We start from the raw sequence: 56,814 nt of genomic DNA, 5'->3' as shown, positions 1-56,814 counted from the left end.
GTTGATTCCTCGCACCAGCGAAGACCCATTCTCTGACCTGATGGACCCACCATTCGTCACTGCACCAGTTGACTTGGTTGCTGGCAAAACTGTTCGCATTGTTGCCGAAATCGACCTTGCCGGTCGCGTTGGTATTGAATCTGCGGCCTTCGCATTCATCCTTGGATTTGAGCCGAACAAATCACTTGGTGACGCCATGATTGCCGAAGCTGTCGAGAACGCTAAAAACGCGGAGCTTGCGATTGTGGTTGTGGGTACCAACTCGGCAGTCGAGTCAGAGGGCATTGACCGCAAGTCGTTGGCTCTGCCTGGTCGCCAAGACGAGCTGGTTGAAGCAGTGCTTGCCGTGAACCCAAACGTGGTTGTCATCGTGAACTCGGGTTCACCGGTGATCTTGCCGTGGCGCAACCGAGTGAAGGCAATTTTGCTCACCTACTTTGCTGGTCAAGAAATGGGCAACGCTCTGGTCGAGATTCTGACCGGTGCCGAAGAACCTGGCGGCCGCCTGCCAACCACTTGGGCAATTGACGAGTCTGACCTGCCAGTTTCAAACTGCACACCGGTAGACGGTCAGGTTGTTTATGAAGAGGGCATTCACATTGGTTACCGCGCATGGATGAAAGACAACGTCGCCCCAGCCTTCAACTTTGGTTTTGGCCTTGGCTACACCAGCTGGACTTTCGGCGACGTCAATGCGCCTAAGGCAATCGGCGTTGGTTCAGATCTGAAGTTGTCGGTGCCGGTCACCAACACTGGTGCACGAAAGGGCAAGCAGGTCGTTCAGGTGTATGCATCGCGCAACAACAGCTCAGTTGATCGCCCGGTTCGTTGGTTGGTTGGCTTTGTCGAAGTAAATGCCGAAGCTGGCGAAACTGTTCTTGCCGAGGTGAAGATTCGCGGCCGTGAGTTCGCTCACTGGTCAGACGGCTGGCAGTATGAGGCCGGCAAGTTTGAACTGCATGTCGGTACCTCGGTTGTCGACATCATTGCCAAAATCGAAGTCAACGTCGGCTAAGCGCTCAAAGAAGGAGTCATCGTGAACGCATTGCCATATCAAGACCCGAAGCTAACGGTTGCCGAGCGCGTTGCCGACTTGCTGCCGAGACTTTCGCTCGAAGATAAAGCCGGCCTGATGTTTCACGAGATTGCACCGATGCTCCCGGGTGGCGAATTGTTGCCATCGGGTTCGCCTTGGGGCGTGGCCACTGAAGAATTGATTCGCCAGAAGCGCATCACTCACTTTAATGTTCACGGTGTACCAAAGCAGGGCAGCGAAATGGCCCGCTGGCATAACAAGCTGCAAAGCATTGCGGCCGAGGTAGGTCTTGGTGTTCCGGTGACAATCTCTACCGACCCTCGTCACGCCTTTGCAGAAAACCAAGGCGCACTCTTTAGTTCGGGTGCATTCTCGCAGTGGCCTGAATCGCTAGCCTTTAGTGCCATCGGCGATCTTGAAGTTGTTGAACAGTTCGGTGACATTGCTCGTCAGGAATATCGCGCCGTAGGCATTCACGCATCGCTTCACCCACAAATCGACTTGGCAACTGAACCACGTTGGGCTCGCTCGGGTATGACTTTCGGCGAAGACGCTAAGCAATCGGGTGCGGTAGGCGCTGCCTACATCCGTGGATTTCAGGGCAAGGTTTTTGGCAAGTCTTCGGTGTCGACCATGACTAAGCACTTTCCGGGTGGCGGCCCGCAACTTGATGGTGAAGACCCGCACTTTGAATATGGCAAAGAGCAGGTCTACCCGGGCAACAACTTTGACTATCACGTTGAGCCTTTCAAAGATGCAATCGCTGCTGGCACCCGCGCAATGATGCCGTATTACGGTCAACCGATCGGCACCAAGTATGAAGAAGTTGGCTTTGGTTTCAACAAAGGCGTGCTCACCGACTTGCTCAAGGGTGAACTCGGGTTTGAAGGCATCATCTGCACCGACTGGGGCTTGATTACCGACGCCAATATTCTTGGCCAAGATATGCCAGCTCGCGCTTGGGGCGTTGAACACCTAAGTCGAAGCGAAAGAGTTGAAAAGGCAATCAATGCCGGCTCTGACCAGTTCGGTGGCGAATCTTGCCCAGAGCTGATCGTTGAATTGGTTCGCGAGGGTCGAATCTCTGAAGAACGCATTAACTACTCGGCTGCAAAACTTTTGGCTGAGAAGTTCATTCTCGGATTATTCGACGAAGAACGTTTTGTTGATGAGGCTGCTGCCGATGCGATTGTTGGCAAGCCTGAATTCCTGGCCGCTGGCGAGGCTGCTCAGCGGGCCGGTTATGTTTTGCTCAAGCTGGCTGCCGAGGGTGCCGCTCAGTTGCCGCTGCCTGCCGGGCTAAAAATTTATGTCGAAGGGCTCGACGCCGACAAAGCTGGCCGCTTGGGCCAGGTGGTTGGCAACCCTGCCGAAGCCGACCTGGCAATCGTTCGCAAAAATGCTCACTTTGACCCACGCCCAGGTGGCTTCGAAGCAATTTTTCACGCGGGCTCGCTTGAGTTTCCGTCTGCAGAAGTTGCTCGAATTGTTGAGATCTGCAAGACGGTTCCGACCATCTTCGACATCTATCTCGACCGAGCAGCGGTGTTCCCCGAAATTGCCGAGGCTGCAGCAGTGGTCACCGCCAACTTTGGTTCGAACCCAAATGCCTTCATGGATGTTCTGCAAAACCCAAAGCTAGCCAAGGGGCGTTTGCCAATTGAATTGCCTTCATCACTGGAGGCGATCTTGGCGAGCAAGTCTGATGTGCCATATGACACGGCTTCGCCAACTTTTGCCTACGGAGCCGGGCTCAGCGTCTAACAAATCTCTTCGTGGGGCACGAACCGGTTAGGCGCGACAAGAAGTTTTGCAACCAGCAGCACAGCCGGCAAATGCCTCACCTCTAAGGCCGGTTAGGCAACCGGTGGTTGTGCCAGCAAGACCGGCAGTCAAGCGATCGACAATGATTTCGACTAGCTCTGCCGGCGCAGTTTGGCCTTCAACAAGCAAAGGCTCGGCAACCAGATGGGCGCCAAACTTTTTGGTGAGGCCAGCAAAGTACCCATCGGCCAAAAGGTAAGTTGCAACCACCACCCGCTTGTTTGGGTTTTGAAACTTTAGCTTCGGAATCAGGTCTTTGAGTTTTGGGTCGGCGGCCGACAAAAACGCCAATTCAACTTTTCGCCCCAGAGCCTCTTCAACCATCAACTGCACCAGCGCACTCTCGGCCTGAGCTCGTTGATCGCTTGAACCGGCAACCGCCAAAACCACTAGGTCGCCCGGCTGGTAACCAGCCTCGCTGAGGCGTCGAACCAAAACCTTGACCATGCGTTGGTCTGGCCCAAGTGCCGGGGTGATTGAAACGTGCTCGCCAGCTTCGAAAGCTGCATCTGCGATGTCTTGTCGCACGTGATACCCGGTTGCCAACAGCAGCGGCACAATGATTGCTGGCTCAGCATTGCCTGCCTCAGCCAAAACTGCCGGCACGTCTGGTTGCTGCACGTCAACAAAAGCCTCGAAAACTCGGTGGCCAACGTGGGTGGCATCCAAGGTAATTTGCACTGATTTAACCAGGGCAGAAATTGCCGAAGCACCTGATGAATTATCAGTGCCGTGCGAAGCCGCAATCAGGGTTGCCATGGGTTCCTCAATAACTAAAAGGTGTTCCGCCAAGTCTACCGATTTGGTAGGAAACCTAAGTCGTGAAATGAGGCTACTTCGGCTCTGTGGCGCGGAACTTGTTATTACAGAATGTTTCATTTGTGACAAAAGAGCAACCTAGAGTTGTATGTGACGCGGGGGATTTTCTGCCCTCGCAATCGCATTTCTAAAGGACACTTCGATGACTGCAAACACACCTGCCGGTGGCACTCACGCTGCTGCTCGCCCGCCACGTGAAGGGCGAGCTAATGGTCAGTGGAAGGTAGACGGCAAAGAGCCGCTGAATGACAACGAAAAATGGAAGGCAGCCGACGGCGGTCTTTCGGTTCGTGAGCGCATTGAGACCATCTATTCAAAAGAGGGTTTTGACTCAATCGAAGACACCGACCTTCACGGTCGCTTTCGCTGGTGGGGTCTTTACACGCAGCGCAAGCCAGGCATTGATGGCGGAAAGACCGCAACTCTTGAACCGCACGAGCTTGAAGACAAGTACTTCATGCTTCGCGTGCGCATTGACTCGGGCCAGCTAACCACCGAGCAACTTCGCGTAATCGCAGGAATCAGCAAAGAGTTTGGTCGCGACACCGCAGACGTAACCGACCGCCAGAACTTTCAGTTGCACTGGATTCAGGTTGAAGATGTTCCAGAGATCTGGAGGCGACTTGAGGCTGTAGGTCTTGAGACCACCGAGGCCTGTGGCGATGTGCCACGCATCATCCTTGGTTCACCGGTCGCCGGTATCTCTGCAGATGAGCTAATCGACCCAACCCCAATCATCCGTGACATCGTCAAAAAGTACATTGGCGACCCAGAGTTGGCTAACTTGCCTCGCAAGTTCAAGTCAGCAATCACCGGCCACCCAAGCCAAGATGTTGTTCACGAAATTAACGACTTGGCTTTTGTTGCCGTTGAGCACCCTGAATTCGGTGTTGGTTTTGACCTTTGGGTTGGTGGCGGCTTGTCAACCGCGCCTCGCTTGGCCGAGCGTCTTGGTGCCTGGGTTCCGGCAGATCGAGTTGCAGATGTTTGGTACGGAGTTTGCTCGCTGTTCCGCGACTACGGTTTCAGACGCCTACGTAATAAGGCACGTCTAAAGTTCTTGCTGGCTGACTGGGGCCCTGAAAAGTTCCGCCAGATTCTAGAGACCGAATACCTCGATGCTCCGCTTCTAGACGGTCCGTCGATTCCGACTCCGAAGATTGTTGGTGACCACATTGGTGTTCACAAGCAGAAAGACGGCAAGTTCTACATCGGTGTTGCACCGGTGGTTGGTCGTGTTTCTGGAACTATCCTCGGCCAGTTGGCTGATCTGCTTGAAAAGTATGGCTCAACTCGTTTGCGCACTACCGCTCACCAAAAGTTGGTCTTGCTTGACATCGAAGAAAAAGACGTAGAGCCGATTATTGCCGAACTAAACGAGCTGGGTCTTCAGGCCCGCCCGAGCGAGTTCCGTCGCGCAACCATCGCCTGCACCGGCATCGAATATTGCAAGTTGGCAATTGTTGACACCAAGAACACCGCTGCAAAGGCCGTTAACACTCTTGAGAAAAAGCTGGTCGACCTTGAGCTGAAGCGCCCAATCAGCCTTCACATCAATGGTTGCCCTAACTCATGTGCACGAATTCAGGTAGCTGACATTGGCCTTAAGGGTCAGTTGCTTCCTGACGGCAACGGCGGAATGGAGCCAGGTTTTCAGGTTCACCTCGGTGGCGGTTTGGCATGGGCAGATCGCGAAGAGGCTGGCCTTGGCCGAACTGTTCGTGGCCTAAAGGTCACCGCTGCAAACTTGGATGAATACGTTGAGCGCGTTGTTCGTCGCTATGACGAAGACTCTTTCGACAACGAGACTTTTGCTGAATGGGCACACCGAGCAGAAGAAGAGGCATTGCAATGAGTTTGACCGTTGAAAAAATTCGTAGCGCCGAAGATCTTCAGGCTTTGGTTGCCGAAGGCAACGCAGAGTTCGAGGCCATCGCGGCTTCTGGCAAAGAGGCAACCGCCGAGCAGGTAATCGCTTGGGTTGCCAAGAACTTCTCGGCTGACGCAATTGCAGTTGCCTGTTCAATGGCCGATGCAGTTTTGCCTCACATTGTTTCAACTCAAATCGAGAACGTTGACGTGCTCTTTCTTGAGACCGGCTACCACTTTGCCGAAACTCACGCCACCCGCAATGAGGTAGCCCGCGCGCTTCCTATCCGTGTGGTTGATGTTTTGCCAAAGCAAACCGTTGCCGAGCAAGATGCGCAACACGGCGAAAAGCTTTGGTCGCGCGACCCAAATCTGTGCTGCGCGCTTCGCAAGGTCAACCCGCTGAACGACAGTTTGAAAAACTACGAGCTGTGGTTCACCGGCGTTCGTCGCGAAGAGGCTCCAACTCGAGCAAACACCCCGCTTCTAACCTGGGATGAAAAGAACGGCCTAATCAAGGTCAACCCGGTTGCTGCCTGGACCTTCGACGAGCTAATCGACTATGCCACCGAGCACAAGGTTCCGGTAAACCTATTGCTTTCAAACGGATATCCATCAATCGGCTGCGAGCCTTGCACCAAGCCAGTTGCCGAGGGTGAAGACCCTCGCTCTGGCCGCTGGGCCGGCGCCAACAAGACTGAATGCGGGCTGCACATATGAGCCAAAAACTATCTGAAAATCGCCTAGACCTTTTAGACACCCTAGAGAGCGAGTCGATTCACATCATCCGAGAGGTTGTTGCTGAATTTGAGCGCCCAGTGCTGTTGTTCTCTGGAGGCAAAGACTCGGTTGTCGTGCTGCACTTGGCAACCAAGGCCTTCTGGCCAGGCAAGGTCCCGTTCCCGGTTCTGCACGTTGACACCGGCCACAACTTTCCTGAGGTAATCGAGTTTCGCGATCGCACTGTAGAGAAGCTTGGTCTTCGTCTTGAAGTTGCTAGCGTGCAAGATTACATCGATCGCGGTGTACTTCAAGAGCGCCCGGATGGAACCCGAAACCCGCTGCAGACCTTGCCTCTCCTTGACGCAATTACCGCCGGAAAGCACGACGCTGTTTTTGGCGGAGCACGCCGTGACGAAGACAAGGCTCGCGCTAAAGAGCGCATCATTAGCCTTCGCGATGAGTTTGGTCAGTGGGATCCACGCAATCAGCGCCCTGAACTTTGGAACCTCTACAACGGCCGCCACCTACCTGGTCAGCACGTTCGCGCCTTTCCGATTTCAAACTGGACCGAGCTAGACATCTGGCGCTACATCGAGCGCGAGGGCATCGAGTTGCCACCGCTGTATTACGCCCACGAGCGTGAGGTTTATCAGCGTGATGGCATGTGGCGCGCGGTTGGCCCGGTTTCAGAGCCAACCCCAGATGAGGTTGTTGAGACCCGCTTGGTTCGCTACCGCACTGTTGGTGACATGAGCTGCACCGGTGCAGTTGAGTCTCCAGCTCGCACAATCTCAGACGTTGTAATTGAGGTTGCTGCTTCAACTTTGACCGAGCGTGGCGCTACTCGTGCCGACGACCGAATCTCAGAAGCAGCCATGGAAGACCGTAAGAAAGAGGGCTACTTCTAATGCCAGAAATTACTCAGACTTTGGCGCAGGCCAGAACCCTTCTTCGCTTTGCCACCGCTGGTTCGGTTGACGATGGCAAATCAACTTTGGTTGGTCGTTTGTTGCACGACAGCAAGGCGGTTTTGGTTGACCAGCTTGAGGCAGTTGCTAGAACCTCAGCCGAGCGTGGTTTCGGTGGCGAGGCCGGCGGTCTTGACCTTGCATTGCTAACCGATGGCCTTCGTGCCGAGCGCGAGCAGGGCATCACCATCGACGTTGCCTACCGCTACTTCTCAACCAGTGAGCGCAGCTTTATTCTTGCTGACTGCCCAGGTCACGTTCAGTACACCCGCAACATGGTTACCGGTGCCGCTACTGCAGACGCAGTTGTAGTGCTCATTGACGCTCGCAAGGGTGTTCTCGAGCAGACCCGTCGCCACCTATCTGTGGTTGCACTTCTTCGCGTGCCAAACGTGATTGTTGCCGTAAACAAGATCGACTTGGTTGACTTCAGCGAGCAGGTCTACAACGACATCGTCACCGACCTAGCCAAAATCACCAACGGCATGCGCATGGATGACGTGCACGTTATTCCGGTTTCTGCTCTTGAGGGGGACAACGTTGTTGAGCGCTCAACCAAGACCCCTTGGTATTCAGGCCCAACTCTTATTGAGCTGCTAGAGCAGCTGCCAGCTATCGACGAAATTGAGAACAACCACGAGGCATTCCGATTCCCGGTGCAGTTGGTGATTCGCCCTCAGGGTGGCTTGGCGCCGAGCGTTGATGCAGATGAATTCAGAGACTACCGCGGCTACGCTGGCCAGATTTCATCGGGCGAGATTCGCGTAGGCGACTCAGTTGAGATTGCTCCAGGAAACTTCAAGACCAAGGTTGTCGGCATCGACATTGCTGGCAAGAGCGTTGAACACGCATTTGCACCGCAGTCGGTAAACCTGCGTTTGGCCGAAGAGTTTGATGTTGCCCGTGGTGCCGTCATCGGTGCCACCAACACCTTGCCTGAATCGGTAAACCTAATCGAGGCAGAGGTGTTCTGGCTAGATCCACGTTCAGCAGAAGCTGGTGCCCGTGTGTTGGTGAAGACCGGAACCTCAACCGTTCAGGGAATCATCTCGCAGGTTATTGGTCGTCGAAACCTCGACACTTTGGCTATCGACCCAGCTGAAAAGATCGAAGTGAACGACATTGCTCACGTTCTGATCAAGTTGGCTACACCGCAGCCGTTTGATGACTACCGCGACAACCGTCGTGCCGGGGCATTCTTGATCATTCAGCCTCAAGATGGCGCAACACTAGCCGCAGGTATTCACACCAACCTAGAGCTGGTCAACTTCTCAATATGACCAACCCTGAACTCTACCCACTAGGTCTGCGCATCAGTGGCCGCAAGGTCGTTGTTATTGGCGCGGGCAAGATTGGCACGCGCCGCGCACTCGGCCTGCTGAACTCAGGGGCAGACGTTACCGTCATTTCACCATTGGCTTCACCCGAGGTTGCAGCGCTGGCAAGAGGTGGCAAGCTCAATTGGGTTGCTCGCGAATATCAGGCCGGCGATCTAGCCGAAGCCTGGTTGGTGCACACCGCAACCGGTGTGGTTGAGGTTGATGCTGCAGTCACTGCCGAGGCTGATGCACAGCGCACCTTGGTCGTGAATGCCGCCGAAGCCGAAAAATCTAGCGCTTGGGTTCCATCGGTGGGCCGATTCGATGGCCTGACCGTAGCAACCTTTGGCGGTGGCGACCCTCGTCGAGGCATTGCGCTTCGTGACTCGATCATTTCAAAACTCTTGGATGGCACCCTGCCGATTGATGCCGTTCGCGGAGCACGCACCGAAGGCCGAGTTGCCTTGGTTGGTGGCGGGCCTGGCGCAGATGACCTAGTAACCGTTCGTGGTCAGCGACTTTTGAACGAGGCCGATGTGGTGGTAACCGATCGCTTGGGCCCTCGCCACTTGCTTTCATGGTTGCGACCAGAAGTTGAAATTATTGACGTTGGCAAGAGCCCGAACAACCACCCGGTTCCTCAAGACGAGATCAATCAGATATTGGTTGACCAGGCAAAACTGGGCAAGAAAGTTGTTCGCCTAAAAGGTGGCGACCCATACGTTCTTGGCCGCGGTGGCGAAGAACTAGATTTCTGTGTTGCCAACGGCGTGCAGGTTGAGGTTGTTCCAGGCATCACCAGTGCAATCTCAGTTCCAGCCCTAGCCGGAATTCCGGTCACCCACCGAGGCGTGGCAACCAGCTTCACTGTTACCACCGGCCACGTGCCAGTTAGCGAAATCAGCGGCGGTCGCGACCACACTGTGGTGATATTGATGGGCGTGGCAACACTGGCCGAAACCGCAGCCAACCTAGCCGCTGGTGTGCGCGGCCCCGAATGCCCAATTGCCGTAATCGAAGATGGCTATGGCTCAGACCAGAGAATTACCAGATCAACCCTTGGCGATATTGACAAGGTTGCCGAGCAAGTCGGCATTAAGTCACCGGCGGTAATCGTCATCGGTGACGTAGTGACCGAGAGAAACAAAGAAGAGGAATAATGACCAAACACCTACGCGTTGCGATTATTGGCGCAGGCCCGGCTGGTATCTATGCCGGAAACATTTTGGCCAGCAAGTACCCAGATGTGAACATCGACCTGTTCGACTCACTACCTGCACCTTACGGTTTGATTCGCTACGGTGTGGCTCCTGACCACCCTCGCATCAAGGGCATCGTTAATTCACTGCACGAGATGCTCGACTCAGGCGTTATTCGTTTCTTCGGCAACGTTGAGTTTGGCAAAGACCTAAAGCTTGAAGACCTTCGCAAGTATTACCACGCGGTGATTTTTGCTACTGGTGCAATCAAAGATGCTTCACTGAACATCCCAGGAATCGACCTTGAAGGCTCATACGGTGCAGCCGACTTCGTTGCTTGGTATGACGGTCACCCAGACTTTCCGCGCACCTGGCCGCTTGAGGCTCAGCAGGTTGCTGTTTTGGGTAACGGCAACGTGGCGCTTGACGTTGCGCGCGTTCTTGCCAAGCACGCAGATGACATGCTTTCAACCGATATCCCGGCCAACGTTTATGAGGGTCTAAAGGCTTCACCAGTCACGGATGTTCACGTGTTTGGTCGCCGCGGTCCAGCTCAGATTAAGTTCACTCCGATTGAGCTTCGCGAACTTGGCGAACTTGAAGATGTTGACCTAGTTCTTTATGACGAAGATTTTCCTGAGGGCTGGTTCGACGAAGATGCTGAGGGTGTAACCAACCAGCACCGCATCATGGCTCGCATCATCGAGGGCTGGCGTGAAGAAAAGCCTAAGGGCGCCTCACGTCGACTGCACCTGCACTTCTTCTCAAGCCCAGCCGAGATTCTTGGCGATGGCAAAGTTGAGGGCATCAAGTTTGAGCGCACCAAGTTGAACGCCGATGGCGCAACTGTTCACGGCACCGGCGAGTTCGTAGAGTTTGATGTTCAGGCCGTCTACCGCGCTATTGGTTACTTTGGCAGCGAACTGCCAGAGGTGCCTTTCAACGACAAGCTTGGTGTTATTCGCAACGAAGGTGGCCGCGTAGTTTCTGAGTCGGGCGAACAGGTCGAAGGCCTTTATGCAACCGGCTGGATCAAGCGTGGCCCGGTTGGTCTAATCGGTCACACCAAGAGTGATGCAACCGAAACCATTGAGAACTTGATTGCTGATCTAGACCAGTTGGTTGACCCTGAGGTCAACGAGGCTGAGGCTATTCTTGGCGAGCTGACCGCTCGCGGCGTTGAGTTCACCACCTGGGCTGGTTGGCTCAAGTTGAACGAGCACGAGATTGCACTTGGTGCGGCTGACCAGTCACACGTTGAACGTGAGCGCGTAAAGGTTGTCGACCGCGAAGAGCAGGTTCGCATCTCGAACGCTTAGTTTTTGCAAAGCAAAAAGAATCCCCCGAGAAAATCTCGGGGGATTCTTTTAGTTTTCGAGCCGTTTGGCTACCAGTAGTTTTTAGCGACCAATCAATCCGCGGTTGCGCAGTGTGCGCTGACGAATTGGTGAGAACACCAAACGCTCGATAAGCACACCGACAATCATGATGGTGATGATCGAGCCAAGCACGAGTGACATGTCGCCCAGCTGACGACCGGTGTCTAGCATCAAGCCAAGACCAGGGCCGAGCGAGGGCGCAACTGCAATCAATTCAGCAGCCATTAGTGAACGCCAGGCGAAAGCCCATCCTTGTTCTAAGCCGCCCAAGAAACCTGGCCAGGCACCCGGAATCACGATGTGGTAGATGTTCTTGAAACCCTTGGCTCCAAGAACTTTGCCGGCGCGCAGGTAGATTGGCGGAATCTGATCGATACCTGAGATCAAGCCATTGGCAATCGAAGGAACAGCACCGAGAAGCACCACGGCAAAGATGGTGGCGTCTGAAAGGCCGAACCAGATGATTGCTGCCGGCACCCAGGCAACCGAAGGCAACTGCTGCAAGCCGGTCAACAGCGGTCGAGCGATTGCTCGAAGTGTTGGGTTAAGGCCGAGAGCCAAACCAACCGGCACAGCAATCAGTAGTGAAATTGCAAAACCCTGAACTCCTCGACGCAAGCTGTTGATTGCCGAAGGAACCAGCAGACCTTGGTTGAACTGATCAACTAGCGAGGCAAAAACCTGAGCCGGCGAAGGCAAAATGTAGTCAGGCTGAAGCTTCAACACAATCGCCAGCTGCCAGAGCGCAAGAACAATTGCAACTGCTGCAAGTGGTGCGAATGCCTTGAGCAGCGCCTTAGATCGGCTTCCTTTTTGCTTGGATGAGGTCTCGAGTGCGTCAAGACCAGCCGACATTGCAGCTAGGTCTTCTTGACGCTTTTTAGCCTCGAGCGCGATGTCAATATCAATGTGTTCAAAATTAGGCATGGCGGCGAATCTCCTTGCGTAGTTCGTCGGTGATCACAGCGGCGGCTTGAGCGATGTCGCTTGAATCGATGCGTCGAGGCTGTGCGTACTTGATGTTCCATTCACGAATGATGCGGCCGGGTTTTGAACTCATCAGAATCACACGCTGTGCCAGGCGAACAGCCTCGCGAACGTTGTGGGTCACAAAAATCACGGCGAGTCCGGTTTCATCCCAGATGCGAATCAACTCGTCGTGAAGCAAGTCACGGGTGATTGCGTCAAGGGCGGCAAAAGGCTCATCCATGAGCAAAATCTTGCGTCCCTGGGCAAGCGCTCGAGCAATCGCAACACGTTGACGCATGCCACCCGATAGTTCGTGCGGTCGAAGGTCAAATGCTGTCGGCAGGTGAACCAGTTCTAGCAACTCTTGAGCGCGAGCTTCGCGGCCGTCAGCGTTCAGGGCCTTGGCCTCTGGTGCATCACTCAATTTGAGAGCGAGTTCAACGTTTTCACCAGCGGTCAGCCAAGGCAAAAGAGCGTGCTCCTGAAACATCAGGCTTGCCTCATGTGAAGTCTCGATGGTTCCAGAGGTTGGCTCTTCTAGACCGGTAAGAATGTTTAGCAGAGTCGACTTGCCACAACCAGATGCGCCAACGAGGGCAACAAATTCACCTGGTTTGAGGTCAAGGTTGAACTCATCAAGAATCACAGGCGCATTTGGTGCATAGCGCTTGGTTAGATTCCTGATCTTCAAAATTGGTTCAACAGCAGTTGAACCTGAATAGCTTTCGCTCATTATTCTTCCAATCCGGCCGAGTCAGCAGCTGGTAGTCCACGTTTTGCGACCAGCGAATTCAAAGGCGCCAGGTTATAGATTCCCTTCAAACCTGATGGCCCTAATTTGAGCAATCCGGCATTCACAGCCGAATCAGCGCTGGCTTGCAAAGCCTTGGCCAATGGGTCATAGCCAAAACTTAGGTTCGCCCATGCGCGCTCAACAACATCGGCGGCCAGGGTTTTGCCGGTCTGTTTGGCAATTTCTGCCAAGCTCAGACGTTTAGCCTCGGCCGGGTCTTCGGCGATCAACTGAAGTGCATCCAAGTTAGCCTGCAAAACTGCCTCAACAGCTGCCGGGTACTTGGCTGCAAATGCGGTGGTGCTCGCAATGTGAGTGGTCACAAACTGGCCGTCTTTCCAGAGGTCAGTTTCGTCAACCAAAACCTCGCCCTTGCCCTCGAGCACCAATCTTGATGCCCATGGCTCTGGAACCCAGGCGCCATCGATGTCGCCCTTTTGGAATAGTGCCAGGGTCGCTGCGTTGTCAGAAGGCGTAATCGAAACATCGCCACCAACTTCATAGCTCAAACCTTTGTTGGTCAACCAACTGCGAAGCGCAACATCTTGGGTGCCACCGAGGCCTGGCGTCGCAAAGTTTTTACCCTGCAAGGTTTCTTCGGTTATGCCTGGTTGCACAATGAACTGAGCGCCTCCGTAGGTAGCCCCAGAAACAATTCTCAGAAGGCTGCCGTCGGTGGTGGCAAAACCGTTGATAGCTGGGTTCGGGCCTAGATAACTGATATCTAGAGCGCCGCCCTTGAATGCCTCAACTGCAGCTGGGCCTGACGGAAAGACAAAGTATTCGATTTTTGTATCTGGCAAATACTTTGAAAACAGACCCTTTTGAACGGCGATCAAAGCAGGCGCGTGAGTGATGTTTGCGAAGTATCCGATGCGAATAGTTGCGGGTGTGCCCGAGTTGGTTTCGGCTGCTGTTGGTAACTTGATGGCTGACATAGCGACAGAAGCAATCACTGCAACTGCGGCTAGGCTTCCAATAATTTGGACCAATTTTTTGGTCTGTCTGCTACGGCGACTCATGTCAATTACTACTTTCTCTAGTGCTTTAGTAGAGATTACCTATTTCAAATTTCTCGTGCTCTTTCATGACGTAATGTTTCAGAGCTACAAAACCTGCTTTGATATAGGTATGCAGGTTTCAGCGAAGGTCGACTACGGGGTTAGAGCATTGCTCTTTCTAGCCGAGGCGCATCTCGCAGACTCCGAAAAGCTTGTAAAAGGCGAGGCTATTGCCACCGCCCAATCGATACCCTTGAAATTTCTCGAGGGCATTCTTACCGAATTGCGCCATGCTGGTTTCATTCTCAGTCAGCGTGGGGCCGTAGGCGGCTATCGACTAAGTCGCAGTGCAGCCAAGATCAGTCTCGCTGAGGTTATCCGTGTGCTCGATGGCCCACTCGCCGCTGTTCGAGGTCTACGCCCCGAGAATGTTAGCTATGACGGTTCGGCTGAGCACCTTCAAGATGTATGGGTTGGCATTCGCGTTGCGCTTCGTAGCATTCTTGAGAATGTAACTTTGGCTGATGTTGTAGCCGGCAAATTTGGCACAGAGTTATCTGAACTTTTGACTCAGCCAGATGCCTGGGTCAGCCGACCAGCCTACGAGGCTAACTAGTCTTCAGAAGCCGCTGCCGCTGCGATTGCGGCAATCTTGGCTACCTCGCCAATTCGCACAACATCGGCATCGCTAAGCGCGCCAGAGACAAACCAAGCTTCAAAGGCCGATGGCGGAATCGAAACACCGTTTTCGAGCATCGCGTGAAAGAAAGCGTTGAAGGCGGGAATATTCTGCGACTGTGCGTCGGCAAAATTCTTGACTCGACTGTTGGTGAAGAATATTGAGAACAGATTGCCTTCGCTCTGAAGAGAGTGGGCAACCCCGGCTGCGCTGAGCGCCGTTGAAATTGCCTCGCCGACCTGCTTGGCCCGATTGTCGAGAGTCTCATAGAGAGCTTCGTCACAAAGTTCGAGAGTGGCCAAACCGGCTGCGGTTGCAACTGGGTTTCCGCTCAGTGTTCCTGCTTGATAAACCGAGCCAACCGGAGCGAGAAGATCCATCACTGCTGCCGAGCCGGCTACTGCGGCAACCGGGTAGCCACCACCGATGACTTTTCCGTAGGTGAATAGGTCAGGGGCCCAGCCTTCATGTGTGGCGAATTTTGCCCACCAGCCACCGCGAGAAATTCTGAAGCCCGTCATGACTTCGTCAAGAATGAACAGCGCACCTGCCGACTTTGCTAATTGCGATATAGCGGCGTTGAAACCAGCAACTGGCGGCACAACTCCCATGTTTGCAGGCACCGGCTCGGTGATAACCGCGGCAATGTCTGAGCCTCGGGCAGCGAACAGATTCTCGAGAGCATCGAGGTCGTTATAAGGCAAGACCAATGTGTCTTGGGCCTGACCCTCGGTTACGCCAGGTGAATTTGGCAGACCAAGGGTCGCCACGCCAGAACCGGCTTGCACCAATAGGGCATCGCTGTGCCCGTGGTAACAACCGGCAAATTTAACGATGATGTTGCGGCCGGTGGCAGCGCGCGCGAGGCGAATGGCAGTCATCACAGCTTCGGTGCCAGATGAGACAAACCGAACGCGTTCAATTGGCGCGACCCTATAAATTATCTCTTCTGCCAACAAAACTTCGTTTGGGCTAGGGGCACCAAAAGATGCTGAAAGTGCCGCTGCAGCTGTAACTTTGGCAACAACTTCAGGGTGTGCGTGACCAACAATCATCGGGCCCCAAGAACCAACCAGATCGATGTACTCGTTGCCGTCAACATCCCAGATGCGTGAACCCTCGCCGCGCACAAAATATCTAGGGGTTCCGCCTACGCCTTTGAAAGCTCGAACCGGAGAGCTAACGCCACCGGGAATCACCTGTTGAGCGCGCTGGTGCCAGTTGGTCGAGCCTTCGATGTTTTGAGTCAAGGCTTATCGATTCGAAAGAAGCACAGAAGCTTCGATAGCCCAGTAGGTGCAAATAATTTTTGCGCCAGCACGATGAACTGAAGCAAGTGCCTCAAGAATCGCACGCTCGCGGTCAATCAGATCTTGCGCGGCGGCAGCCTCAATCATGGCCGTCTCGCCCGAGACGATGTAGCTGGCAATTGGTAGGTCAACAATTTGGCTAGCTTCGCGAACTACGTCGAGATAGCCCAGGGCCGGTTTCACCATGATGATGTCGGCGCCTTCTTCAGCATCAAGCTTGATTTCTCGCATTGACTCACGGATGTTTCTTGGGTCTTGCTGATAGGTGAAACGGTCACCTTCGAGAGCTGATTCAACTGCGTCACGGAATGGGCCATAGAAGGCCGATGCGTACTTAGCAGCGTAAGCCAGAATCGAAACATCCTTGAAGTTGGCGGCATCAAGAGCAGTGCGAACTGCGCCAACCTGGCCGTCCATCATGCCACTGGCGCCGAGCATGTGGGCTCCGGCTTCGGCAAGAACAACAGCCATTTGTGCATAAATTTCAAGAGTGCGGTCGTTGTCAACCGAGCCATCTGGGCTGAGCACACCGCAGTGCCCGTGGCTGGTGAATTCGTCTAGGCAAAGGTCGGCAATAACAACCAGTCGATCGCCAGCTTGCTCGCGAATTGCTCGCACGGCCTCGGCTAAAACCCCATTTGGGTTGCAGCTCTCAGAGCCATCGGCATCGCGATGATTAGGAATGCCAAACACCATCACACCACCGATGCCAGCTGCTAGTGCGCGGTCGATCTCAGCGTGTAGTGACTCTTTGGTGTGTTGAACCACACCCGGCAGACCCTTGATTGGTTTTGGTGACTCAAGGCCTTCGCGAACAAAAAGCGGCAAGACCAATTGCTCGGCACGCACCTGAGTTTCGCTGACCAGGTTGCGAATAGCGGCATTGGCGCGCAATCTGCGTGGTCTCTGAATCATGGCTAAACCTCGTTGGTGTTAATTACTTTTTGAACTGCCAGGGCAACCGCTTCTGGCGTCGGATTCAAGGGTATCGAAGCAACCTCGAGGCCCGCATCTTCGATGACTTTTGCCGTAGTAAATCCGGCGGCAATCATCGGTATTTTTGCATCGGAGTTGAATGACAAAAATGAGCGCGCTGCACTCGGTGATCTAAAAATTACTGCTGAATAATCACCGCGGGTGACGCCTGCGACAGAGGCGGGCTGGGTGGCTACCGGCACAGTTGTGTAGACAACTCCGGTGACTAGATTCCAGCCAGCTGCCTCGAGCGCATTTGGCAACTGTTTCATGGCTAGTTGCCCAGACGGAATCACTGCTGTACCAATCGGTTGTTCTAAAAGCATCTCGGCAAGGCTTGCTGAATCGGCAACCTCAGGGGTCAACACCATTCGAGCACCAACCTCAAGCAATGCCTTGGCCGTGCTTTCACCCACCGCAGCAAATCTCAGGTTTGGGTTTTTCACAGCGTTTCGCAAGTTCTCTATTCCGATGATTTCACCGAATAGTCGAATCGCGTTGGCCGAGGTTGCAATTAACCAGGTGTGCTCTGCGGCATTAGCCAAAGCTGCAATCAGCTTGACCGCACCTGCCGCATGAGTGGCTTTTTCAATTGAAATGTATGGGTCAATAACCGACTCGATGCCTAATGCAGCAAGGGCTTCTGCATCGTTTTGGTTGCCATCAGCGCGAACCAGCAAAACCGGTTTAGTCATCGCTCATCAACTGCCTTGCCACATACATGCCCAATTGAAATGCCTCGGATGTCATGCCGACCTCAACCGGACCAACTGTTTTGCGAACCCGCTTGTGGGTGTTGGTTTCAGGGTCGCTCAATTCGGCGGTCACCGTGAGTTGGTCTCCATTTAGTTCTGCTAGCGCGCCGATAGCAGTGGTGCAGGCTGCATTGATGCCGACCAGAACAGCTCGCTCAGCTGTGGTGATGAGTCGGGTTTGCGCATCGTTTAGTGGCGTCAGCAGCTCTCGCAGCTGGTCGTCATCGGTGCGAATTTCAATAGCCAAGGCACCCTGTGCCGGCGCCGGAAGCAACTGTTCTGAATTCAGATATTCAGAAATCTCGCTCTGGCGGCCAAGTCTATTTATGCCAGCAGCCGCTAAAACAATGGCGTCATATTGGCCATCGCGCAGTTTCTGAATTCGAGTATCAACGTTGCCTCTAATCGGCAAGGTGACCAAGTCTGGTCGCAAAAAGTTGATTCGCGCTTCACGTCTTGGCGAAGATGTACCAACGCGCGACCCAGCCGGCAACTGCATAAGACCAAGATTGCCATTCGACACAATTACGTCGCGGTTGTCTTCACGCTCGGGCACGGCAACCAACTGCAAACCTTCGATTGGTGCCGATGGCAAGTCTTTAAACGAGTGAACAATCAAGTCGACTTTCTCAGCAAGCAGGGCATCGCGAATCGAACTAACAAAGACGCCTGGGCGCATGGGGTTCATGAGTGACCCCTGTGTTTCATCACCCTCGGTGCTGATGATCTGAATCTCAACTTTGTGGCCGCTGGCCGTGCGCAGCCAATCGGCTACAAAATTAGCCTGCACCAGCGCAAGCTTGCTACCCCTGGTGCCCACACGAAAAACACGCTCACTCATCGCGGCCACCAAAAAGAACCATCAGCGCACGTCGATAATTTTCATCATCACCAGTTGCAGCCAGAGCCTTTGCCGTTGTGAGTGGCTCGTGCAGCATCTGGTTAGCCAGGCTATTTAGCGAAGCTCGAACCTCAGCGGCAGTCTCTGCACCCTCGCGCAATTCAACTCGAGCAACCTCTTCGTCGATCCAGAGGTTTAGCTTGCGCTTGATTGCGGTTACAAACGGGTCGAGGTTTCGACCAAGTTGTTCAGCCTGAAATTCATCCGTGGCTTCGTTCACAAGTTCGCGGGCCTGAAGCACTGCTGCGGTGTGCTCGTGAGGGGTGTGGTGCTTAATGGTTTCAAGGTTCACCAGGGTCACGCCGTCAAGTTCGGCAACATCGGCCGCAACATCGTGGCTCAGCGCGACATCAATAATCATTAGCTCTTTAGACCCGGATGCCCTCGCCGCGCGCAGTTCGTTCTGGCCAATCAATTGGCTGCCGTGACCGCTGCAGGCAACAACCAAATCTGAATGCGCAAGTGAGGCGTTCAAGTTCTCGCTTATCTGCAGACCGCGCGAGTTGGCGAACTCAGCTGCACGACCGGTTGGCGAATAAACCGAAATCTCGTTGATGCCCGCACGAATCAGCGCGGCCACCACCACGCGAGCGTGGGCGCCGGTGCCGATCAGCAATGCCTGCTTGCCTGCGAGCTCACCGTGCTGTGCCTTCAAAATATCTAAGCCAACCGTGATGGTCGAACGGCCGGCGGCACCTAGCCCGGTTTGGGTAGTGACCTTTTTGGCAACTGAAGCAGCCTTTTGAAAGAGCTGGTTAAGCGCGGCCGAGGTTTGAGCGCCGTCCTGGGCGCTGGCAAATGCCTTGCGCACCTGGCCAGCAATTTCTTCTTCGCCGATAACCATCGATTCGAGGCCGGCGGTAACCGAAAAAAGGTGGCGAGCAGCTGCTAGTTCGCCAGCAACTTGAAAAACCTGCGCACAGTAGTCAGCATCGATTTCAGAATTATCGGCAATTACCCTCAGAACCTCGGCGCCTGCCGAATGAGAGTCTTTGGTTTCTAAATAAAGCTCGAACCGGTTGCAGGTGGTTAGGCCAACAAAACCTTGAATTAGGCCAGATTCTTGTTTCTCGAGAAGACCTTGGCGAATTGAATCAAAGTTTTTAGCCAGAAGATCTAGCTCTTCAAGTGAGGCTTCGCGGTGATCGGTGCCTACGAGAATTACGCCCACTTTAGTTAGCGCTGGTCCTCGTCGTCAGATTCTTCTGAATCTTCATCCTCGTAAAGGTCTGCCCACTTGTCTTCGTATTCAGGCTCAGCGTCGCCAGCAAAACCGGTTGAAGCTGGCGCAATGTGGCCAATCTCTTTTTCGAGTGCGGTCAAGTCGGTGTTCGGGCTAAAGTACTTTAGCTCGCGAGCCACCTTGGTGTGCTTTGCTTTTTGACGGCCACGCCCCATGGCGAGACCCCCCTAACGTGAGTGGGAGACAGAGAAAACCTCCCGCTATTTTAGCAGGGAAGAAGCAAGCAATACCCCAAGCACCACAGCGATAACCGGCAAGATGAAGTTGAGGGCAGCATTGATAGCCGCCATGATCGCGCGACCCTGGCGAATTAGTTCAACCGTGTTGGCAGCAAAGCTGCTGAAGGTCGAGAGGCCGCCGCAAAAACCGGCCACAACCACCACATAAATCAGCTGGGCCTTTGGGTCATTTTCAGGTGCTGCCGATAGTGCCGCTGCGGCAAAACCTGCCACCAGCGAAGCCACTGAGTTCACGGCCAAGATTCCGTAAGGCAAACGACCTGACCAGTTTGAGACCAACCCGCGAATCACAGCGCCCATGCCGCCAAAAATGCCAACGCCAATTAGAAAGGGCAAGAAGTTGGTTTCCATCAGCGGCTCAGTTTCTGAGTGAGTTTGTGGGCTCCAAAATAAGCTAGCAGGCCAAGTATGAACATTGTCGCGACCATGCTGAAGGCCCACTGCGCAAATGCGCCTTCAACTGCGAACCAAAGGGCAACCGCACTCATGGTGGTGAAGCCGCCGGCTACGCCAGTGCCCCAAAAACTTCGGGCAGCATCCGTGAATTTTTCGCCTCGAGCAGCAACAAAACCCAGGAGTGCCGCACCAAGAATATTCACAACAAACAGTAGAACCAAGTTGTTTGGGGTCAAGAAATCTAGCCCATAACGCAACATAGATCCGAGGGCACCACCGGCAAAGGTGAGACCAATGATTTTGTTGTCGAGCTTCATGCCGGCCTAGTCTTCGTCGATGCGCTTGTGACGCACCTTTGAAACAGCGTTCTCGCTGCCACGGTGACGGCGAGGTGCAGGGCGAACCTGGTCACCACGGCGAGCATCACCAGGGAGAGGGCGTCGGGTAAAGATGTCTTTGTATTCTGCAGACTCAAAACGCCAAGGCACGAGGGTAACCATCACACCGCGCAGATACATCAACTGCTTGCGAATGCGGCTGGCGCGGTGGTTGTGGAAGATGTGCTCCCACCAGTGGCCCACAACGTACTTAGGTAGATAAACCGAAATGCGCTCTGAACCATTTGCTGCGCGGTGAGCTGCCAAGAACTCAATTAGCGGGGCAGAGAAATCGCGGTATGGAGATTCGATAATTCGAAGTGGCAGACCAAGCTCTTTTTCATACTTCTTCCAGAGCTTCGCAAACGCGGCAGCCTCAGCTGGGTCAACCGCAATGTGAATTGCCTCAAGGTGAGTGTGGCGGCTAGAAAGCGCGTAGTCCAAGGCCTTCAACTGAGGCTTGTTCAACTTGTTCATCAGAACCACCGCATAGTCACCCTTTGAGCCGAAGGTGGTTTCACCATCCATGCGAATTTCGTTTTCAACCTGCGCATAGTAGCGGTGGGTGTAGAACATCACGGTGTAAAGAATTGGCATGATGATGAAGACCAGCCAAGCGCCGTGGGTGAACTTGGTTAGGGTCACAATGATCAAAACCGAACCGGTCATCACAGCGCCTAGACCGTTGATCAAGATGCCCGAGATAGCCTCTTTGCGGTTGGCCTGGTTCTGCTCGTCGGTGAGGCGTTTCTTTGGCTGAAGCATGCGACCCCAGTGCTTGAGCATGCCGATTTGGCCGATGGTGAACGATGTGAAAACACCAAGGATGTAAAGCTGAATCAGCGCGGTAACCGAAGCCTGGAACACCAACATCAAACCAAGAGCGGCCAACATCAGTGAAAGCATGCCGTTTGAGTAAACCAAGCGGTCGCCTCGGGTCATCAAGGCCTTAGGGGCAAATTTGTCTTTGGCCAAAACTGATGCGAGCAGTGGGAACCCGTTGAAGGCTGTGTTTGCGGCAAGCAAAAGAACTGCGGCGGTGCCGGCCTGAATAACGAAGAACATGAATTGGCCGTTGCCAAAAACCGCCGAAGCAATCTGGGCCATAACCGAAAGCTGAGGTGAGGTGGCACAGCTGGTCCAGTCAGGCAACTGCTCACAAGGAAACTCTGCGTAGTGAACGTTTGAAGCAAGAGCCAAGGTGATGATTCCAACGAACATCGAGACCGCGGCAACACCCATCAGCGCCATGGTGATCTGAGCATTCTTGATCTTTGGCTTGCGGAACGCCGGCACACCATTGGCGATTGCCTCGATACCGGTAAGGGCTGCCGAACCAGAAGCAAAGGCACGCAGCAGCAGCAGGATCATTGCCACCTGTGATGTGCCAACCACGCTGTCATGGATGTGAACCTCGAAGGCCGCTGAAGGCGCTGCCAAAGTCTCGCCGTTCCACAGCTTGTAAAGACCGGTGCCAATCATCAAGAAAACGCTGGCCAAGAACAGGTAGGTAGGAATCGCAAACGCGGTGCCTGATTCGCGAACACCACGAAGGTTAATCACGGTAAGAAGCAGAATGAAGCCAACCGCGATCTCAACGCGGAAAGGTGCAATCTCTGGGAAGGCAGAAATAACGTTGTCGGTACCAGCGGCAACCGAAACGGCAACGGTCATAACGTAGTCAAGCAAAAGCGCCGAGGCAACAACCAGCGCAGGCTTCTTGCCCAGGTTCTTCATGGCAACTTCGTAGTCGCCACCACCCGAAGGGTAGGCTGCAATTACTTTGCGGTAGCTGAGAATAATCACGGTTAGCAGCAGCACAACAACGGCTGCAATGCCTGGAGCGAATGACAAGAAGCTGACGCCGCCGAGGGTAAGAATCATCAAGAGCTCTTGCGGGCCGTATGCCACTGATGACAATGGGTCGCTCGAGAAGATCGGTAGCGCGATGGTCTTCGGAAGAAGTTGGCCTTCGAGGTTTTTAGTCGAAAGGCGTTTGCCTAGAAACCATCTTTTTGGATTTTGCGAGTCATTCACGAGGAATAAATCTACTCCTTATTGCGACGGCGTTTTGAGCCCATCGAGAAGGTTGAAATCAGACCTAGCGCTAAGAAACCGGCGGCTGCCCAACCGGTAGCTTTCACACCATCGGTAAAACCATCGTTCGCAGCGGTCTGAATCTCAGTTGCCGCTTCATCGCTTGCACCAAAGTTTGCCTTCGCAAACTCACCAATGCCAGGCAATGCCGCACCGGCGCTGTCTACAACTGCATCGGTTAGGCCGGCGATGAATTCATCCTGGGCGGTTTCAGGAAGTTGCTGAACATAGGCGGTGTCTTGCAATCGGGCCTCTGCTGAAGCCTGGGTTGCGGTGAACAGCACGGTACCCAAAACGGCAATACCAAGCGCAGAACCAATTTGGCGAACGGTGCTCTGTGAGCCCGAGGCCTGACCAATTTTGGTCATCGGAACATCAACCATGATTACGCCGGTTAGTTGAGCGGTTGCCAAACCAACGCCAATTCCATAAAGGAGCAGGAACGGAGCCACTGGCCACCAGCCGCCACCGGTGGTTGCAACAAGCGCGATTCCGGCAACACCAACCAGCTCAAACAAAACACCAATCTGAACCGCGCGAACGGCAGGCAGTTTGCCGCTCATCGCGCCGCCGACGCCAGAGGCCAAGAAAGCGCCACCGGCAAGCCAAAGCAAAACCATGCCAGATGAAACCGGGGTTAGACCTTCAACGTTTTGCAACCAAAGTGGAATTGCAAACAACAGACCGAATTCACCCATTGAAATGATGGTTGCGGCAATCGAACCATTGCGGAACGAAGAAACCTTGAAAAGGTCAAGGTCAAGCAATACGTTCTTATGTGCCTTCTCGCGAGATTTCTCCCAAAGAACAAAAATCACAAAAAACAAAACTGAAACAGCTAGTGAAACCGGGATGATTGACAACCCGTCGGTAGGCCAGCTGAAGTCACCGATAGTGAAAATGTTGTTGGTGCTTGCCTGCCACCAGCCATACATGCGGCCTTCAATCAGACCGAAAACCAAAGTGGCAAACATGATTACCGAGATGCCAGCACCAACAAGGTCAATGCCGCCGTCGCGTTGCTCTTGCTTCGATTCGCGAACCCAGAACAACAAACCGGCAATTACGATCAAACCAAGTGGCAGGTTGATGTTGAAAGCTAGGCGCCAACCGTCGGCACCGAAGTCAGTGGCTAGCCAACCACCTAGAACTGGGCCAAGGGCCACCATTCCACCAATGGTCGAACCCCAAACGGCAAATGCAATGCCACGTTCCTTGCCCTGAAAGTTTGCGTTCACCAGCGAAAGTGTGGTCGGCAAGACCATGGCGCCACCGATGCCTTGGGCGATGCGGGCCAAAATCATTGAGGCAGCATCGTTGCTGAAACCAGCCCAAACCGAGGCACCAATAAAGATTGCCAGGCCTAGTACGAGCAGGCGACGGCGACCAATTCGGTCGGCGATCGAACCCCAGACCAATAGCAAAGATGCAAAAACTAGAACATAGCTTTCTTGAACCCACTGAACCTGGGTTGAGGTTAGGTCAAGTGCCTTAATAACGTTCGGAAAAATCGTGTTGACGATGGTGCCATCGATGATTACCAGCGAGATTGCCATCGAGATGAAGACAAGGCCGATCCAGCGGTTTCTAGTTTTAGTCATTCACCTAGGCTAACTGACTATTGCCCTTTGGTTCTAGGCAATTGCAAGCAGCGCGCTGCCGCCGAGGGCCAGCAAAATTCCGGCCATCTGGCTCTTGGCCAGACGTTCTTTCAAGAAAATTCTGGCAAGGATGATAGTTCCCAGCGGATACAGGGCGGTAAGTACCGCGACCACAGTGAGCGAACCTTCGCGAGAGGCGAGCAGAAAAAGGATGTTTGCCGATCCGTCAAAAATTCCGGCTAGAGCAACTGCTAACCAGAATCGTTTGGCCGGCGCAGGCTTTGGGGTATCCGTGCTTTTACGAACCAGGCTCAGCACAAGAAACAGCGCGAGCGAAAGCGCGGCAACCGCACGCACAATAATCACCGGGCCAAGACCAGAATCACCGGGGGCCTGGTCAATAGCAATCAGCACTACGCCGATTCCAGTGCCAGCGACGATGCTCAGTATTAGAGCTCTGGGAGTTGGCAGATGAACGTCATCGCCTGGAACGAAGCCCACGAGGAATACGGCCAGCAGAATTACGCCCAAGGCGACAAAACCAAGTGCTGAAAATCGCTCCCCGATAAAAAAGCCGACCAACATCGGCACGATGGCTGACACTACGGCTGAGAGCGGCGACAAAATTGAAATCGGGCCAATTGCGAGAGCAGCATATAGGGCGCTGAGGCCAACCGCTGAACTCAGGCCGGCGATGGTTCCCCAAAACCAGACTCCCGAACTGAAACTCGCGCCCATCGAGAGGCCCACCAGGCAAACAAAAATTAGACCAACAAAACCACTCACCATGGTCACAGTGACCGGCTTGATTTTGCGGCTTCCGATTGCCCCAAAGAAATCGGCGAAGCCATAGACCAGTGAGGTCGCAAAGCCAAGGATGATTGTCAGCACTGAATTAGCCTAAGTCGCACTTAAAGTGAAAACCCCTGCTCGTGAGAAGTCAGGGGTTTTCGTGGCTCCGACCGGCATCGATCCGGTGACCTAACGATTTTCAGTCGTTCGCTCTACCAACTGAGCTACAGAGCCGAGGGAGATAAATCTCCCTTTTCGATAAAAGCCCTCCTAAAAGAAGGGCTCCTATTGAGCGATCCTGACGGGACTTGAACCCGCGACCTCCGCCGTGACAGGGCGGCGCGCTAACCAACTGCGCTACAGGACCTTACTTAGTGCTTGTGTACCTCGCCTTATAGTGACCCCAACGGGATTCGAACCCGTGCTGCCGCCGTGAAAGGGCGGTGTCCTAGGCCTCTAAACGATGGGGCCTACAAAGCGGATACTTCATAGCACCAAGAGAAAAGAATAGTCGGATGTTTGTGAACCCGCAACCTGAGGTTTCATTCACAGCGAAGCCTCAGCCTTAAAGACGGGCATCCGTGTTATTTTCGGACTATGAAGAAGCAGTATTCGCGCGCCCTAATTGCCGCTACGGCAGTCGGTGGATTGCTGTTTTCAGGCCTCGCGGTAGCCCCTTCTTGGGCCGTGCCTTCATACCCAACGGCAGCTGAAGTAGAAGCTGCCAAGCAGAATGTTTCAGACAAAAAAGCCATGATCGAGCGCATTGAGCAGATCATCTCAGACCTAGCTGCGGAGGCCGATGAATTGGGCCGATTGGCTCAGATCAAGGGCGAGACATTCAACCAGGCCCAGGATGAAGTCGACATCATGACCACCAAGGTCAACACTTTGCAGAGCCAGGCCGACGCAGCAAATGCCAAGGCTGAGGCGGCTCAAGAGCAACTTGGTCAGATCGCAGCTCAGATGTATCGCGAAGGCACCGGCGGAACATCACTGAATTTGCTTTTGAATTCTGGCGAGGCCGACGACCTCTTGTATCAACTTGGTGCTCAAGAAAAAGTCGCACAACAGAACGATGTAATTTATCGCCGGGCAATTGAAGACCAGCGCTATGCGCAGTCGGTCACCGATGAACTAAAAGTTGCAAAGCAGCAGTTGGCCGATAAAGCCAAAATTGCTCAGGATGCTTTTGACGAGGCAGTGGCCGCAGCCAATGAGGTTCAGGCCAAGGTCGACGAAAACAAATCTCTCAATGCCACCTTATATGCTCAACTGGCATCGCTTAGAAACACCGCGGCCAGCCTCGAGCAGCAACGTGCTGAGGGCCTTGCAGCCGAAGCGCGACAGAACGCCGGAACCGACAAACCGGTAGCTCCAGAGCTTTACGAAGTTGGCCCAGCTAACAGCGGCAAGGTTGAGACCATGCTCAGCTTTGCTAAAGCACAGTTGGGCGAGCGCTATGTGCTTGGCGGAATTGGCCCAGATGTTTGGGACTGCTCTGGCATCACCAAGGCTAGTTATGCAACTGCCGGAATCTACATCGGCACGCACTCTGCAACCAACCAGTTCAACACCATGGCTTCTGAGCGAAAGCTGGTTCCACTGAGCCAAGCGGTCAAGGGTGACCTCATGTGGTACTCGCAGTCGAGCTCTTTCAACGGCGATAAATATCACGTCGTGATCTACCTCGGCGGCGACATGATGCTTGAAGCTCCGAACCCTGCCCGAACTGTTCGTATCGTGCCTCTTCGTTATGGTGAGCTGTTCCCGTACGCCGGCCGACCAAGCGCCTAAAAATTTGAACAAATAAAAAGACCCCGATTGCTCGGGGTCTTTTTTTGGCTATGCCAAAGAATTCAAGTTAGTGGCCTTCTTTTTCAAAGCGCTCGTAAGCCTCTTTGATTAGTCGCTCGGCAACATCCTTGCCCTGCCATTCGCCAACCTTTACCCATTTGCCAGGCTCAAGGTCTTTGTAGTGAGAGAAGAAGTGAAGAAGCTCGTTCTTGGTCTGCTCTGGAACATCGTTGATGTCTTGGATGTGAGCCCAACGTGGGTCTTTGGTCTGAACGCAGATAACCTTCTCGTCGATGCCGCCGTCGTCTTCCATAGGCAAAACGCCAACTGGTCGAACGTCAACTACAACGCCTGGGAACACTGGGAACTCAAGTAGTACGAGTGCGTCTAGCGGGTCGCCGTCGCCACCAAGGGTCTTGTCGAAGTAGCCGTAGTCAACTGGGTAAACGAACGGTGTGAACAGAACACGGTCTAGGTGAACGCGACCGGTCTCGTGGTCTACTTCGTATTTGTTGCGGCTTCCGCGAGGAATCTCAATTACTGCTTCGTAACCCATGGTTCTCCTTGTTAGAAATTCACATATTGTGTGAGGCTTGCAATAAGTTTAGACACAACAAGATTTTGTTAAACAGCGGGGGCCAGGCTCTCGATGAAACCGGGGATGCAATGACAGATTTGTCAGTAGCTACAAAATCGATGGGGATCGATTTAGGCACACTTAATTTATTGCCGCACGTCGTGATTATTGCTGAGCCTCACAGGGCCTCAGATGGCTCGGTAAAAACAATCGATATTTGCTGGGCTAACTCAGCGCTCTCTGACATGTGCTCTCCAGACAATCTGTTGGGTCGATGCGTGACGCAATTCGAAATGGATGAGACTTGTCGCAATTGGCTCGAAGGCTCAATGGCCAAAGACAACCTTCATGAGCTTCAAGAGCGAACCACAACCACGCTAAGAATTGATGGCATCGAGAAGACTTTTCAAGCGCTGGTTTTTTGGCTGCGCGGCTATTTGATTTTGATGGCGCACGAGACTCAGCCTGAATCTTCACCTTCGCTGATCATCAAAGCCATGGATTCAATCAGCAAACTGATGGCTTCGACACCAATCGCTTTTTCGGTGGCAAATGAAGATTTCTGGCTGAACCACGGCACCGAGTCGTTCTGCGAAAACTTCGGATATGCGCCAGAGGCTTTCCACACGCTGAGCATCTTTGAAAAGATTTCTGAAGATGACAAAACCAGTTTTGTTTCTTGTCTAGAAACTGCCAAAGCCGGTGAGGCCGCTTCGACCACTGTGGCTCTCAAGCGTTTCGACGGCGGCACTCGAACCGTTGAGGTCTGGGCTTCAAGGCTCAATGAAGTCTCGGCAGCAAAGGCTGAGCTTTTCTTAATCATTCGTGACCTAGACGCTCAGTTGACCACAATGCACAGCCCTCGGTCTTCGAGCCTGCAAATGCAATCCGAGGTCAACTGGCTTTCAAAGGCACTGAATGTTTCTCGCGACGGTTTTGCCATTTGGGATGCCCGCACGGCACCTAATGGCTCGATTGAAAGTTTTACGCTCAGATACATCAACGCTGCTGGCGCTGCCCCAACCGGTAGGTCACCACTTGATCTCGTCGGCCTAGACATCGCTGAAGCACTCGACAACGGGCAGAGTGAACATCTAAGTGGTCTTTTTAAGCAAGCACTCACCACACAGTCAGAAGTTATTGATGTTGTTGAGTTAGACACTGAGGCTGGCTGGATCGGCACATTCGAAAACAAGATTGTTCCGCTAACCAAGACATCCTTGGTCACTTCGTTTAGAGACATCACAGATCAACGCCGCGAAGAGAACAAGCTTCGATGGCTGGTCGCGCATGACCACCTAACTGGATTGGCCAGTAGGCAAGAGCTTGAGGCGCACCTGGAGATGTCTCTAGAGCTCGCTAAAGCTGAATCAATGCCCTTGATGTTTGCGTTCATCGATCTTGATCACTTCAAGAAAGTCAACGACACCTATGGCCACGCAGCCGGCGACAAAGTGCTCAAAGACTTTGGCGATCGATTAACTAAGGCCGTTGATGGCGAAGGATTCGTTGCCCGAATCAGTGGTGATGAGTTTGCTTTTCTGAGCACCAAGTCTTGCGACTTCGATGCTGCGAAAAAATTTGTCGAAGATGTTCACCACAAGCTTCAGGGCAACTATGAAGTTAGCGCCGGGGTTTGGGTGGAGTTGACCTGTTCAGCTGGTGTGGCATTTGTTGAAGACTTCTCGAACGATGCGTCTGAAGTTATGCGTTTCGCCGATCGCGAGATGTATGGCGTCAAGTTGAACGGTCGAGCGGGCGTTCGAATCGTGAAAATCTAGCGATTCGACATATAAGTAAATAGACATACTATTTATTTGGGAGCGATGAACCGCTGAATTTATTGGTCGCCTATTTCAGCGGGGAGCAGTGGCGAAACCGGCCCAGTAACTAAGTTATTGAGGTTGAGATTATGGCTAAGCAAAAGCACCACCAATCACACGCAGCGCACTTGCGCTCGGTGCGCATAGGGCAAGTGATCGGCGCACGCCTTCAAACCATGCGAGCTATCGCTATCATTGCCGTTTTGGTCTCTGCGGGGTACTTAACCTGGCGAATCACATCGACTGCCGAGGGCATCAATCCATGGATGTTTTGGCCTCTCTGGGTAGCTGAACTCATCGGTTGGTTCTCACTCGCACTGTTTGTTCATGATGCCTGGGATCAAAAGCCCCAAATTCGCGACTTTGAACAAGTTGATGGCCGATTTGCCATTGCGATTCCTACTTATAACGAAGACCGCAACATTCTCGAGCCAACCATCATGGCTGCCGTGCGCGTGCGTGGTGCTGATTCGGTTTGGGTTCTCGACGACGGCCACCGCAAGTGGGTAAAGCAACTTGCCAAGCACTATGGCGCGAAGTATCTGACTCGCGACAACAACGCCCATGCCAAGGCCGGAAACATCAACAACGCCCTCGAGCACATTGACGCCGAATTCTTGCTAATTCTTGATGCCGACCACGTTGCGGCTACAGATTTTCTAGAGCAAACCAGAGGTTATTTCTGTGACCCTAAAGTTGCGCTGGTGCAGACTCCGCACTCATTTAGAAATCTTGACTCGTTTCAGCACTTTGATAACGATATTCACGAGCAGTCGCTGTTCTTTGAGGTTTTGCTACCTGGTCGTCAGCGCAACAAAGCGGTGTTCTGGTGTGGTTCAGGCGGCGTTTTGCGTTTGTCGGCCCTTCGCGAGATTGGCGGGCTAGCCACTCAGACCATCACCGAAGACCTTGAAACCTCGTTGACTCTAAACCGTGCGGGTTATGAAGTGATTTATCACAACAAGACATTGCTAAGCGGTCTTGCTCCGCAGAACCTAGGCTCTTTCTTGCTTCAGCGCTACCGCTGGGCACGCGGAACCCTTGAGATTTTGCTTGGCAAAAACTCACCGATTTTTCACCCAAAGTCGAGTTTTAGAACCCGCGTTTCTTATTTCTCAAACTTGATTTACTACTTGGTTCCACTTCAGCACCTAATGTTTGCCGGCGTTCTGGTTGCAACGCTAACCACCGGTCAACTTCCGTTGAATGCTGGTTCAGGTTTCTTGCTCTTCTTCTGGTTGCCTCAGCTAGCGCTCACCTTGTTTGCAATTTGGGGACTTTCTAGAGGTCGCCAGTTGCCGCTTGGTGGTTCTAGAAACGCATGGATCACATCGAGCATCTACATCCGTGCACTATTTGACACAATTCTTCGCCGCAAGGCCAGCTTTCAGGTAACGCCAAAATCGGGTACCGACACCGGCGGTGTGCCTGCTCTTGCTCTGCTTTGGTTGCCAACCCTGGTGACGATTTCTTTGTTGTCAGCCATGATTATTCGCCAAGTGAGTGAGTTTAATGGTGGCTTCTTGCCAGAGATGACCTTCACCGGAATTTGGCTTGCCAACCTATTCGCAGTGTTTGAGTTGGCAATCTTGATTCCCCTTTTGATTTCGGCCTTTGGTCGTTTTCAGACCCGATCAACTTGGCGAGAGAGCGTTGATCTTCACGGATACGTTGAGGGAACCTCGGTTCATGTTGTAGACCTACACGAAGGCGGCCTTAAGTTCTTGGCTGCCGGCGAAGTTGTTGAGCAGATGAAACTTGGCGAGAAAGTGAACGTTTTGCTGCACCTGACCACTGAAGATGGCCACGAAGCTCAAGCCGCCGGAAGGCTTTTGGTTTCGGGCAAGTATGTTGACCCGGCCAAAGCGCTTGGTTCAATTGGCGGACCAGTGACCTGGAAATCTGATCGCGATCGTCGACTAATAATTGAACAGTGCTATCTCGTGGCACCAGTCAAGGAGTCGCTGTGAGCGCTAAAGCATTACTCACGAGGCCAGAATTCGTGCAGCTCGCAACAAAGGAACTACGGAAATCCGATGGCCTTTATTCGAAGATTCAGATAGACAACTTGCCCAACATCAACGCCGAATTTGGCCCAGATATGGGCGATCGAGTCATCAACGAGGTTCGAAAGCTGCTTTTGGAGTTCGACTACCACCGCGCTGTTGGTGTGGTTAGCCCATCGATTTATGCCTGTCTAACTCTTTCGACGACAGTTGCTAAAGATTATTTGGGCAAACTCGAAGATGCACTAGCCAGAATCAATAAAGAAACTCACTGGCCGGTTCGAATCGAGTTTTCAATCGGTTTAGCAATGGTGAGCGCGGCCGACAAAGAAGACATCGAAAAAGTAATTCTCAAGACCAATAAAGCTCTCTCAGTTTCAAGCCGCTCAGGCAAATCTACGGTCTATCACGACGAAATCGCAGTGCAATACGAAGTTCGCAAGCTGCTCAGCAAGTTGTCGATGACCGACACGGTTCCGCCTGGCTTTAGTTGGGTGTTGCAACCAGTGGTTGAGCTCTCAACGCTCGAGGTTGGCGGCTATGAATCTTTGGTGCGTTGGAACGTGCCTGACTTTGGATTAGTTAGCCCAGAGATCTTTATTCCAGTGGCTGAAGAATTGGGCGTCGTTCAAATCATCGACTACTGGGCGTTGAAGCAATCAGCAGTCGCAGCCACCGAGTTAGGGCTACTTGTCGGCATCAATGCGAGTGCAGTAACGCTCGAATCTGACGAGAATTTTGTGAACGAAATTGTCGAGATGGTCGAGTCAGGGCAGTACGGCACCGGAGGGTTGGTTCTTGAACTAACTGAGACCGCAGTTATTGAAAATGTTCAAGAAGTTGCCAAGACCTGCATCAGATTGCGTGAGGTGGGCGTTCAAATTGCGATTGACGATTTTGGCCGTGGTGAGACGAATCTCAACGTGCTCAGCCACCTGCCAGTTGACTACCTAAAGATGGACAAAGGCCTGTTGCGCTTGGCAACCCCTCAGGCAGTCGAGTCAATGATGAAAATTGGCCTCGAGATGGCTTCGATGCTGAACGCTCGTGTTGTTTGTGAAGGAATTGAAACCCAAGAAGACCTAGAGCTGTGTCAGCGACTCGGGGTTCACTTTGGCCAGGGCTGGCGTCTTGGCATGCCACAGGCTCTAGAAGACCTAGACGTTCCAACCAACGAGTAGTTCTGGCAAACTCTGAGTGTGACTATTCGCCCCCGACTGACCCCGGCAATTGCCGATGTTCGTCGTGCCGTGCGCGAAAGCCTTGAACAAGCTTCGGTTGCTGAAGGCCAACTCGTACTGGTTGCTTGTTCTGGCGGCGCTGACTCACTAGCCCTAGCCGCTGCACTGGCCTTTGAGGCACCACGTGCAACAATCCGTGCCGGTGCCGTGATCGTTGATCACCAGATGCAATCGGGTTCGGCTGAAGTTGCCGCCAAGGTAGCTGATCAATTAATCAACCTCGGCCTAGACCCCGTTCTTATCAAAACAGTTTCAGTTGGCAATACCGGTGGCCCCGAAGCTGCAGCCCGAGATGCTCGCTATGAAGCACTAAACGCCGCTGCCGATGAATTCGGTGCCGTTGCGGTTCTTTTGGGTCACACCCTTGATGATCAAGCCGAAACCGTGCTGCTGGGTCTGGCACGCGGTTCGGGTGCGCGCTCGCTGCAGGGAATGGCCTCGGTTAGTGGTCGCTATTTGAGGCCAATGTTGGCACTTACCCGTCAAACCACCGAAGCTTTTTGCACCGACAGTGACCTTAGTTTTTGGCTAGACCCAATGAACCAAGACGAACACTATGCGCGGGTGCGAGTTCGCAAAAACTTGCTACCGACACTCGAGGCAGAGTTAGGCCCCGGAGTCGCATCAGCCCTTGCCCGCACAGCCGATCAATTTCGCGAAGACGAAGAGGTGCTGTCGGCGCTCGCCGAGTCTGCCTATAGCGAACTTGTCAGCACCGATTCAAAGTCGCTCAGCCTGCCGGTTGACGGGTTCAAAAACCTGTCGCTTGCCCTGAGACACCGTGTTTTAGCCCGTTGCCTCGAGGTCTTGGCGGCACCAACCTTTGCGCGAGTGCACATCCTTGCGGTTGACGACCTGGTTGACCGCTGGCACGGGCAGAAACCGCTAACCCTGCCAGGCGTTAGAGTAGAACGTCTGGGTGATCGCATCACCCTGACAACCACTAAAACCCTCAAACCAGGAGCCTGCTAAGTGGACCTTTCACAGGTAGAAGATCAGATCACCGAAATTCTTGTTACTGAAGAACAGATCAACACCCGAGTGGCAGAGCTTGCAGCCGCCCTGGATGAAAAATACGCAGACAAAGACCTGCTTCTGGTTGGTGTTCTAAAGGGCGCAGTCATGTTCATGGCTGACATCTCGCGTGCAATGCAGATTCCGGTATCGATGGACTGGATGGCTGTTTCTTCATACGGTTCAGGCACCGTATCTTCAGGCGTGGTTCGAATTCTTAAAGACTTGGATGCTGACGTGCTCGGCCGTCACGTTGTGATCATTGAAGACATCATCGACTCAGGTCTAACTCTGAGCTGGTTAGTCGGCAATCTTGAGGCTCGAGGCGCAGCCTCAGTTGAGGTTGTTGCACTGCTTCGCAAACCTGCTGCCGCAAAAGTGGAAGTAAATGTCTCACTTGTCGGTTTTGATATTCCGAATGAATTCGTCGTTGGCTATGGCCTCGACTACAGCGAGAAATACCGCACCCTAAAAGGTGTGGCCATTCTCTCACCAGCTGTTTACTCCTAGAAAGGAATGAGGCTAGACCTCACTCATGAACTTCAAGAAACTGCTTAGCGGCCCATTTGTATGGATTTTTGTCGCTGTAATGGTTCTGTTGATCGGCTCTTCAATGATCAACAGCTCAACCGTAAAACAGGTTGACACCGCTTATGGCCTTCAGCTGATCGCTGATGGCAAGGCCGAGAAGGTTGTCATCCTTGGCACCGACCAGCGCGTTGATGTAACCCTGACCACCGCCGATTCAAAGTACGGCAAAGACGTTCAGTTCTATTACGTGGCTGCTCGAGGTGCGCAGGTTACCGAGGCAATTGCCGCTGCAAAGATCAGCAAGGGCTTCAACGATGACGTTCAGAAGACCCCTTGGTTCTTGGCTCTTCTTGGAACATTGCTTCCGTTCGTGATCATTGGTGCAATTTTCTGGTTCTTGATGTCGGGCCTTCAGGGCGGCAACAGCAAGGTGATGAACTTTGGCAAGTCGAAAGCCAAGTTGGTTAACAAAGAGCAGTCAAACGTGACTTTTGCAGACGTTGCTGGCACTGACGAGGCACTAGAAGAACTACAAGAAATCAAAGAGTTCTTGAAAGAGCCTGAGAAGTTTCAGAAGTTGGGCGCAAAGATTCCTCGCGGTGTTTTGCTTTATGGCCCTCCGGGAACCGGTAAGACTTTGGTGGCTAAGGCCGTTGCTGGTGAAGCGGGTGTTCCATTCTTCGCCATCTCAGGTTCAGACTTCGTAGAAATGTTTGTTGGTGTTGGTGCATCACGCGTTCGCGATTTGTTTGAGCAGGCCAAGCAGGCTGCCCCAGCCATCATCTTTGTTGACGAAATCGATGCAGTTGGTCGCCACCGAGGCGCTGGAATCGGCGGCGGTAACGACGAGCGTGAGCAAACTCTGAACCAGTTGCTGGTTGAGATGGATGGTTTTGACACCAAGACTAACGTGATTTTGATCGCGGCAACCAACCGACCTGACATTCTTGACCCAGCATTGCTGCGCCCAGGTCGATTTGACCGACAGATCGGCGTTGGCGCACCTGACCAACTAGGTCGCGAACAGATCCTGAAGGTTCACGCAAAGGGCAAGCCAATTGCTGCTGACGTCGACATGGCTTCGGTTGCAAGACGCACGCCTGGTTTCACCGGTGCCGACCTGGCCAACGTTCTAAACGAGGCTGCGCTTTTGACCGCTCGTCAGAACGAGTCAGAAATCACCGCTGCTACCTTGGATGAAGCCATTGACCGAGTCATCGGAGGGCCTCAGAAGAAGACCCGTTTGATGCAAGACCGTGAGCGCCTGAACACCGCATATCACGAGGCTGGCCACGCACTGGTTGCTGCTTCGCTGAACCACAGCGACCCAGTTTCAAAGGTCACCATTTTGCCTCGCGGCCGTGCTCTTGGCTACACCATGGTGTTGCCACTTGAAGACCGTTACAGCGTTTCACGCAACCAGCTGCTAGACCAGATTGCCTACGCAATGGGTGGCCGCGTTGCTGAAGAAATCGTGTTCCACGACCCAACCACCGGTGCGTCAAATGACTTCGAGAAGGCAACCCACATTGCCCGCGAGATGGTCACCAAGTATGGTTTCTCATCGACACTCGGTGCCGTGAGCTTTGGCGGTGGGGGCGAAGTTTTCATCGGTCGCGACATGGCTCAGGCTCGCGAATACTCTGAGGCAACTGCCCAGCAGATTGACGCCGAGGTTCGTGCAATTCTCGACGCGGCTCACGATGAGGCTTACAAGGCTCTGAACCAGAACCGCAAGGTCTTGGATGAAATGGCTAAGCAACTGATGGAGCGCGAGACTCTTCAAGCAGAAGATATCGCTCAGATCTTCAAGCCGGTTAAGAAGCTTCCGCTTCGCAGCCAGTGGCTATCAAAGAAGACTCGTCCAGTTTCAAAGCAGGGCCCTATCGCTATTCCGGTCAAGGGTTCTTCAGCTGCTAAGGCAAAGGCAGCAGCTGCTGCCGCGAAGAAGGCTGAAGTTGCTGCAAAGCCAGCGGCCAAAAAGCCTGCAGTGCGCAAGCCGGCCGCTAAGTCAGCACCAAGCAAGCCGGCAGCTAAGAAGACATCTGAGAAATAAATGATTGATTCTGCACGCATTCAGGCTGCGGTTGTCGAATTACTCTCGGCAATCGGAGAAGACCCAAACCGGGATGAGCTTCAAGCCACCCCGCAAAAGGTCGCTGAAGCGTATGCAGAATTTTTCAAAGGTGTTGGGGTAGACGCTCGCATTGCACTGAGTGACACCTTTGAGGCAGAACACACCGATGTTGTGATTCTCAAAGATATCGACTTTGTTTCAATTTGCGAGCACCACCTGTTGCCGTTCACCGGTGTTGCACACATCGCCTATTTGCCTTCTGACCGAGTGGTCGGTCTTGGCCGGTTGCCAAAGCTGGTTGAAATTGTTGCTGCTCGCCCGCAGTTGCAAGAGAACCTAACTGCGCAGATTGCCGATGCGCTTGAAGAAGGCCTAGGAACCAAGGGTGTTGTCGTGGTAATTCAGGCTCGCCACCACTGTGTTGTTTCTCGAGGTGCTCGACAGCCTGAAGCTAACACCATCACCATGGCTGCCCGCGGAATCTATGCAGAACCTGCTTCGCGTGCCGAAGTCATGGGACTGATTTCTAAGTGAGCCAAAACTCCATGACCTTCGTGAAGCCAATGGTTATGGGAGTTCTCAATGTGACTCCTGATTCGTTTAGCGATGGCGGCGAGTACACATCCGTGCAATCAGCACTTGTTCACGCCCGCCTACTGGTCTTGGGCGGTGCAAACATCATCGACGTTGGTGGCGAATCGACTCGCCCTGGTGCAACCCGAGTGGCCCCGGCGGTCGAGCTAGCGCGAGTGGTTCCAGTAATCGAAGCCATTGCTGCCGAGTTGGCGTCGATCAATCGCCGAGACGTGCTCATCAGTATCGACACCATGAATGCCACAACGGCCTTGGCTGCAGTTGCCGCTGGAGCGTCAATCATCAACGATGTATCAGGCGGTTTAGCGGACGAAAAGATGTTTGATTTAGTTGCGGCTACCGGTGCAAAAGTTGTGATTTCTCACTGGCGCGGTTTCAGCACCGAGATGGATAAAAACAACCAATACGACGACATCGCTCGCGAAGTAGCACTTGAAATTCAGCAGCGAGTTGATGCCGCCATGGCAGCCGGCATTAGCCGCAATCGCATCATCGTTGATCCGGGCCTAGGTTTTGCCAAAGACATGCAGCAAAACTGGCAGTTAGTCGCCAGGCTTGATGAACTTGAAAAACTCGACCTACCGATTTTGGTTGGTGCAAGTCGCAAGCGGTTCATCGCGGGGATACTCGAAACCGACCTTGATGGCGCAGAGCAAATTTCAAACGATCGCCGAGACCTTGCCACTGCCGTTCTGACCGCACTTCTTCTTCAGCGCAAAATCTGGGGAGTTCGCGTTCACAACGTGATTGCCACCAGTGATGCCATTGCCGTGGTCGAGGCGTTGCGAGTTGCCGAGAATCAAGCCAAAGGGCAGAGTTGAATCATGAGTTCAAAACCACAGCGCCACAAGATCAAGCTAACTGGCTTGCGTGTTTATGCGCACCACGGTGTTTTCGATTTTGAGCGCCAGAATGGCCAAGACTTTTATGTTGACGCAACCGTCTGGATCGAGGGCGATCGCGCTGCTTTCAACGACGACCTAAATCACACTGTGCACTACGGCGACTTAGCCAAAGCCATCGTCGACAACGTCAAGCAGCAGCCGGTCGACCTTCTTGAAACTCTTGCTCAACGACTGCTCGACCTCGTGCTCAACTGGGGTGGCCCTGCTGGCCCGGTTCAAAAAGCTGAGATCACAGTTCACAAGCCAAACGCGCCAATCATCTATGAATTCAAGGATGTCTCGGTCACCGTAAAAGCCAAGAAAGACAAGTAATGGCTGAATCGGTTCGGGCAATCTTGGCCATCGGCGGAAACCTCGGCAAACGCCGCAAGACTATTCGCTCGGCACTAAAGTCACTTGCCGTTACGCCTGGAATCAAGGGTGTGATGTGCTCGCCATTGGTCGAGTCAGCCGCAATGACCGAGGCTGGTTTAGATGAAACCAAACCCAACTACTACAACGGCGTGGTTCGCATCGACACAACGTTGAAGCCAAAAGAGCTGCTTGCCGAGATTCGAAGAATCGAAACCGAGCACGGGCGAATTCGTGTTGAACGTTGGGGTTCGCGCACTCTCGACATCGACATCATTACCTATGGCGATGTTTTGAAAGCAACCAAAGAACTCACCATTCCGCACCCTCGAGCTTTTGAGCGGGCCTTTGTTTTGGTACCTTGGGCGATGCTTGAACCAGATGCAATTTTGCCCGGATACGGCTCAGTCGCAGCTCTTGCTGAGCCACTGAAGAATCAGGTTTGGCCGGTCAAGTGAAACCAACTAAATTTCAGACGCTTCTTGCCTGGGCAGTAATTTCAACGACCGCCGGCTACCTGGTGCCAAAGTTGATTGTTGCCAGCGGCGGCCAGGTGCCAATCGCAACGCTGAGCCTCATAATCACCCTTCCGCTGATCGCCATCTTGCTGGTGTTGTTTGCATTGCCCATGATTCGCGCTTATCGAAGCGCAGGCAAAACCAAACTTGCCTCAGCTTCAAAAACAGCCAAACCTCGCACTCTGATTAATCCGTTCTATGCAGTGCGCGTAGTTTTGCTTGCTAAAGCAATAGCAGTTGCCGGAGCCATTTTCTTTGGTTGGCAGCTCGGCCTGGTTTGGCTGCAATTGAGCGCGCCGGTAATAACGGCCGCAATTTGGTACAACCTAGCGGCTCTAATCGGGGCCCTGTTGATGCTCATTGCCGGCTGGGTAATTGAGCGCGTGTGCCGAATCCGTGATGATTCGAATGGCGAAGCCAGCAGCCAAAGTGGAGCCAAAAACATCGAAGCGAACCCAGCGTGAACAACGGCAGGCTCTCGGTAGGCATTATTGGCGCTGGCCCAGTCGGTGCAGTTCTAGGTCAGGCCCTTGCTTCGGCAGGTCACCAGATAATCGGAGTTGCCACCACAACCCCAGCCAACATTGAACGGGCCGAATCACTTTTGCCAGGCGTCAAAGTCTTGCCAGTGCCGAGCATCATTGAGCAGGCCGACCTAGTTCTGCTCGCTATTCCGGCTGAGCAAATCGCGCCTACCGTTACTGGTTTTGCCGAAGCCGGTTTATGGCGCCCGGGTCAATTAGTTGCTCACACCGCAGGCGAATTTGGCTACGGCGTTCTGCAGTCGGCCGCTCAACAGGGTGTTATTCCGCTTGCCATTCACCCAGCCATGACCTTCACCGGAACCAGCATCGATCTAGTAAAAATTCGCGAAAGTTATTTTGCGGTTTCTGCACCCAACATTGCGTTGCCGATTGCCCAAGCTTTGGTTATCGAGATGGGCGCCGAACCAATCACAATCGGCGAAGACGACCGCAATGCTTATGCCGAGGCAATCACGGTGGCAAATAATTTTTCACGGATGATCGTCAACCAAGCCATTGGGCTTCTTGAATCAGCTGGCATTGAAAGCCCGCGCGCGGTGCTTGGCCCGCTAATTAGAAGTTCAGTTGAACAGGCACTTGCCGATGGTTATCAACAAATCGACCCAGAAGAATTATTGGATTAATGCAGACCGTCAACGACGCAACATCACTCGCCGCTGCCATTGAGGCTGCCCAATCAACCGGCAAGAAAATCGCTTTTGTGCCAACCATGGGTGCGCTTCACGCCGGTCACCTGTCACTAATCTCGGCTGCTCGCAATCACGCCGATTTTGTGGTGGTCTCTATCTTTGTTAACCCGCTTCAATTTGGTGTTGGTGAAGACTTCGAAAAATATCCGCGCACTCTAGATGCAGATATTGAAAGCCTTGAGTCGGTTGGCGCTAACCTGCTTTTTGCACCGACTGTTGACGTGATGTATCCAGATGGCCAACCAGCCCCAGTCACTAAATTTTCAGGTGAGATCGGTACTCGCTATGAAGGCGCTGCCCGCCCCGGTCACTTTGACGGAATGCTCACAGTGGTTGCCAGACTCTTTGATTTGGTGAAACCTGATTTTGCAATTTTCGGTGCAAAAGATGCACAGCAGCTCTTTCTTATTCGCCGCATGGCCAAGACTGACTACCCGCAGCTTCAGATTGTTAGCGCACCGATTGTTCGAGAGCCAAGTGGCCTCGCGCTCTCAAGCCGCAACCGATACCTTGACGCAGCATCGCACCAGGTTGCCGAGCAACTTTCGGCGGCCATTCGAGCCGGTCACGCCACCGCCCAGAAACCGAGCATCGCCCTAGAATCAGCCAGAGCAGTGATGTCTCAGGTGCCTGAGGCTAAACTTGATTACATTGCCTTGGTCGATGCTGACACCTTTGAAACCATCCCAGATTCATTCAAAGGGCGGGCATTGATGCTGATAGCTGCGGTTGTCGGCACCACCCGTTTGATCGACAACATCGAAATCACTTTTTAGGAGCACCCGCATGAGCCAAGAATCAACCGGTTCAGGCAATGTCAACCCAGACATTGAGCAAGATCTAGAACAAGACCTGCCTGAGCAGATTGCTGTTCGTCTTGCCAAGCGCGAGCGCCTAAATGAACTTGGCGACGCCTACCCAGTGACCCTTCCGATCACTCACACCATTGATCAGGTTCGTGCCAGCTACCCAGACCTAGAGATCGATGTTGCCACCGGTGACAAAGTCGCTCTCGCTGGTCGAATTGTTTTTCAGCGCAACACCGGCAAGCTCTGTTTTGCAACTCTTCAGGCTGGCTCGGGTCAGCGCATCCAGGCAATGTTGTCGCTAGACAAAGTTGGCCAAGAGCGACTAGACGAGTGGAAAGAACTCGTTGACCTTGGTGACCACGTGTTCATCTCTGGCGAGGTAATCACCTCAAAGCGAGGCGAGCTTTCGATTCTTGCCGACGAGTGGTTGATGGCTGCAAAGACCATTCGCCCGCTGCCAAACCTTCACAACGAGCTGGGCGAGGAATACCGCGTTCGTCACCGCTATGTTGACCTGATCGTTCGCGACCGTGCTCGCGAGGTAGTGCAGATTCGCTCAAAGGTCATGCAGTCACTTCGCCGCACTTTTGAACAAGAGGCGTTTCTCGAGGTAGAAACCCCGATGCTTCAGACCATTCACGGTGGTGCTTCAGCCCGACCATTCAAGACTCACTCAAATGCTTTCGACACCGAGTTGTTCTTGCGCATTGCACCAGAGCTTTTCTTGAAGCGCGCAGTGGTTGGTGGCATCGACCGCGTGTTCGAAATCAACCGCAACTTTAGAAACGAAGGCGCCGACCGCACTCACTCACCTGAGTTTGCGATGCTCGAGGCCTATCAGGCTTATGGCGACTACAACACCATCGCTGACCTAACCCAGAAGCTAATTCAGAATGCCGCCATGGATGTCTTCGGCACTCACCAGGTAGTTCTTGAAGATGGCGAGATCAACGATCTTGGCGGCAACTGGCCACGCATTTCAATGTATGAATCATTGAGCGAGGCCTGTGGTCAAACCATCACCCCGCAGACTTCGATTGAAGATTTGAAGAAGTTGGCTTCATCGGTTGAAATCGAGATTGAGCACCCACTTGCCGGCAAATATGTCGAAGAACTGTGGGAGCACTTCGTAAAGGGTGACCTTGTCAAGCCAACCTTCGTGATCGACTTTCCGGTTGACACTTCACCGCTTACCCGCGACCACCGTTCAAAGAGCGGCGTAGTCGAGAAGTGGGATCTTTACATCCGAGGATATGAACAGGCAACCGGATATTCAGAGTTGGTTGACCCGGTTATTCAGCGCCAGCGTTTTGTTGAGCAGGTTACCTTGGCAGCAGCCGGCGACCCTGAGGCAATGAAGCTAGACGAAGACTTCTTGAAAGCCCTTGAGTTCGGCATGCCACCTTCGGGCGGCATGGGCATGGGCATCGACCGTTTGCTAATGAGCCTCACCGGCCTTGGCATTCGCGAGACCATCATGTTCCCGCTGGTCAAGTAGTCACCAAAACAATCGCTCTAGAAACTCACAGGTTCGCAGGTTAGGGTCAAATCATGGATGTTCAAATTCTCTGGGATGCACTTCTCGCGCTGGTTCCACCGGTTGCTGTTGGCGGCGTTTTTTGGGTGATGATGCGAGGCATTTTGCGCGCCGACTCTAAAGAGCGCACCGTGTACCAAAAGATGGAAGCTGAGATGCGCGCTGAGCGCGAAGGCGCCCCGAAGCCCTAATTGCCGCTTCTGTCTCTCGTAGCTGAGGCAAGTCTCGAAATCTCAAATAGGCCGTATGCAGCAACGAAAACTCCTCCAATTTCGAATGTGCTTTTCAGGTTGCTAAGCACTTCGTGAGCGATGCTGAGGGGGCCATTGTTGGCAACTAATTGCACCCTGGCAATTTCTATTGCCGCGAGAATGTGTAGAACCGACGCTGACAAAACTACCCGAACCTGCCTGTCGTCAGCGGGAATTCGATCTCTTACTGTAAATCCGCTAAGGCAAAGCAGGCTTAGACCGAGTACTACTGAGGGAATCACTAAAAGATAAATTGGAATTGACGAAGTTTGAGGGCCGCCGAAAAACAACCACTGACTCACCGCATACGACAGGTACATTGCGAGAGAAATTAGTTCGAGTCGCACCAACTCAAAACGGAGCAGGCTCTGCAGCGTTCGACGAGTGATTAGGTACGAGAAAACGTTAAAAATGGCGACTTCAAACAGGATCGAAGATACAGGCAAGAGCCCGATGCTGAATATGCACAGAAGCACTAGGCAAGTTACCTGAATGGATTTGGTCCTGTCGAACCACATGTCTCGGAGAGCGTCCAAGTACGAGAACCAAATCATTTTTAAGCGTGGCTGCTTGCCGGCTGGGTTATGCCCAATATCGTGACCGAGGCTCATCAAATATTCTTCACCCGTTGTTCCATCTGGCGAGCGTTTGAGCAGGATTCTAAGCAACGTTCCCTTTAGCCGCTGCCGTGACCTAGACCACATGTTGGATCCCTTGACGGGGGTACGCTTTTCTTCGCTCGCGATTCAGGTACTCACCTGCCGCTTGCCGACCAAAATCTGTAAGCGAATAATATCTTCGTCTAGGCCCACCGAATGCTTCGTCTGAATTTCCCCAACTCGATGTGAGCCAAGAAGCCGCTTCAAGCCGTCGCAAAATTGGATACACGGTGCCAGGGAGTAAATCGACCAGTTTGCAAATTGCTAGACCCCAAAGCGGGCTCCCGGAGTTCATAAGAGCACCGAGAACGGCATCGGTCGCCGGTGTTTTTTTCATGTGTAGTCGCCAGCCTGCATTTGATAGTGAGATTTTGCTACTAACTCTACATATATAGAGATAGTATCGCGTCATGACGAATTCAAAACAGGAAATTGGTAGAGGTTCATTCAGGCTCGTCGCCTTGAGCGGCATCGTCGCACTTGTCTTCATCGGAATTGCTATTTCTGACTTGGGTCTTGAGCGAATTAGAGTGCCTGCCGCAATCATTGGTTCTGCAGCTTTGCTCGCTTGGTTCCTGCTAACTTTTGACAGAAGTAAGAATCGATGAATTCAAGGATTTAGGTGTTCAGCGACCTATATCCTCTGATTTACCCCACAGCGAACAACCTACATCCGCGGGGTTTGGCGACTTAGCATTTCTATTACACAGCTATAACCACAGCTGGCGAATGGAGTAGAGATGTTTGAGAAATTCACCGACAAGGCTCGTCGTGTTGTTGTGCTTGCGCAAGAAGAAGCCAAGCTTCTAAACCACAACTACATCGGCACCGAGCACATTCTCTTGGGTTTGATCCACGAGGGTGAGGGTGTTGCAGCCAAGGCGCTTGAGTCGCTGGGCATCAATCTTGATTCTGTTCGCGAGCAGGTGCAAGAGATCATCGGTCAGGGTCAGCAGGCTCCAGCCGGTCACATTCCTTTTACCCCGCGCGCTAAAAAAGTTCTTGAGCTTTCGCTTCGCGAAGCACTGCAGCTTGGTCACTCATACATTGGCACCGAGCACCTTTTGCTTGGCCTGATTCGCGAAGGCGAGGGTGTTGCAGCACAGGTTCTAACCAAGTTGGGCGCCGACACTAACCGCGTTCGTCAGCAAGTAATTCAGTTGCTTTCTGGTTTTCAGGGCAAAGAGACCGTTGCTGTTGGCGGCGACAACACCGAGAAGCAAAAGGGTTCTCAGATTCTCGACCAGTTTGGTCGCAACCTAACCCAGGCCGCAGCCGAGGGCAAGCTTGACCCGGTAATCGGGCGCGAGCGCGAAATCGAACGAGTGATGCAGATTCTTAGCCGCCGTTCAAAGAACAACCCGATTTTGATTGGTGAACCTGGCGTCGGAAAGACCGCTGTGGTTGAAGGTTTGGCTCAGGCAATTGTCAATGGCAACGTTCCTGAAACCCTAAAGGGCAAGCAGCTTTACACCCTAGACATGGGTTCACTCATAGCCGGTTCTCGCTACCGCGGTGACTTTGAAGAGCGCCTCAAGAAGGTAACCAAAGAGATTCGCACCCGCGGCGACATCATCACCTTCATCGACGAAATTCACACTTTGGTTGGCGCTGGGGCAGCTGAGGGTGCAATCGATGCAGCTTCGATCTTGAAGCCGCTTCTTGCCCGTGGCGAGCTTCAGACCATCGGTGCAACCACCCTGGATGAATACCGCAAGCACTTCGAAAAAGACGCAGCCCTAACTCGTCGTTTTCAGCAGGTAACTGTGAACGAACCATCACTGCCGCAGGCAATCAACATTTTGAAGGGTCTTCGCGACCGCTACGAAGTTCACCACAAGGTGTCGATCACCGATGGCGCTTTGGTTGCAGCTGCACAGCTTTCTGACCGCTACATCACCGACCGCTTCTTGCCAGACAAGGCCATTGACCTAATCGACGAGGCCGGTGCTCGCTTGCGTCTATCGATTCTTTCTTCGCCACCAGAGCTTCGCGAGATTGAAGAGAAGATCGTTGCGCTAAAGGTTGAGAAAGAGCAGGCCATCGAGAACCAAGAGTTCGAGTTGGCCGCTTCAAAGCGCGACGAAGAAAAGAAGCTAAACATCGAGCGCGTCAAGATGGAGAAGCAGTTCCGAGCCGGAAACGTTGCCGCTCAAGGCATCGTTGACGAGGGTTTGATTGCTGAAGTTTTGGCTCAGGCTACTGGTATTCCGGTGTTCAAGCTGACCGAAGAAGAAAGCGCAAAGCTGATCTTCATGGAAGACCACCTGCACCGCCGCGTGATTGGCCAAGAAGATGCGATTGCCGCAGTCTCGAAGTCGATTCGCCGTCAGCGCGCTGGTCTAAAAGACCCAAACCGCCCTTCTGGTTCGTTCATCTTTGCCGGCCCTACCGGCGTCGGAAAAACCGAGTTGGCCAAGGCTCTTGCCGAGTTCTTGTTTGATGACGAAGGCGCACTCATCTCGCTCGACATGTCTGAATACGGCGAAAAGCACACTGTCAGCCGACTATTCGGTGCTCCTCCGGGCTTCGTAGGCTTCGAAGAAGGTGGCCAGCTAACCGAGAAGGTTCGCCGCAAGCCATTCAGCGTTGTGCTGTTCGACGAAATCGAGAAGGCTCACCCAGACATCTTCAACTCGCTACTTCAGATTCTTGAAGAAGGCCGTTTGACCGACGGCCAGGGTCGAGTTGTTGACTTCAAGAACACCATCATCATCATGACCACCAACCTCGGAACCCGCGACATCGCTCGCGGTGCCATGGGCTTCTCGCTTGAGGGCAGCCAGGCTAACGACTACGAGATCATGAAGGGCAAGGTCAACGAAGAGCTCAAGAAGAACTTCAAGCCTGAGTTCCTAAACCGTGTTGATGAGACCATCGTGTTCCCTCAGTTGACCAAGCCTGAACTGGTTCAGATTGTTGACCTATTCATCAAGCGTCTTGGCGACCGCCTTGAAGATCGCGACATGACCATCAAGGTTGGCCAGGCTGCCAAAGATCGCCTAATCGAGATTGGCTTTGACCCAGCGCTAGGTGCACGACCACTTCGTCGTGCGGTTCAGCGCGAGATCGAAGACAAGTTGAGCGAGAAGATCATGCACGGCGAGCTAAAGAATGCCTCGGATGTAACCGTCGACTTTGTCGAAGGCGAGTTCGTATTCACCATGCACGTGCGCGAGACCGCCGGCGTCTAAGTTCGCGAAACCCAAAAAGAACCCCTCGAGAAATCGAGGGGTTCTTTTTATTGGCGATAAATTTACTGGTTCTATTTGAACTGCGAATAGCGGCTGATCATTGAAACCGCATATTCAAATGCTGGGCGCATTTCAAACTTTGGGTCAAGCAGCCACTGTGTCTGCAGGCCATCCCAGATAGCAATCATGATTGCCGCTTGAAGCTCGTCTTCTCGGTTTGGGGTGGTGCGACCGTGATCTTTGGCTATGTCGTCAGCGAAAGTCTTGCGGGTGTTTCGATAGCGCTCAAGAAAGTAGTCGTGAATCGGAAAGCTCGGGTCGGTGGCTTCGCCAACCAGGTTTGCCCAGAGTCGGGTTAGGTCAGCTTCTTCTTCGTTGATCTTCTGGCCGCCAAGTGAGCTCTCTTGCCAGCTGAGCTCGCCTGCCTTGCGGTGTTGAACTGTTCTCTCGGTCTGTCGCTTCTCGCGCTGGTCTACCAAAGCCAGCAAAATCGCTTCTTTGTTCGGAAAGTGGTGGAGCAGGCCGGCTTGGCTCAAGTCGCAAGCAGCAGCAATTTCACGCATTGAAGTTGCGTGATATCCCGTTTTACCGAACGCTTCAATGGTTTTAGCCAAAATCTCTTCGCGCTTGGCATTTCCTTTTGAATACGGGCCTCTAGGCTGTTTCGCGGCCATTATTTATACTCCTGTAATCAGTTGGTTATGAAACCGTTATCGCTAAAACTTGCTATGTGAATGGTTTTCACAATAACTTCATTCTTGCAAGGTTAAATACCTCGTAAGACAAGACTATTTCCACTATGGAGGAAACATGAAGAAAGCAACAAAGGCGTCGATCGCATCTGTTCTCCTGCTTGCGATGACCGCTGTTGGCCTATCAGGCTGTTCTGCAGCTCCGGCTGAAGAAGAAAACATCACCCTCACCTTTGGTGACTGGGGCGACATGGGTTTCAAAGAGCTATTCACCGAGTACCACAACCTACACCCGAACATCACCATCGTTGAGAAATCAAGCGAATACAACAAGCACCACGAAGGTCTTTTGACCGCTCTAGCTTCTGGCAAGGGTAACGACATCAACGGTGTCGAAGGGTCATGGATGCCTTACTTCGTTCAGTACCCAGACAAGTTCCTTGACTTCGGTACCGACAAGCAAGCTGACTACCTTGACTGGCGCTGGAACCCAGCCGTTGCAACTGACGGCACCGTTCTGGGTCTACCAACCGACGTTGGTGGCATGGCTGTTGCTTACCGCACCGACCTATTCGAAGCTGCTGGCCTTCCATCAGACCCTGAGTCAGTTTCTGCTCTATGGGCAAATGGCTGGGACGGCTACCTAGCAACCGCTAAGAAGTACACCGACGCGACCGGCAAGAAGTTTGCTGACTCAACTCAGAGCGTATTCTCTGGCATCGTTGCTCAGACCCCTGAGCAGTACTACTCAGCTTCAGGCGACTACGTTTACGAGACTAACCCATCAGTTAAGGCTGCATGGAAGACCGCAACCGACATCGCTCCTTACGCAGGTTCAGCAGCTGTATTCAGCACCGAGTGGAACGCAGCAATTGCCGACGGCAACGCAGCAGCAGTTCTCGCTCCAGCCTGGATGCTAACCATGATCAAGGGAATTGCTCCTAAGACCGAGGGTAAGTGGAACGTAGCTTCTGTACCTGGTGGCGGCGGCAACTGGGGTGGCTCATGGGTCACCGTTTCAAAGTCATCAGCTCACCCAGAAGAAGCTAAGGCTTTCGTTGAGTGGCTATTGGCTCCAGAACAGCAGAAGACTATCTTCCTAACCAAGGGAAACTTCCCTTCAGCTGTTGCAGCTCTAAACGACGAGGCAGTTACTTCTTACAAGGACCCGTTCTACATGAACGCTCCAGTAGGTCAGATCTACTCATCAGCTGTTGCAACTCTTAAGCCAGCCATCCTTGGCCCTAAGAGCGCAAGCATCGGTACCTCTTTCCAGAACGCAACCACCACTGTTGCTCAGGGCAAGAAGACCGCAGATGAGGCATGGGCAGACGCTCTAGCCGAGATCGCAAAGAACACCAAGTAACAACAGATTGATGGGGGTGGGGTGCGCAATAGCGCACCCCACTCACTCAAATCAACAGGCCCCCTCAAACGAAAGCCACAAGCGTGAGCAAAGCTATTCACATCTCTAGAAAAGAAGAATCAAGAGCTGGTTACCTCTTCTTGTCACCGTTCTTCCTTCTTTTCGGCATCTTCGGCCTATTGCCGATCATCTTCACCTTCTATGTCTCATTCTTCAAATGGGACCTTCTGGGCACCCAAGAGTGGGTCGGTCTAGACAACTACATTGAACTTGTTGCCGATGAGCGCTTCTATTCATCCCTGGGCAACACCATCAGCATCTTCTTGCTTTCATCAGCACCTCAGCTAGTAGCAGCGTTGCTTCTGGCCCTCGTGTTGAATAACAAAAAACTTCGCTTTCGCACCTTCTGGCGCTCAGTGATCTTGTTCCCTTTCATCACCTCAACCGTTGCGGTTGCAGTTGTGTTCGGTGCGATGTTTGCCGACAACGGTGGAATGGTCAACTGGGCCCTTGGTTTTCTAGGCGTTGGGCCGGTTCCATGGCACGCAGATGGCCTAGCCGGTCAGTTTGTAATCGCGATGATGGTCAACTGGCGCTGGACTGGCTACAACACCCTGATTTTCTTGGCAGCACTGCAGGCGATTCCGGCCGAGCTTTATGAAGCCGCCGAAGTTGATGGAGCAACTAAGTTGTCTCAGTTCTTCAACATCACCATTCCTCAGATTCGCCCAACCATCTTCTTCACCGTGGTCACTTCGACCATTGGTGGTCTGCAAATTTTCGCCGAGCCATATATGTTCAGCGGCACCGGTTATGCCGGTGGTTCAGACGGGCAATTTAGAACGATGACACTGTTCTTGTTCGACCAGGCGTTTGCCCAGTTGCGACTCGGATACTCATCAGCAATTGCAGTTGGCCTGTTCTTGATCATCGCGATCATTGCTGGAGTCAACTTTCTAATCAGCAGCAAGCTAGTTAAGGCAGACAAATAATCATGAAGATCTCATTCAGCTGGCTCAAGCAGCCTTCGCTCTACGGAATGCTTATCATCGTTGCTTTGCTAAGCCTGTTCCCGTTCTACTGGATGTACGTAATCGGTTCATCAGACAACTCGGCAATCGCAACAATTCCGCCAACCATTGTTCCTGGCAACAACTGGCCGGCTAACTTTGCGCAGATCACCGAGATGTTCAACATCTGGACCGTCTATCGCAACTCATTCATCGTTGCGGCTGTTACCGCGATTCTTCAGGTTTTCACCTCGACCCTGGCTGGCTTTGCATTTGCAAAACTTCGCTTCCGCGGCAACCAGGCGCTCTTTGGCGTGGTCATGGTGTTCCTAATGATTCCGCTTCAGCTGGGCATCATTCCGCTTTACCTATTGATGTCAAAGATTGGTTTGGTCGACACTTTGGCCGCACTGATTTTGCCATACGTGGTTTCAGTGTTTGGTGTGTTCTGGATGCGTCAGGCAATGCTTTCAAACGTGCCGAGCGAGCTTATCGACTCAGGTGCAGTTGACGGCGCCGGATTCTTCAGAATCTATTGGAGCTTGGCTCTACCGCTGGTTCGCTCAAGCGCATTCGTATTGCTGTTGTTCACATTCCTTACCGCTTGGAACGACTTCGCTTGGCCGTTGATCATCACTCAGACTCCAGACAACTTCACCGCTCAGGTGGCAGTTTCTCAGCTGAACTCGGCCAACAACCCGAGCTACCCGTCTATCCTTGGCGGCTCGCTGCTTATGGCCCTGCCACTGATTGCAATGTTCATCGTCACCGCTAAGCAGTTTGTTGCCGGTGTCATGGATGGCGCGGTCAAGGGCTAGCCAATAACGCCAGCGAATAAACAATCGATTTAGAATCATCACTCCAACGAGAAAGTAATACAAATGTCTAAGCAACAACCATCAGTTCAGCTCTACACCCTGAGAGACGCTATCGCTGATGATCTACAGATCGCACTCGACCGAGTTGCAGCCATCGGTTTCACCCAGGTGGAGCCTTATGGATTTGTCGACCGAGTAGAAGAGTTTTCAGAAGCACTTTCTCGCAATAATTTGAAGGCCCCAACCGCTCACGCGATGATGGTTGACCAAGACTGGAAGCCAATGCTTGCTGCTGCGCAGAAGCTTGGAGTCAAGACTCTTATCGACCCATTCACTGTTCCTGAGCGTTGGACCAACAAAGACGATGTTGTTGTAATAGCAAAGGCAATCAATGAGATCGCTGCCGCAGCGCCAGACTTTGGTCTGCAGATCGCGTATCACAACCACAACTGGGAGTTCTCAAACCACATCGACGGCGCACCAGCTCTCTACACTTTCATCGACGCTCTGCGCGACGATGTTGTTCTAGAGATCGACACCTTCTGGGTTGAAGCAGGTGGCCAGAGCGCCCCTGAGGTTCTAAAGAAGCTTGGCGAGCGCGTGGTTGCTATCCATGTCAAAGACGGCAACAAGAATGGTGATGTCAACCTTCAGGTTCCTGCAGGTCAAGGTCAGATTCCGGTTCGTGAAATTTTGGCTGCTGCACCAAATGCACTGCCGGTTATTGAGTTTGATTTCTACACCGGTGGCGATATCTTTGATGGCATCGCCCAGTCTCTAGCTTTTGTGAATGAGGTTCGCTAATGACCAACGCATCAACCGGCAAGACCGGACCAGTCGGAGTAGGTTTCATCGGCGCTGGCGTGATCAGCGACCAGTACCTTGAGAACTTGGTCAAGTTTCCTGACGTCAAGGTAGTGTTCATCGCTGACCTAGACCTCGCTCGCGCCAAGGCACAGGCTGACAAATATTCAGTTGCCCTAAGCGGCACCGTCGATGAACTCCTTGCCAACGCCGATGTTGAGATCGTCGTGAACCTGACTATTCCAGCAGCGCACGCTGAAGTTGACCTAAAGTGCATCGCAGCTGGCAAGCACGTGTGGAGCGAAAAGCCATACGCACTCAGCCGTGAAAGCGCCCGCGAGGTAGCCGTTGCTGCCGACAAAGCCGGTGTTCTAGTTTGTGTTGCACCTGACACCATCATGGGTGGCGGCATTCAGACTGGCTTGCGAGCTATCCAGGATGGAAAAATCGGTACTCCGCTAACCGCTATGACCATGTTCCAGGTGGGTGGCCCAGAGTCATGGCACCCGAGCCCAGAGTTCTTGTTCGCCAAGGGTGCAGGCCCATTGATGGACATGGGTCCGTATTACCTGAGCACACTGGTTTCAATTTTCGGTCCGGCAGCCCGGGTAACCGGCACCGGCTCAAAGTCACGAGACACACGTGTGATTGCAACCGGACCAAAGGCCGGAACCGAGTTCCCGGTTGAGGTTCCGACTCACGTCGGTGCCATGATCGAGTTCGAGTCTGGTGCAAGTGCCCAGTGCATCTTCAGCTTTGAGTCAGCACTGTTCCGCATGGGATTCGTTGAGATCAACGGCACCGAGGGCACCATCTCGCTGCCTGACCCAAACATGTTTGATGGCGACAGTGAATTGCACCTAGGCCCAGAGCCAGAGCAGATCACCAAGGTTGAGCTGACCGGCCCAACTCACGGCCGCGGAACCGGTGTTCTCGAAATGGCGCAGGCTATTCGCGAGGGGCGCAAGGTTCGCATCCCAGGTGAAATTGCACTTCACGTTCTAGACATCATGATTTCAATTTCTGAGGCAATTGAGAGTAAGACTTGGGTAGAGGTTAAATCGACCTTGGCACCAATCGAAGCACTGCCGGTTAGCTGGGACCCAGCTGACGCAACCCTCAGCTAAGCGAGTATTTATGTCAAAGAGATCACCAATCGGCGTCGGCATCATCGGCGGCGGTTTCATGGGTCGAGTTCACACAGCGGCTGCGCGATCAGCAGGCGGCAACGTGATTGCGATTTCTTCGTCGAGCTTGGCTCGCGCTGAGTCGGCCGCCGATGAGCTTGGAATCGAAAAGGCCTATGGTTCGGTAGATCAGTTGCTAAAGGACCCAGCCATTTCGCTGGTTCACATCTGCACCCCAAACTCGAGTCACGCTTCTATTGCGAAGGCAGCCCTGGCCGCCGGAAAGCACGTGGTTTGTGAGAAGCCACTTGCAACCTCGGTTGAAGAGGCTACCGAGTTGGTCGAATTGGCAAACAAGTCTGGGCTGGTAGCCAGCGTTCCATTCATCTATCGCTATCACCCACTAGTGCGCGAGGCGCGCGCCCGAATTTCTGAGGGGGAGGTCGGGCGCGTGCTGAGTGTTCGCGGCTCTTACCTTCAAGACTGGTTGCTTGACCCAACCGATGACAACTGGCGGGTTAGCACCGACGAAGGCGGCGCTTCTCGCGCTTTTGCTGACATTGGCAGTCACCTGGTCGACCTGATGGAATTCATCCTGGGCGATCGCATCTCAATGATGGCGTCGGTAGCAAAAACTGTTCACCCGATTCGTGGCGGAAAGCCGGTTAATACCGAAGATGAAGCTGCGGTTCTATTTCAGACTCCGGGCGGCGTAATCGGCACTCTCTTTGTCTCTCAGGTTGCCCCTGGTCGCAAAAACCGCCTGCTGCTCGACATCAGTGGAACCACCGAGAGCATCGAGTTCAACCAAGAGTCGCCTGAGGTGCTCTGGATAGGTCATCGTGAGGGCAGCGTTTTGATGCCTCGTGACGATGCTCAAATGCATGAAGATGCAGCTCGACTGTCGGTTGTGCCCGCTGGTCATCCAATGGGTTACGTCGACGCATTTGCTGGCTACGTTCGCGATGTTTACGCTGCGGTTCGTGGCGAGAAGCCAAACGGTCTGCCTACTTTTGCCGACGGACTGCGTGCTAACAAGGTCACCGAAGGTGTTTTAAAAGCTTCAAATTCACAATTCTGGGTAGAAATCTAGTTAGGAATAAACATGTCAAAGTCATCGCACCCGGTCACACTCTTCACCGGCCAATGGGCAGATCTACCTTTCGAAGAAGTCGCAAAACTGGCGGCGTCTTGGGGTTATGACGGATTAGAAATTGCGGCCTCTGGCGATCACCTTGATTTGCAACGAGCTGACGAAGACGACGCTTATGTTCAGTCGCGACTAGACATCCTAGATAAATACGGTCTGAAGACTTTTGCGATTTCGAACCACTTGGCCGGCCAAGCAGTTTGTGACGACCCGATCGACTTTAGGCACCAAGCAATTTTGCGCCCGTATGTTTGGGGCGATGGCGATGCAGAAGGTGTTCGTCAGCGTGCTGCCGAAGACATGAAGCGTGCGGCTCGAGTTGCTCGCAAGCTTGGCGTTGACACAGTGGTTGGTTTCACTGGCTCGAACATTTGGTCTTATGTGGCAATGTTTCCACCGGTGCCGGCATCTCGAATCGACGAAGGTTTTCAAGATTTCGCTGATCGCTGGAACCCAATTCTTGATGTCTTTGATGCCGAAGGTGTTCGTTTTGCTCACGAAGTTCACCCAGGTGAAATCGCCTATGACTACTGGTCAAGCGTTCGCACACTAGAGGCCATCAACCACCGCGAAGCTTTTGGTTTCAACTGGGACCCTTCTCACATGATGTGGCAGAACATCGACCCAGTTGGTTTCATCGTCGATTTCAAAGACCGCATCTATCACGTTGACTGCAAAGACACCCGCTTGCGCCCACAAAATGGCCGTGCTGGTGTCATGGGTTCACACCTTCCATGGGGTGACCCTCGCCGCGGATGGGACTTCGTTTCAACCGGTCACGGCGATGTTCCATGGGAAGACTCGTTCCGTGCACTGAATTCAATCGGCTACAGGGGCCCAATTTCTATTGAGTGGGAGGATGCAGGAATGGATCGCCTTCACGGTGCCAAAGAAGCTGTTGGCTACATTCGCTCGCTGCTCTGGAACCTGCCTTCAGCATCATTCGACGCTGCATTCAGCAACCAATAGACCCCGAATGAAGCAATCAGAGAAGTCGCTTCGGCTAAAAACTATTTTTCTCATCGGCGGTTTGTCGATGCTGCAGCCGTTCATTACTGACCCTTATTTGCCATCGCTGCCAGCGGTTGCGAAAGACCTGACCGTAGACCTATCGGTGATTCAGCTCTCGCTGAGCATTTTGACTTTGGGTTTCGCGCTGGGTCAGCTTTTTGCCGGGCCATTGAGTGATTCGGTTGGCCGAAAAAAGCCCATGTATGCCGCAATCTTCATCTATGTGACCTCTGCAATTATTTGCGCTTGGTCACCCTCGGTAGAGGTGTTCTTTGCTGGCCGAATTCTGCAAGGTCTGAGTGCCTCTGCGCTTACCGTTATTGGTGTCTCGGTGATGCGAGATCTCTACAGCGGATTACCCCTGCTGAAGTTGATGGGCCGCGTGATGTTGGTGGGAGCATCGGCTTGGTTCATTGCCCCATTTGCCGGTTCGGCGCTGTTGCAGTTCACTGACTGGCGCGGAATCAGCCTCATTGTTGGCGGCTACGGATTATTGGTGGGCATAGCGGCAATCAAATTCATGCCTGAAACTTTGCACCTTGATAACCGCAATACCCAGGTGTTTGCCGGCATGGGTAAACGCTTCATCAAGGTTCTGAAAGATCGTACTTTCTTCGGCTTAATGCTTATTCAAATGGCAATTGGCTTCAGCATGTTTGCCTATCTTGGTGTGCTGCCGATTGTCTTTAGCCAAGGTTTCGATGTGCCGGCAACCTCGGTTGGCCTGTTCATCGCGGTCAATTCAGTTGGTGCCTACACCGGAATCCAGGTAGCCGGATTCTTGGCCAAGCGAATCGGCGTGCAGTGGGTTGCCACCGGCGCTCTGGTGCTATGGTTGCTGGCTGGGGTCGGCATCATCTTCAACTCTTTGACCGGGCCAAATCTTTGGTTTGTTGCAGCCATGTCGTTCTTGTTTGTCTTTGCGTTCGGAAACACCGCAACCACGATCAACGCCATCGCTCTCTCTCACCACGGTTCAGAAGCTGGCACCGCGGCAGCGGTTTTGGGCACAATGGGCTTCTTGGCCTCGACTGTTGGTGGCCCGCTCTACACAATGCTTGATAAAAACTCGGCTATCGGGGTTGGCTCAGCAATTGCTGTTGCAATGACACTTGCGCTGACCGTGATGCTGGTTGTGGTTCGCCCGCACCGCATGAAATCAATGAGCTAAAGCTCTTGAGCGCTGCTTAGAAGCGAATGAGAGTCTTGATTGCTGTTCGCTCTGTCATGGCCTTATAACCTTCGGCAATGTCATCTAGCTGAACTGTCTGATCAAACACCTTGCCCGGGTTGATTCGACCTTCAAGGATGTCTGGCATGAGCTCTTCGATGTAGGCGCGGGCGGGAGCCACACCACCATAGATGCCGATGTTTCTCATTACGGTGCCGAAGTTCATCGGGATGCTTTCATACTGAGCGGCACCCACTCGGCCAATGACGCCGTAATCGCGCGTAATTGCAATAGACAAATCGATTGCCGACTGAGTGCCAACGCATTCGAGAACTCGAGTTGCGCCATCGCCATTGGTTAGGTCTCTAATCACCTGGATTCCCGCCTCATCACGATCGGCCACAATCTCGGTGGCACCAAACTCGCGACCCAGATTGCTGCGGCTTTCGTGGCGACTCATCAAAATGATTCGCTCGGCCTTCAGTTTTTTAGCGGCAATTACTGCAGATAGACCAACTGCTCCATCGCCCACAACGACAACAGTGTCGCCAGCTTGAACGTTGGCTGATTTAGCCGCGTGATAGCCGGTGCACAATACGTCTGAAAGTGTTAGCAGTGAAGGCATCAGCGGCGAATCAATCTCAACCGGGAGTTTCACCAAAGTGCCATCGGCCCAAGGAACCCTAACCATCTCGGCCTGACATGCACCGCCACCACCGTGCCCAAAGTACTCGATGTTTCGACACGAGGTCTGCTGGTTTGCCTGGCAGTAGTCGCAGTAGCCACAAGAAGCCACGAATGGAACCACCACTAGGTCGCCCGCTTTGAAGTTGCGAACATCCGCGCCAGCAGTCTCGATAGTGCCAATAACCTCGTGGCCCTTTGCGACACCAACCGTGTCAGGAGTCTTGCTGTAGTAATCCCACAGGTCACTGCCGCAAACACAAGCAACTACTGTGCGAATTACAACATCCGTGGGTTTCAAGATCTTGGCATCTTCGATCTGGTCTACTCGAACATCGTTCGCGCCATAGAGGAAGGTTGCTCTCATGAGTTGCTCGCTTTCGGTCGGTTAGACCAGTCAATTGCTTCAATTCTGCGGGCACCAGATGTGTTTGATACAGGTACGGGTAATACCTGCCACTCGATTGGTTTTGTTCAATAGGCTTATTGCATGGACACCAGAGCAACCGTTCGCGAGTTTTTAGTGGCGTGCCGTTCTCGGCTCACACCAGAAGACGCCGGCCTGCAGGTCTTTGGCGGCAACCGTCGAGTCGCGGGTC

At 53.1% G+C, this 56,814-nt stretch carries 56 protein-coding genes, 3 tRNA genes and 1 riboswitch (2 of these 60 cut by a window edge); of the genes, 36 read left to right on the top strand and 23 right to left on the bottom strand.

The annotated features are described in order from the left end of the window. Positions 1-1,015, top strand: the 3' end of a protein-coding gene (locus tag Q0L26_RS02675) for a glycoside hydrolase family 3 C-terminal domain-containing protein (RefSeq protein ID WP_296647002.1). Its footprint begins 1,442 nt before the window's first position; the window shows 1,015 of its 2,457 coding nt (coding positions 1,443-2,457); the start codon falls outside the window, past its left edge; it ends in the stop codon at positions 1,013-1,015. Positions 1,016-1,036: 21 nt separating this feature from the next. Beyond that, positions 1,037-2,800, top strand: coding sequence for a glycoside hydrolase family 3 N-terminal domain-containing protein (locus Q0L26_RS02670; protein WP_296647001.1), 1,764 nt, complete (start codon positions 1,037-1,039; stop codon positions 2,798-2,800). 27 nt (positions 2,801-2,827) lie between these two features. On the opposite strand, the gene Q0L26_RS02665 is transcribed toward Q0L26_RS02670, so the two are convergent. After that, positions 2,828-3,619 (bottom strand): CbiX/SirB N-terminal domain-containing protein, encoded by a 792-nt coding sequence (locus Q0L26_RS02665; protein WP_296646999.1) that lies wholly within the window; start codon positions 3,617-3,619, stop codon positions 2,828-2,830. A gap of 202 nt (positions 3,620-3,821) precedes the next feature. Between Q0L26_RS02665 and Q0L26_RS02660 the strand changes: the two genes are divergently transcribed. From Q0L26_RS02660 to Q0L26_RS02635, 6 genes are read left to right on the top strand one after another with little or no spacing between them, the layout of a single operon-like run. Next, positions 3,822-5,534 carry a nitrite/sulfite reductase gene (locus Q0L26_RS02660; RefSeq protein ID WP_296646997.1) on the top strand — a complete coding sequence of 571 codons (1,713 nt, stop codon included), beginning with the start codon at positions 3,822-3,824 and terminating at the stop codon, positions 5,532-5,534. Further along, entirely contained in the window at positions 5,531-6,268 is a 738-nt protein-coding gene (locus Q0L26_RS02655) for a phosphoadenylyl-sulfate reductase (RefSeq protein WP_296646994.1), read from the top strand. The genes Q0L26_RS02660 and Q0L26_RS02655 overlap by 4 nt, the downstream gene beginning before the upstream one ends. After that, positions 6,265-7,179, top strand: a complete 915-nt coding sequence (cysD, locus tag Q0L26_RS02650; protein ID WP_296646991.1) for a sulfate adenylyltransferase subunit CysD — start codon at positions 6,265-6,267, stop codon at positions 7,177-7,179. The genes Q0L26_RS02655 and cysD overlap by 4 nt, the downstream gene beginning before the upstream one ends. Then, positions 7,179-8,519, top strand: a complete 1,341-nt coding sequence (locus Q0L26_RS02645; RefSeq protein ID WP_296646989.1) for a GTP-binding protein — start codon at positions 7,179-7,181, stop codon at positions 8,517-8,519. The genes cysD and Q0L26_RS02645 overlap by 1 nt, the downstream gene beginning before the upstream one ends. After that, positions 8,516-9,718 (top strand): uroporphyrinogen-III C-methyltransferase, encoded by a 1,203-nt coding sequence (gene cobA / locus Q0L26_RS02640; RefSeq protein WP_296646985.1) that lies wholly within the window; start codon positions 8,516-8,518, stop codon positions 9,716-9,718. Before Q0L26_RS02645 ends, cobA begins: the two co-directional genes overlap by 4 nt. After that, a complete protein-coding gene (locus tag Q0L26_RS02635; protein ID WP_296646982.1) occupies positions 9,718-11,076 on the top strand; it encodes an FAD-dependent oxidoreductase in 1,359 nt (452 codons plus the stop codon). Before cobA ends, Q0L26_RS02635 begins: the two co-directional genes overlap by 1 nt. A gap of 81 nt (positions 11,077-11,157) precedes the next feature. On the opposite strand, the gene Q0L26_RS02630 is transcribed toward Q0L26_RS02635, so the two are convergent. Genes Q0L26_RS02630 through Q0L26_RS02620 form a run of 3 tightly spaced genes read right to left on the bottom strand, consistent with a single transcriptional unit; the run spans position 11,158 to position 13,890 of the window. Then, a complete protein-coding gene (locus Q0L26_RS02630; RefSeq protein WP_296646979.1) occupies positions 11,158-12,063 on the bottom strand; it encodes an ABC transporter permease in 906 nt (301 codons plus the stop codon). After that, positions 12,056-12,838 (bottom strand): ABC transporter ATP-binding protein, encoded by a 783-nt coding sequence (locus Q0L26_RS02625; protein WP_296646976.1) that lies wholly within the window; start codon positions 12,836-12,838, stop codon positions 12,056-12,058. The genes Q0L26_RS02630 and Q0L26_RS02625 overlap by 8 nt, the downstream gene beginning before the upstream one ends. Then, positions 12,838-13,890: an ABC transporter substrate-binding protein gene (locus Q0L26_RS02620; protein ID WP_296646973.1), complete on the bottom strand. Its 1,053-nt coding sequence runs from the start codon at positions 13,888-13,890 to the stop codon at positions 12,838-12,840. The genes Q0L26_RS02625 and Q0L26_RS02620 overlap by 1 nt, the downstream gene beginning before the upstream one ends. A 139-nt stretch (positions 13,891-14,029) precedes the next feature. On the opposite strand from Q0L26_RS02620, the gene Q0L26_RS02615 reads away from it, so the two are divergent. Continuing rightward, a complete protein-coding gene (locus Q0L26_RS02615) occupies positions 14,030-14,515 on the top strand; it encodes an Rrf2 family transcriptional regulator (RefSeq protein ID WP_296646970.1) in 486 nt (161 codons plus the stop codon). Here Q0L26_RS02615 and hemL read toward each other — a convergent pair. The 14 genes from hemL to Q0L26_RS02545 form a co-directional block, all read right to left on the bottom strand. Further along, positions 14,512-15,828: a glutamate-1-semialdehyde 2,1-aminomutase gene (hemL, locus tag Q0L26_RS02610; RefSeq protein WP_296646968.1), complete on the bottom strand. Its 1,317-nt coding sequence runs from the start codon at positions 15,826-15,828 to the stop codon at positions 14,512-14,514. The genes Q0L26_RS02615 and hemL overlap by 4 nt on opposite strands. A 3-nt stretch (positions 15,829-15,831) precedes the next feature. Next, positions 15,832-16,803, bottom strand: a complete 972-nt coding sequence (gene hemB / locus Q0L26_RS02605; RefSeq protein ID WP_296646967.1) for a porphobilinogen synthase — start codon at positions 16,801-16,803, stop codon at positions 15,832-15,834. A 2-nt stretch (positions 16,804-16,805) separates the two neighbouring features. Beyond that, a complete protein-coding gene (locus Q0L26_RS02600; RefSeq protein ID WP_296646964.1) occupies positions 16,806-17,558 on the bottom strand; it encodes a uroporphyrinogen-III synthase in 753 nt (250 codons plus the stop codon). Further along, complete coding sequence (gene hemC, locus Q0L26_RS02595) at positions 17,551-18,459, bottom strand: hydroxymethylbilane synthase (protein WP_296646961.1); 909 nt, start codon at positions 18,457-18,459, stop codon at positions 17,551-17,553. The genes Q0L26_RS02600 and hemC overlap by 8 nt, the downstream gene beginning before the upstream one ends. Further along, positions 18,452-19,690, bottom strand: coding sequence for a glutamyl-tRNA reductase (locus Q0L26_RS02590; RefSeq protein ID WP_296646959.1), 1,239 nt, complete (start codon positions 19,688-19,690; stop codon positions 18,452-18,454). Before Q0L26_RS02590 ends, hemC begins: the two co-directional genes overlap by 8 nt. Before the next feature lie 5 nt (positions 19,691-19,695). Continuing rightward, positions 19,696-19,917 (bottom strand): DUF3073 domain-containing protein, encoded by a 222-nt coding sequence (locus tag Q0L26_RS02585; protein WP_296646956.1) that lies wholly within the window; start codon positions 19,915-19,917, stop codon positions 19,696-19,698. A gap of 45 nt (positions 19,918-19,962) precedes the next feature. Further along, on the bottom strand, positions 19,963-20,352 hold the full coding sequence (locus Q0L26_RS02580; RefSeq protein ID WP_296646954.1) for a CrcB family protein: 390 nt from the start codon (positions 20,350-20,352) through the stop codon (positions 19,963-19,965). Then, a complete protein-coding gene (locus Q0L26_RS02575) occupies positions 20,352-20,714 on the bottom strand; it encodes a CrcB family protein (RefSeq protein WP_296646949.1) in 363 nt (120 codons plus the stop codon). The genes Q0L26_RS02580 and Q0L26_RS02575 overlap by 1 nt, the downstream gene beginning before the upstream one ends. Positions 20,715-20,720: 6 nt before the next feature. Further along, complete coding sequence (locus tag Q0L26_RS02570; RefSeq protein ID WP_296646948.1) at positions 20,721-22,811, bottom strand: APC family permease; 2,091 nt, start codon at positions 22,809-22,811, stop codon at positions 20,721-20,723. Positions 22,812-22,822: 11 nt separating this feature from the next. Beyond that, on the bottom strand, positions 22,823-24,472 hold the full coding sequence (locus Q0L26_RS02565; RefSeq protein ID WP_296646945.1) for an MFS transporter: 1,650 nt from the start codon (positions 24,470-24,472) through the stop codon (positions 22,823-22,825). Between the two features lie 33 nt (positions 24,473-24,505). Then, positions 24,506-25,363: an EamA family transporter gene (locus Q0L26_RS02560; protein ID WP_296646944.1), complete on the bottom strand. Its 858-nt coding sequence runs from the start codon at positions 25,361-25,363 to the stop codon at positions 24,506-24,508. A gap of 62 nt (positions 25,364-25,425) precedes the next feature. Then, positions 25,426-25,498 (bottom strand) — tRNA-Phe (locus Q0L26_RS02555). A gap of 59 nt (positions 25,499-25,557) precedes the next feature. Next, positions 25,558-25,631: transfer RNA gene (locus Q0L26_RS02550), tRNA-Asp, on the bottom strand. Positions 25,632-25,662: 31 nt separating this feature from the next. Then, a tRNA-Glu gene (locus tag Q0L26_RS02545) sits at positions 25,663-25,735 on the bottom strand. 126 nt (positions 25,736-25,861) lie between these two features. Here Q0L26_RS02545 and Q0L26_RS02540 point away from each other — a divergent pair. Beyond that, a complete protein-coding gene (locus Q0L26_RS02540; RefSeq protein WP_296646941.1) occupies positions 25,862-27,061 on the top strand; it encodes an NlpC/P60 family protein in 1,200 nt (399 codons plus the stop codon). A 67-nt stretch (positions 27,062-27,128) separates the two neighbouring features. Here Q0L26_RS02540 and Q0L26_RS02535 read toward each other — a convergent pair whose 3' ends face one another. Continuing rightward, positions 27,129-27,617, bottom strand: a complete 489-nt coding sequence (locus tag Q0L26_RS02535) for an inorganic diphosphatase (protein WP_296646940.1) — start codon at positions 27,615-27,617, stop codon at positions 27,129-27,131. Positions 27,618-27,757: 140 nt separating this feature from the next. Here Q0L26_RS02535 and Q0L26_RS02530 point away from each other — a divergent pair, with 140 nt between their 5' ends. The 15 genes from Q0L26_RS02530 (at position 27,758) to Q0L26_RS02460 (ending at position 42,469) form a co-directional block, all read left to right on the top strand. Then, on the top strand, positions 27,758-29,419 hold the full coding sequence (locus Q0L26_RS02530; protein ID WP_296646937.1) for a diguanylate cyclase: 1,662 nt from the start codon (positions 27,758-27,760) through the stop codon (positions 29,417-29,419). Between the two features lie 29 nt (positions 29,420-29,448). Further along, positions 29,449-29,531, top strand: a riboswitch (cyclic di-GMP riboswitch). A gap of 19 nt (positions 29,532-29,550) precedes the next feature. Next, positions 29,551-31,431 carry a glycosyltransferase family 2 protein gene (locus tag Q0L26_RS02525; RefSeq protein ID WP_296646934.1) on the top strand — a complete coding sequence of 627 codons (1,881 nt, stop codon included), beginning with the start codon at positions 29,551-29,553 and terminating at the stop codon, positions 31,429-31,431. Positions 31,432-31,529: 98 nt separating this feature from the next. Beyond that, positions 31,530-32,648, top strand: coding sequence for a GGDEF domain-containing phosphodiesterase (locus tag Q0L26_RS02520; RefSeq protein WP_296646933.1), 1,119 nt, complete (start codon positions 31,530-31,532; stop codon positions 32,646-32,648). A gap of 18 nt (positions 32,649-32,666) precedes the next feature. After that, positions 32,667-33,680 carry a tRNA lysidine(34) synthetase TilS gene (gene tilS / locus Q0L26_RS02515; RefSeq protein WP_296646930.1) on the top strand — a complete coding sequence of 338 codons (1,014 nt, stop codon included), beginning with the start codon at positions 32,667-32,669 and terminating at the stop codon, positions 33,678-33,680. Further along, on the top strand, positions 33,681-34,232 hold the full coding sequence (gene hpt / locus Q0L26_RS02510) for a hypoxanthine phosphoribosyltransferase (RefSeq protein WP_296646928.1): 552 nt from the start codon (positions 33,681-33,683) through the stop codon (positions 34,230-34,232). It begins immediately after the preceding gene. Positions 34,233-34,257: 25 nt separating this feature from the next. Then, positions 34,258-36,309 (top strand): ATP-dependent zinc metalloprotease FtsH, encoded by a 2,052-nt coding sequence (gene ftsH / locus Q0L26_RS02505; RefSeq protein ID WP_296646926.1) that lies wholly within the window; start codon positions 34,258-34,260, stop codon positions 36,307-36,309. Then, on the top strand, positions 36,310-36,864 hold the full coding sequence (gene folE / locus Q0L26_RS02500; RefSeq protein WP_296646924.1) for a GTP cyclohydrolase I FolE: 555 nt from the start codon (positions 36,310-36,312) through the stop codon (positions 36,862-36,864). An 11-nt stretch (positions 36,865-36,875) separates the two neighbouring features. After that, positions 36,876-37,745 (top strand): dihydropteroate synthase, encoded by an 870-nt coding sequence (gene folP, locus Q0L26_RS02495; RefSeq protein ID WP_296647224.1) that lies wholly within the window; start codon positions 36,876-36,878, stop codon positions 37,743-37,745. Between the two features lie 3 nt (positions 37,746-37,748). Continuing rightward, positions 37,749-38,141: a dihydroneopterin aldolase gene (folB, locus tag Q0L26_RS02490; protein ID WP_296646922.1), complete on the top strand. Its 393-nt coding sequence runs from the start codon at positions 37,749-37,751 to the stop codon at positions 38,139-38,141. Next, complete coding sequence (gene folK / locus Q0L26_RS02485) at positions 38,141-38,638, top strand: 2-amino-4-hydroxy-6-hydroxymethyldihydropteridine diphosphokinase (protein ID WP_296646919.1); 498 nt, start codon at positions 38,141-38,143, stop codon at positions 38,636-38,638. The genes folB and folK overlap by 1 nt, the downstream gene beginning before the upstream one ends. After that, entirely contained in the window at positions 38,635-39,162 is a 528-nt protein-coding gene (locus tag Q0L26_RS02480; RefSeq protein ID WP_296646917.1) for a DUF3180 domain-containing protein, read from the top strand. Before folK ends, Q0L26_RS02480 begins: the two co-directional genes overlap by 4 nt. Next, a complete protein-coding gene (locus Q0L26_RS02475; protein ID WP_296646916.1) occupies positions 39,159-39,866 on the top strand; it encodes a Rossmann-like and DUF2520 domain-containing protein in 708 nt (235 codons plus the stop codon). The genes Q0L26_RS02480 and Q0L26_RS02475 overlap by 4 nt, the downstream gene beginning before the upstream one ends. Continuing rightward, entirely contained in the window at positions 39,866-40,708 is an 843-nt protein-coding gene (gene panC / locus Q0L26_RS02470; RefSeq protein WP_296646913.1) for a pantoate--beta-alanine ligase, read from the top strand. The genes Q0L26_RS02475 and panC overlap by 1 nt, the downstream gene beginning before the upstream one ends. A 10-nt stretch (positions 40,709-40,718) precedes the next feature. Beyond that, positions 40,719-42,239: a lysine--tRNA ligase gene (gene lysS, locus Q0L26_RS02465; RefSeq protein WP_296646911.1), complete on the top strand. Its 1,521-nt coding sequence runs from the start codon at positions 40,719-40,721 to the stop codon at positions 42,237-42,239. 53 nt (positions 42,240-42,292) lie between these two features. Then, positions 42,293-42,469: a hypothetical protein gene (locus tag Q0L26_RS02460; protein WP_296646908.1), complete on the top strand. Its 177-nt coding sequence runs from the start codon at positions 42,293-42,295 to the stop codon at positions 42,467-42,469. On the opposite strand, the gene Q0L26_RS02455 is transcribed toward Q0L26_RS02460, so the two are convergent. Further along, positions 42,466-43,197, bottom strand: coding sequence for a hypothetical protein (locus tag Q0L26_RS02455; protein ID WP_296646906.1), 732 nt, complete (start codon positions 43,195-43,197; stop codon positions 42,466-42,468). The two genes, Q0L26_RS02460 and Q0L26_RS02455, sit on opposite strands and share 4 nt — an antisense overlap. A gap of 25 nt (positions 43,198-43,222) precedes the next feature. Beyond that, on the bottom strand, positions 43,223-43,483 hold the full coding sequence (locus Q0L26_RS07130; RefSeq protein WP_366518389.1) for a helix-turn-helix transcriptional regulator: 261 nt from the start codon (positions 43,481-43,483) through the stop codon (positions 43,223-43,225). 115 nt (positions 43,484-43,598) lie between these two features. Between Q0L26_RS07130 and Q0L26_RS02450 the strand changes: the two genes are divergently transcribed. Both Q0L26_RS02450 and Q0L26_RS02445 read left to right on the top strand, forming a co-directional pair. Then, positions 43,599-43,796, top strand: coding sequence for a hypothetical protein (locus Q0L26_RS02450; RefSeq protein WP_296646903.1), 198 nt, complete (start codon positions 43,599-43,601; stop codon positions 43,794-43,796). A gap of 132 nt (positions 43,797-43,928) precedes the next feature. Continuing rightward, entirely contained in the window at positions 43,929-46,382 is a 2,454-nt protein-coding gene (locus Q0L26_RS02445) for an ATP-dependent Clp protease ATP-binding subunit (protein ID WP_296646901.1), read from the top strand. 71 nt (positions 46,383-46,453) lie between these two features. Here the strand turns inward: Q0L26_RS02445 and Q0L26_RS02440 are convergent, their stop codons facing one another. Further along, a complete protein-coding gene (locus Q0L26_RS02440) occupies positions 46,454-47,056 on the bottom strand; it encodes a TetR/AcrR family transcriptional regulator (protein WP_296646898.1) in 603 nt (200 codons plus the stop codon). A 136-nt stretch (positions 47,057-47,192) separates the two neighbouring features. Between Q0L26_RS02440 and Q0L26_RS02435 the strand changes: the two genes are divergently transcribed. From Q0L26_RS02435 to Q0L26_RS02400, 8 genes are all read left to right on the top strand, one after another. Then, positions 47,193-48,440, top strand: coding sequence for an extracellular solute-binding protein (locus Q0L26_RS02435; protein WP_296646896.1), 1,248 nt, complete (start codon positions 47,193-47,195; stop codon positions 48,438-48,440). Between the two features lie 83 nt (positions 48,441-48,523). Then, complete coding sequence (locus Q0L26_RS02430; RefSeq protein ID WP_296646892.1) at positions 48,524-49,432, top strand: sugar ABC transporter permease; 909 nt, start codon at positions 48,524-48,526, stop codon at positions 49,430-49,432. 2 nt (positions 49,433-49,434) lie between these two features. Beyond that, positions 49,435-50,268, top strand: coding sequence for a carbohydrate ABC transporter permease (locus Q0L26_RS02425; protein ID WP_296646886.1), 834 nt, complete (start codon positions 49,435-49,437; stop codon positions 50,266-50,268). Positions 50,269-50,331: 63 nt separating this feature from the next. Next, the gene (locus Q0L26_RS02420) at positions 50,332-51,072 is read left to right on the top strand and encodes a sugar phosphate isomerase/epimerase (RefSeq protein WP_296646884.1); all 741 of its coding nucleotides are present in this window, start codon (positions 50,332-50,334) and stop codon (positions 51,070-51,072) included. After that, on the top strand, positions 51,072-52,199 hold the full coding sequence (locus Q0L26_RS02415; protein ID WP_296646879.1) for a Gfo/Idh/MocA family oxidoreductase: 1,128 nt from the start codon (positions 51,072-51,074) through the stop codon (positions 52,197-52,199). Before Q0L26_RS02420 ends, Q0L26_RS02415 begins: the two co-directional genes overlap by 1 nt. A 10-nt stretch (positions 52,200-52,209) precedes the next feature. After that, a complete protein-coding gene (locus tag Q0L26_RS02410) occupies positions 52,210-53,292 on the top strand; it encodes a Gfo/Idh/MocA family oxidoreductase (RefSeq protein WP_296646876.1) in 1,083 nt (360 codons plus the stop codon). 12 nt (positions 53,293-53,304) lie between these two features. Continuing rightward, a complete protein-coding gene (locus Q0L26_RS02405; protein WP_296646872.1) occupies positions 53,305-54,318 on the top strand; it encodes a sugar phosphate isomerase/epimerase family protein in 1,014 nt (337 codons plus the stop codon). Positions 54,319-54,325: 7 nt separating this feature from the next. Further along, entirely contained in the window at positions 54,326-55,531 is a 1,206-nt protein-coding gene (locus Q0L26_RS02400) for a multidrug effflux MFS transporter (protein ID WP_296646870.1), read from the top strand. Positions 55,532-55,547: 16 nt separating this feature from the next. Here the strand turns inward: Q0L26_RS02400 and Q0L26_RS02395 are convergent, their stop codons facing one another. After that, positions 55,548-56,582 (bottom strand): alcohol dehydrogenase catalytic domain-containing protein, encoded by a 1,035-nt coding sequence (locus tag Q0L26_RS02395; protein ID WP_296646867.1) that lies wholly within the window; start codon positions 56,580-56,582, stop codon positions 55,548-55,550. Positions 56,583-56,705: 123 nt separating this feature from the next. Here Q0L26_RS02395 and Q0L26_RS02390 point away from each other — a divergent pair, with 123 nt between their 5' ends. Continuing rightward, on the top strand, positions 56,706-56,814 hold the beginning of the coding sequence (locus tag Q0L26_RS02390) for a helix-turn-helix transcriptional regulator (RefSeq protein WP_296646864.1). Its footprint extends 773 nt past the window's final position; the window shows 109 of its 882 coding nt (coding positions 1-109); it begins with the start codon at positions 56,706-56,708; the stop codon falls past the right edge of the window.

The organism is Rhodoluna sp., assembly GCF_024641065.1.
GTDB lineage: Bacteria > Actinomycetota > Actinomycetes > Actinomycetales > Microbacteriaceae > Rhodoluna.
The sequence above is the reverse complement of the archived record's forward strand: the minus strand, read 5'-3'. Positions and strand labels throughout refer to the sequence as shown.

Excerpts from the sequence above, each read along its gene's own strand:
- Q0L26_RS02665 (WP_296646999.1), bottom strand. The coding sequence starts at position 3,619 with ATGGCAACCCTGATTGCGGCTTCGCACGGCACTGATAATTCATCAGGT.
- Q0L26_RS02660 (WP_296646997.1), top strand. The coding sequence starts at position 3,822 with ATGACTGCAAACACACCTGCCGGTGGCACTCACGCTGCTGCTCGCCCG.
- Q0L26_RS02655 (WP_296646994.1), top strand. The coding sequence starts at position 5,531 with ATGAGTTTGACCGTTGAAAAAATTCGTAGCGCCGAAGATCTTCAGGCT.
- cysD (WP_296646991.1), top strand. The coding sequence starts at position 6,265 with ATGAGCCAAAAACTATCTGAAAATCGCCTAGACCTTTTAGACACCCTA.
- Q0L26_RS02645 (WP_296646989.1), top strand. The coding sequence starts at position 7,179 with ATGCCAGAAATTACTCAGACTTTGGCGCAGGCCAGAACCCTTCTTCGC.
- cobA (WP_296646985.1), top strand. The coding sequence starts at position 8,516 with ATGACCAACCCTGAACTCTACCCACTAGGTCTGCGCATCAGTGGCCGC.
- Q0L26_RS02635 (WP_296646982.1), top strand. The coding sequence starts at position 9,718 with ATGACCAAACACCTACGCGTTGCGATTATTGGCGCAGGCCCGGCTGGT.
- Q0L26_RS02630 (WP_296646979.1), bottom strand. The coding sequence starts at position 12,063 with ATGCCTAATTTTGAACACATTGATATTGACATCGCGCTCGAGGCTAAA.
- Q0L26_RS02625 (WP_296646976.1), bottom strand. The coding sequence starts at position 12,838 with ATGAGCGAAAGCTATTCAGGTTCAACTGCTGTTGAACCAATTTTGAAG.
- Q0L26_RS02615 (WP_296646970.1), top strand. The coding sequence starts at position 14,030 with ATGCAGGTTTCAGCGAAGGTCGACTACGGGGTTAGAGCATTGCTCTTT.
- hemB (WP_296646967.1), bottom strand. The coding sequence starts at position 16,803 with ATGATTCAGAGACCACGCAGATTGCGCGCCAATGCCGCTATTCGCAAC.
- Q0L26_RS02600 (WP_296646964.1), bottom strand. The coding sequence starts at position 17,558 with ATGACTAAACCGGTTTTGCTGGTTCGCGCTGATGGCAACCAAAACGAT.
- hemC (WP_296646961.1), bottom strand. The coding sequence starts at position 18,459 with ATGAGTGAGCGTGTTTTTCGTGTGGGCACCAGGGGTAGCAAGCTTGCG.
- Q0L26_RS02585 (WP_296646956.1), bottom strand. The coding sequence starts at position 19,917 with ATGGGGCGTGGCCGTCAAAAAGCAAAGCACACCAAGGTGGCTCGCGAG.
- Q0L26_RS02580 (WP_296646954.1), bottom strand. The coding sequence starts at position 20,352 with ATGGAAACCAACTTCTTGCCCTTTCTAATTGGCGTTGGCATTTTTGGC.
- Q0L26_RS02575 (WP_296646949.1), bottom strand. The coding sequence starts at position 20,714 with ATGAAGCTCGACAACAAAATCATTGGTCTCACCTTTGCCGGTGGTGCC.
- Q0L26_RS02565 (WP_296646945.1), bottom strand. The coding sequence starts at position 24,472 with ATGACTAAAACTAGAAACCGCTGGATCGGCCTTGTCTTCATCTCGATG.
- Q0L26_RS02540 (WP_296646941.1), top strand. The coding sequence starts at position 25,862 with ATGAAGAAGCAGTATTCGCGCGCCCTAATTGCCGCTACGGCAGTCGGT.
- Q0L26_RS02535 (WP_296646940.1), bottom strand. The coding sequence starts at position 27,617 with ATGGGTTACGAAGCAGTAATTGAGATTCCTCGCGGAAGCCGCAACAAA.
- Q0L26_RS02530 (WP_296646937.1), top strand. The coding sequence starts at position 27,758 with ATGGGGATCGATTTAGGCACACTTAATTTATTGCCGCACGTCGTGATT.
- Q0L26_RS02525 (WP_296646934.1), top strand. The coding sequence starts at position 29,551 with ATGGCTAAGCAAAAGCACCACCAATCACACGCAGCGCACTTGCGCTCG.
- ftsH (WP_296646926.1), top strand. The coding sequence starts at position 34,258 with ATGAACTTCAAGAAACTGCTTAGCGGCCCATTTGTATGGATTTTTGTC.
- folE (WP_296646924.1), top strand. The coding sequence starts at position 36,310 with ATGATTGATTCTGCACGCATTCAGGCTGCGGTTGTCGAATTACTCTCG.
- folP (WP_296647224.1), top strand. The coding sequence starts at position 36,876 with ATGACCTTCGTGAAGCCAATGGTTATGGGAGTTCTCAATGTGACTCCT.
- folB (WP_296646922.1), top strand. The coding sequence starts at position 37,749 with ATGAGTTCAAAACCACAGCGCCACAAGATCAAGCTAACTGGCTTGCGT.
- folK (WP_296646919.1), top strand. The coding sequence starts at position 38,141 with ATGGCTGAATCGGTTCGGGCAATCTTGGCCATCGGCGGAAACCTCGGC.
- panC (WP_296646913.1), top strand. The coding sequence starts at position 39,866 with ATGCAGACCGTCAACGACGCAACATCACTCGCCGCTGCCATTGAGGCT.
- lysS (WP_296646911.1), top strand. The coding sequence starts at position 40,719 with ATGAGCCAAGAATCAACCGGTTCAGGCAATGTCAACCCAGACATTGAG.
- Q0L26_RS02460 (WP_296646908.1), top strand. The coding sequence starts at position 42,293 with ATGGATGTTCAAATTCTCTGGGATGCACTTCTCGCGCTGGTTCCACCG.
- Q0L26_RS07130 (WP_366518389.1), bottom strand. The coding sequence starts at position 43,483 with ATGAACTCCGGGAGCCCGCTTTGGGGTCTAGCAATTTGCAAACTGGTC.
- Q0L26_RS02450 (WP_296646903.1), top strand. The coding sequence starts at position 43,599 with ATGACGAATTCAAAACAGGAAATTGGTAGAGGTTCATTCAGGCTCGTC.
- Q0L26_RS02445 (WP_296646901.1), top strand. The coding sequence starts at position 43,929 with ATGTTTGAGAAATTCACCGACAAGGCTCGTCGTGTTGTTGTGCTTGCG.
- Q0L26_RS02440 (WP_296646898.1), bottom strand. The coding sequence starts at position 47,056 with ATGGCCGCGAAACAGCCTAGAGGCCCGTATTCAAAAGGAAATGCCAAG.
- Q0L26_RS02435 (WP_296646896.1), top strand. The coding sequence starts at position 47,193 with ATGAAGAAAGCAACAAAGGCGTCGATCGCATCTGTTCTCCTGCTTGCG.
- Q0L26_RS02425 (WP_296646886.1), top strand. The coding sequence starts at position 49,435 with ATGAAGATCTCATTCAGCTGGCTCAAGCAGCCTTCGCTCTACGGAATG.
- Q0L26_RS02420 (WP_296646884.1), top strand. The coding sequence starts at position 50,332 with ATGTCTAAGCAACAACCATCAGTTCAGCTCTACACCCTGAGAGACGCT.
- Q0L26_RS02415 (WP_296646879.1), top strand. The coding sequence starts at position 51,072 with ATGACCAACGCATCAACCGGCAAGACCGGACCAGTCGGAGTAGGTTTC.
- Q0L26_RS02410 (WP_296646876.1), top strand. The coding sequence starts at position 52,210 with ATGTCAAAGAGATCACCAATCGGCGTCGGCATCATCGGCGGCGGTTTC.
- Q0L26_RS02405 (WP_296646872.1), top strand. The coding sequence starts at position 53,305 with ATGTCAAAGTCATCGCACCCGGTCACACTCTTCACCGGCCAATGGGCA.
- Q0L26_RS02400 (WP_296646870.1), top strand. The coding sequence starts at position 54,326 with ATGAAGCAATCAGAGAAGTCGCTTCGGCTAAAAACTATTTTTCTCATC.
- Q0L26_RS02395 (WP_296646867.1), bottom strand. The coding sequence starts at position 56,582 with ATGAGAGCAACCTTCCTCTATGGCGCGAACGATGTTCGAGTAGACCAG.